Raw genomic sequence first — 55,283 nt, 5'->3', positions numbered from 1 at the left:
GCCTTCGGGAAACCGTCGAAGACGAGCTGGTCGACCAGACCCTTCCGGGAGAAGCTCGAGTACTTCAGGTAGCTCTTCGCCACCCGGCGGGCCTGGGCGGCTTCGTTGATCTTCAGGGCCTTCACGCCGGCGGTGGCCTGCTCCTGCGTGTACCCGTCGAAACGCAGCTGCTCGAGGAGGCCCTTCCGGGAGAAGCCGGACAGGTCCAGGTGCATCCGGGCCGAGCGTTTCGCCTGGGCGGACCAGTCTGCGTCGAGCGCACCGACGGCGGCGGTGGCCTCGTCCTTCGTGTGCCCGTCGGCCACCAGCTGGTCGACGAGGCCGGAGCGGGAGAACCCCGCGGCGTCGAGGTGGTCGCGAGCGGCCTTCTGCGCCTCCGTGGCCCCCTCGCCGGCCTCCGCGGGGGATGCGGCGGAGGCGTCGTGGGTCGCGTCGTCGGCGGAGTCGCCGGTGCAGCCCGCCGTCGTCAGGGAGAGGCCGGCGGCCAGGGCCAGCAGGCGGAGGGTCGAGTTCTTCATGGGTGTCACCCCTGTGCTCGGGCCGCGAACCGGTGCGCGCGGTCTCGGAGGGCGCCGTGCGGCGACGGTGCCGTGCTCTCGAGCGTAGGCGCTGGGCCGAATCCGCGTCGGGGTGCTCTGGTCGAGCACTGTGTGCCGGGGTGCGCGAGGGGCCCGCCACGACAGCGTGGCGGGCCCCTCGGCGAGGCGGGTGGCGTCAGGCCTTCTGGCGACGACCCACCGTGGTCAGCGCGGCACCGGCCGCGAACAGGGTGCCACCGGTCAGGAGCGCGGTGGAGGTGCTGTCCTCGCCCGCCCAGCCGGTCTCGATGGGCACCGGCTGCGGGGCCGGCTCGGGCTCCGGGGCGGGGGCAGGCTGCGGTGCGGGCTCGGGGGCCGGTGCAGGCTCCGGCTGGGGCTTCGGCGCGGGCTCAGCGATCGGAGCCGGCTTGGGGGCGGGCGCCGCTGCCTTGTCGTCACCGTTGTCCTCGCAGGCCCAGCCGTCCCGGTCGCGGTCCAGGGTCGGGTGGTATGCCGGCACTCCCTGGGGGATGTTGGAGTAGCCCGACTCACGAGCCACGGTGCAGTTCGGGAAACCAGACTGTCCGTCCAGCGAGATCACGCCGTACGGGGTCTTGAACCCGGCGTGGTTGTTGTCGTCGCAGGCGAAGCCGTCGTTGTCGGCGTCCCGGTAGTTCCCGTAGTACGGGTTGTCCTCCGGGATGTTCGCCCAGCCGTTCAGCTTGGCGTCGGTGCAGTTCTCGAAGTTCGGCACCGGCTTGGTGTCCGCGTGGGCGGCGGGGGCGCCGAAGCCGATGGCGGCCACCAGGGCCGCGCCGGCCAGCGCGGGGGTGAAACGAGACTGCATGGGTCTGTCCTTCCCAGAGGGGGTGTGTGCTGCTGAGCCTCGCAGGGTTTCCCCGGGCTCTCTACTCGTGAGTCAGAGTCCTGCTGCCCGAGGGCTTCCCGGCGTCGGGCGGGGATCAGCCGCGCAGGGCCTCCTCGACCGCCGGGGCGAGCTCCGCCGGCTCGGTGCGCGGGGAGAAGCGCTGCAGCACCTGGCCGTCCCGCCCCACGAGGAACTTGGCAAAGTTCCACTCGATGTCGCCACCCTCCTCGCCCGGCGCCTCGGCGCGGAGCCACTGGTAGAGCGGGTGGGCGGCCGCACCGTTGACGTCGACCTTGGCCATCATCGGGAAGCTCACGCCGTAGTTGACCTGGCAGAACTCCTCGATCTCCTCGGCCCCGCCCGGCTCCTGCGCCCCGAACTGGTTGCACGGGAACCCGAGGATCACGAGGCCCTGGTCGGCGTACTGCTGGTGCAGCGCCTCGAGGCCCTCGTACTGCGGCGTCAGGCCGCACTGGCTGGCGGTGTTCACCACCAGCACGACCTTGCCGGCGTAGTCAGAGAGGTCCTGCTCGCGACCGTCGAGGGTGGTGACGGTGAAGTCGTGGAGAGTCGTCATGCCGCTAGTGTGCCCCGGTGCGGGGCGTCCCGCGCCCGCCCGCACCGCCAGTCCGCTGCCAGCCCGAGCGTCGGCGCCGTCCGGCAGACTTCCGGCATGAGCACCCCCGAGGGCATCACCTTGCACGACGAGCCACCCGGCATCGACGAGTACCGCGCCATGCGCCGCGACGCCGGCCTGTCCACCAAGACCCCCGAGCAGGCGGCTCCTGCCCTGCGGAACTCCTGGGCGTGGGTCACGGCCCGGGACGAGTCGGCTCGGCTGGTGGGCATGGGGCGCCTGCTCGGTGACGGCGGCTGGTACTTCCAGGTGGCGGACATGGCCACCGCGCCCGACTGCCAGGGGCGCGGCATCGGCCGGGCCGTCCTGACCCGTCTGCTCGACCGGGTCGAGGCCGAGGCCCCGGCCAACCCCTACGTGACGCTCATGGGGGACGCGCCCGGCCGGAAGCTCTACGAGAGCATGGGTTTCGTCGACGCCATGCCCGAGTCGATGGGGATGGTGCTGCGCCGCCCGTGATGCGGGATGCCTCGGAGTAGGTGACCCTTCGTGGTGGCGGGTCCCGGGCGGCCTCAGACTCAGCGGGTGATGCGACACGCACGACTCGTGGGAGGCCTCCTCGCGGCCGCACTGACGGCTCCCACCGTGCTCACCTCCGCCCCGGCCGCCGAAGCACTCCCCGCCGTGATGATCCACCAGGTGGTCTACGACTCCTACGGTGCGACCCGCGACGACTACAGCAACTCCAGCCTGAACGCCGAGTACGTCGTGCTGCGCAACACCACGAGCACCTCGCGCACCGTGACTGGGTGGACCGTCACCGACGCGACGGGCTTCCGCTACACCCTGCCGACCACCACGATCCCCGCCAAGGGCACCGTGAAGATCATGACCGGCAAGGGGAGGAACACCACCGGCGTCAGGGCGACCACCGCGCGCCACTGGGGCAGGGGGTCCTACGTCTGGAACAACACCGGCGACACGGTCACCGTGCGCAACCGGTCGGGTGCTCGGATGGACACCTGCAGGTACACCGACAAGAGCACCCGGGACAGCGTCAAGTCGGTCTACTGCTGAGAGGCAGCGCCTCCTCCGAGCGGGGGACGGGCAGGATGGGTCCATGACCCGCCGCCCGTCCCCCGTTCTCGTCACCGGTGCGGCCGGCAGCATCGGCCGCACCGTCGTCGCCGGCCTGCTCGAGCTCGGCCACGAGGTCGTCGCCCTCGATCTCGTCGAGGCGCCGGCCGGCAGCTCGATCCCGTGGCGCATCGCGGACTGTGCCGACCCGCAGGCCGTCGAGCAGGTGATCGCGGAGACCCGCCCCGGTGCGGTGGTCCACCTGGCCTCCATCCCGCGGGAGGCCGACCTCCCGACCATCCTCGACTCGCACGTCCGCACGACGGCCGCGCTGCTCGACGCGATGGTGGCGCACGGGGTCGGCCGGATCGTCCTCGCCTCCTCCAACCACGCGGTCGGCCGCACCCCTCGCAGCGAGATCCTCACCACCGTCGTCCGGCCGCGGCCGGACACCTTCTACGGTGTGGGCAAGGTCGCGGCCGAGGCGTTGCTGAGCCTCTACGCCGACCGCCACGGGATCGACGCGGTCGCCTGCCGCATCGGCAGCTTCCTCGAGGAGCCGACGAGCGTCCGTGCGCTCTCCACCTGGCTCTCTCCGGACGATGCGGTCCGGATGGTCCACGCGGCGCTCACCACGCCCTCGCCCGGGTACGCCGTCCTCTACGGGATCAGCGCGAACACCCGCGCCTGGTGGGACCTGGAGCCGGGGCGCGCGCTCGGCTACCACCCGGAGGACGACGCCGAGGTGTACGCCGACCGCATCGGGGCCCGGGCGCAGGACGACGCGGAGGGCCGGTGGGTGGGCGGCCCCTTCGCCCTGCCGGAGCAGGTCCGGCCGGCCTTCGACCGGTAGGCGCTCCCGGCGTACGTGAGCCAACATGGAGGCATGACCGAACAGCAGAACGCCCAGCAGTCCGAGCTCACCATCGAGGACGTCCCGGCCGCCCGACGCTTCGAAGCCCGCAAGGGTGACGACGTCGTCGGCCGCATCGACTACGAGCTCGACGGCCCCCGCATCGAGTTCCCCCACACCTGGACCGACCCGAAGCACCGGGGCGAGGGGATCGCCGCCCAGCTCGTGGAGGCGGCGCTCGCCGGGGCCCGTGAGGCCGGGCTGAAGGTCGTCCCGACCTGCCCGTACGTGCGTGACTACATCGCGGAGCACGGGGAGCACCAGGACCTGCTCGCCGAGGGCTGAGCCCCCCGGCGCCCACCCGCCGGGGGGCGCCAGGGGCGGTGAGGCGCGCGGGCCTCAGGCGCGCGGCTCCCGCCAGTGGAGCCGGGCGTGCTCCGGCCCGATCTCGGCGATGCTGCGCACCCCGAGCAGGCGCATGCCCACCTCGATCTCCGCCCGCAGGATCTCGAGCACCCGCTCCACACCCTGCTGCCCCCCGGCCATCAGGCCGTACAGATAGGCCCGACCGATCATCGTGAAGTCGGCCCCCAGCGCGAGGGCGGCCAGCACGTCGCCGCCGCTGGTGATGCCCGAGTCGAGGATGATCGGGACCTCCGGGCCCACGGCGCGGCGGACCTCGGGCAGCTCCAGCAGCGGGACCGGGGCACGGTCGAGCTGCCGCCCACCGTGGTTCGAGAGGTACAGGGCGTCCACCCCCGTGTCCACGGCACGGCGGGCGTCCTGCGGGGTCTGGATGCCCTTGATCACCAGGGAGCCGTCCCAGGCCTCCCGGATCCAGGCGATGTCGGCCCAGGAGAGCGCAGGGTCGAAGACCTTCATGATCTGGCCCATCGAGTCGCCCGAAGAGCTCGAGAGCGTCGCGAAGGTCAGGGGCTCGGTGGTGAGGAAGTCGATCCACCAGCGAGGCCGGTACGAGGCGTCCAGGAGCGTCCGCGGCGTGAGCTGCGGGGGGATCGTCATGCCGTTGCGGTGGTCGCGATGGCGCTGGCCCCCGGTGGCCGTGTCGGCGGTGACCAGGAGAGTGTCGTAACCCGCTGCCTGCGCCCGGTCGACGAGCTCGCGCGCCCGCTCCCGGTGGTCGTGCCAGGTGTAGAGCTGGAACCAGCGGCGGGTGTCCGGCACCTGCTCGGCGAGCTCCTCGATGGAGGTGGTCCCCATCGTGGAGAGGGCGTAGGGGATCCCGGCCCTCCCGGCGGCGCGGGCGCCGGCCAGCTCCCCGGCGGAGTGCATCATCCGCGTGAAGCCGGTGGGGGCGATGCCGAGCGGCAGCTCGCTGCGCTGGCCGAGGATCTCGGTGGAGGTGTCCACGGTGGCGACGTCGCGGAGCACCGTGGGGCGCAGCTCGGCGTCCAGGAAGGCCCGCCGGTTGCGGCGGGCGGTCTCCTCGGAGTTCGCGGCCCCGTCGGTGTAGTCGAAGGGTGCCGTGGGGGTGACGCGGCGGGCGATGCGACGGATGTCGCCCACGTCCGCCGCTCGTTCGAGCCGGGCCCGGGTGCGGTCCAGCCGGGGCGGGCGGAAGCGCAGGAGCGGGCGCAGTTCGCGGGGGTTGGGGAGCTGTCGGCGAATGGTTCCTCCACGGGTCGGGAGATCCACGCTAGCCCGGGTGGGGTGCGTGTCGGGGCGCGGCCCCGCGGGGTGTGCTTGACAGCCCGCGAGCCCCTGTGGTTCATTACTCAAGCAATGAACCACAGGGGGTGATCGGGAGGAGGTCGCACGTGGAGCCGTTCGACGACCGCACCCCGATCTACCGGCAGATCGCGGAGCGCCTCCGCCGCGACATCGCCTCCGGGGCGCTCGCCGAGGGGGAGCAGGTCATGTCGACCACCCAGTTCGCCACCACGCACCGCATCAACCCGGCCACCGCCGCCAAGGGGCTGGCGATCCTCGCCGCCGAGGGCCTGCTCGAGAAGCGGCGAGGGGTGGGCATGTTCGTCACCCACGGCGCCCGCGCCGTCCTCGTCGCCGACCGGAGGGAGCGCTTCTGGGACGAGGTCCTCGCCCCGGTCGTCGCGGAGGCCGCCGCGCTCGGCATCACCCGCGAGGAGATCGCCGAGCACCTGACGAGCACCGGCACCCAGCCCGGGGAGCCACCCACCCACCGACCCACCGAGGGGGACGCATGACCACCGGAAGACCATCGACAGGCCGTGGGGGCTGGGAGGTGAGGTGCGAGGGCGTCACCTGCCGCTACGACGGCACCACCGCCCTCGACGGGGTGGACGTCACCTTCCGCCCCGGCGTCATCACCGGCCTCGTCGGGCGCAACGGCGCGGGCAAGAGCACGCTGGCCCGCTGCATCGCCGCGTGGGAGCGTCCCCGCGACGGGCGGGTCCTCGTGGACGGCGCTCCGGTCTGGGAGGACGCCGGGCGCACCTCCAGGGTGGTCCTGGCAGGCACCAGCGGACCCGAGGTCGGTGACCAGCCCGTGCGGGTCACCCTCGACCTCATGGAGTCGCTGCGCCCGGACTTCGACCGGGACCTCTTCCAGGACCTCACGGCGCGGATCGGCGCCGAGCCCGGCCCGCGGCCCAACCGGCTCTCCACCGGCCAGGCGGCCGCCTTCCGCGGTGCGCTGGCGCTCGCCGCCCAGGCCGAGGTCACGATCCTCGACGAGGTGCACCTGGGCATGGACGCGGTCTCGCGCCGTCGGTTCGGGCGGGTGCTCCTCGAGGAGTACGTCCGCCGGCCGCGGACGATCATCGTCTCCAGCCACCTGCTCGACGAGGTGGAGGACGTGCTCGAGGACGTCGTCGTCCTCCACCGGGGCCGTGTGCTCGCCACCGGGTCCGCCGACGAGCTGCGCGAGCGGCACTCCCGGGGCCGCCTGGCCTCGCTGACCGACGTGCTCGAGGCCCTCACCGAGGAGGCGCGATGAGGGCGACGGCGGTCCTGCTGCGCCGGACCTGGACGGACGTCGGTCTCGCCGTGCTCATGCTGCTCCCGGTCGTCGCCCTCTTCGGGCTGGTCGCGCTGCTCACCCCGTCGACGGGTGGTCTGGGAAAGGCGCTCGAGGGCCCGTCCATCCTGCTCTTCCTCGTGCTCTCCGTCGGCTGCGTCGTCCAGCCGGTCCGCTCCATCTCCTCGCTGACGCGACCGATGCTGCGGGCGGGGGCGACCCGCGGGCAGGTGGCCCTCGGTCACTGGCTCGTCTGGTTCTCCGTGGGGCTGGTGCTGCTCGCCCTGACGACCCTCCAGGGCTGGGCCTCGGACGCGTTCCGGCCGACGGAGGAACAGGTGCCGGCGGCCCTCCCGGTCGTGGGTGTGCTCACCGACGCCCTCGGTGTGCTGGTCTTCACCGTCTTCCTCGGCCTCGTCGCCGTGAGCTGGGCCGGGTGGGGCGCCGGGAGCGGGATCTCCCTGGCGGTGGTGCTCCTGCTGCTGGACTCGGTGCTCTCCGGCTTCTCGGGGACCCTGGTGCGCGCCGTGCTCCCGTCGCTCACGACCACCGTCCCCCACGTGGTGGGGGAGCCCCGGCTCACCGCGGGTGGCGAGCTGCTGTGGGAGGCCCTGCGGCTGGCGGCCCTGCTCGTCATCCACCGCGCGGTGATGGGCAGGTTCCGCGCGTGAGCGCCCACCGTTCCTCGCTCGCCCTCTCGATGCTGTGGTCCACCGCCCGGGAGCTCCGCCTGGTGCTGCTGGCCGGGCTCCTGCTGTCCCTCGTGGTGGGCGGGTGGATGGTCTGGCCCGGCGCCGGGTCCGCCGGTGGGTTCGCGGTCGAGGTCGACAGCTTCGGCACCGTCCTGCGCGGCGGGGTGCTCTGGTGGCTGGCGCCCCTGGGAGTGCTCGGCCTCGCCGGGGTCGTGGGCGCCGCCGACCTGGCCCGCCGGGCACGTCCCGCCCTGCGGGTCGGCGCCACCCGGTCCCAGGTCGGGAGGTCGCTCCTCGCCGCCGAGCTGGTGCTCGGGCTGCTCGTGGGTGCGGTGGCCCTGGCGGTGCTGGCCGTGGTCCAGCGGGCCCGCGTCGAGCCCACCAGCACCCCGCTGGCCCTCCAGGCGGCCATGACCCTGGTGAGCTGCCTGGCGGTCGTGGTGCTCTTCGCCCTCGTCGCTCTCGTCGGTCAGCGCTGGGGTGGGACCGGCGGTGTCGCCGTGGCCCTCGCGCTGCTCGCGCTGGTCCCGATGGTGGTGGCTGCCCTCGGCACCGGGTGGTCCTTCCTCCAGGGGCTGCTCGTCCCGGCGGTGGCCGTCGGGGTCGACGCCGAGGCGGACGACTCGTGGGCCTCGGTCGCGGGTCGTGCCCTCCAGGCCGTCCTGCTCGCCGGGGCTGCCTGGGTCGTCCTGCGGGAGCTCCCCGCCGAGGGCTGACGGTGGCGAGCGCCAGCGGAGGCGCGCGACGACCTGACGGGACGGACGCCCGCCACTACCGTGGGGAGCGGAACGCGCCCGGAGACCCGGGTCCACGCCCGGCACGAGGAGTCGCCATGACCACTGCCCCGCTGACCGCCCCGACTGGACCACCCGGACCGCCGAGCCGCTGACCGCCGAGGAGGCCGAGCGTCTCCACGGGTGGTGGCGGGCAGCCAACTACCTCTCCGTCGGCCAGATCTACCTGCTGGAGAACCCGCTGCTCCGTGAGGAGCTCCACGCCGACCACGTGAAGCGCCGCCTGCTCGGCCACTGGGGCACCACACCCGGCCTGACCTTCCTCTACGCGCACGCCAACCGCGCCATCCGCCAGCGCGAGCTCGATGCCTTCCACGTCACCGGCCCCGGTCACGGCGGCCCCGGCCTCGTGGCCGCGAGCTACCTGGAGGGCACCTGGAGCGAGACCTACCCGGGCGTCGGGCAGGACGAGGCCGGCATGCAGCGGCTCTTCAAGCAGTTCAGCTTCCCCGGGGGCATCCCGTCGCACGTGGCCCCGGAGGTGCCCGGCTCCATCCACGAGGGCGGCGAGCTGGACTACTGCCTGGCACTCCACCAAGTGGCTCAACCCGCTCACCGATGGCGCCGTCCTGCCGATCCTGCACCTCAACGGGTACAAGATCGCCAACCCGACGGTGCTCGCGCGCATCCCGGAGACCGAGCTGGCCGCCCTGATGCGCGGCTACGGACACACGCCACCGTTCTTCACGGCCGGCTTCGACGACGAGGACCCGCTGAGCATCCACCAGCGCTTCGCCGCCGTGCTCGACGAGGCGCTGGACATGATCGCCGCCTTCAAGTGGGAGGCGCCCGGGCTGCGGGTGCGCGTGGTGAACGTGGTGGACCTGATGCGCCTGCAGGACGAGTCGCAGCACCCGCACGGGCTCTCGGCGGCACGCTTCCGAGCGATGTTCCTCGAGGGCGTGCCGGTGGTCTTCGCCTGCCACGGCTACCCCTGGCTCATCCACCGGCTGGTCTACAAGAACGACACCGGCTAGGACTTCCACGTCCGCGGGTACGTCGAGGAGGGCACCACGACGACGCCTTCGAGCACGGCACGGACCTGCCGGAGATCGCCGAGTGGCAGTGGTCGGACGACCAGGACGAGGCGGCGGGCGTGCGGCTCGACGACACCGGCGGGGACAACGACTGAGCCGGCGGCCAGCGGGCTGGGGTGGACGCCCGCTGGCCGGTAGGTTGCGGCCCATGAGCGTTCAGTCCCCCTCCAGCGTCATCCTGATCCGCGCCCTCAACTTCACCCCCAACCCGTCGACGGCCGCCGACAACGCCTTCCAGTCCGAGGTGACCGACGGCAAGAGCCAGGCCGAGGTCTCGCAGCAGGCCCTGGCCGAGATGGACGCCCTGGCCGAGGCCCTCCGGGAGGCCGGGGTGACCGTGCACGTCTTCGAGGACGACGAGCTGACGCGCCCGGACAGCGTCTTCCCGAACAACTGGGTGTCCACCCACGCCGGTGGGTACGTGGCGGTGTACCCGATGTACGCCTCCAACCGCCGCCTGGAGCGGCGCGCGGACGTGCTGGAGATGCTGAAGAACACCTACCGGGTGCAGACGATCGTGGACTACTCCGGGCTGGAGCCGGACGGCATCTTCCTCGAGGGCACCGGCGCGATGGTGCTCGACCACGTCTCGCGTGTGGCCTACACGGCGCGCAGCCACCGGGCCGACGAGATGGTGCTGGAGCGCTTCTGCGCGGACTTCAACTACGAGCCGATGGCCTTCGACGCCATCGACTCCGACGGGGTGCCCGTCTACCACACCAATGTCCTGGCCACGATCGGCACGGACGTCGCCCTCTTCGCGCTGGACATGATCAAGGACGAGAAGCGCCGCTGGGCGGTGGGGGAGCGCCTCACCGTGAACGGGCGACGGATCGTGGAGATCACCGAGGAGCAGGTGCGCGAGTTCGCCGGCAACTGCATCGAGCTCATGGGGCGGGACGTGGACGGTCGCCCGCAGCGGATCATGGCGATGTCGGCGCGGGCGCGTCGCTCGCTGACCGACGCCCAGGTGGCGGCGATCGAGGAGTCCTGCCGGATCGTGGCGGTGGACATCCCGACCATCGAACTGGCCGGTGGGTCGGTGCGCTGCATGATCGCCGGGGTGCACCTGGACAAGCGCCGGGACGTGGAGCGCGAGTTCACCGCCGCCGTCGAGGCCATCGACGAGCACCCGACGACGCTCGACGGGCTGACGGCGCCGCGGGGCTGAGGCTGGCTGGTTCGAGACGGCGGTGGCGGGTGCCTGGGCACCCGCCACCGTCGTTCTCTCATTCCTGTGGCGATGCTGCCGCTCCCTGCGGATGCGCGGGCACGGGGCGCGTTATCTTCCCAGCGGGGGAGGGCCGTTTTCTGCAGGGGGTCGATCGTCGGGTCCCGGGGTTGGCGGGGCGATGTGGGGACGTTTTCGGTGTGAGGGAAAACCATGATGTGTTTTCCTGGACTGACCGTGGCCGAGGTCGTTGCGGCCGCTGGTCTGATCGCCGGTGCGCCGGCTGCCACTGCGCCGGAGGCCGAGGCCTGCTCCGGTGTGGTCGTGGACGCCACGATGCACATCGACAACGACGACCGCAGTGATGACACCACCCCGTGGCACGACCACGACTTCCTGATCTTCAACGTGGGCATCCACAACGGTTCCGCGGAGGACATCGTGCTCGAGGAGACGGACGATCAGCTCCTGGCCGCGCCGTTCTCCTCTCTCGACGCCCACGGTGCTGCGGGTCGGATCGACCCCTATGCCTTCCTCGCCGAGAACGAGGGCGACGCCGCCGACGGCATCATCTCCCCCCCCCGGGGAGACCGCCTACTTCACGGACTTCCTGCAGCTCAAGGACTTCTCCGTGGTCGACGACGAGGTCTCCGTGAAGCCCGCTGGCGAGTGGGTCCTCGACGGGTGCGGCACGGTGGAGCTCCCCGACGTGACCATCCCCTACGAGGTGCCGCGACCGCCGGTGCGACCCGCCTGCGCCGTCAGGGCTGGCGAACCACGGTCCCCGTCGGGGTCCTGTCGCGGGAGCGGCCACTGCGCCCGGTGCGCGGTGGGCGCTCCAGTGCTCGGGGGGGGCACACCTCCTACCCAGGTACCCCCGGGGGTATGATCGTGCAGTCACGTTCCCGATGAAGGAGGCCCCCATGTGCCGTCCGACCACCTGCACCATCTGCCAGAAGACCACCTGGGCGGGGTGCGGCAACCACGTCGACCAGGTGAAGGCCTCGGTTCCCGCCGACCAGTGGTGCAACGGCCAGCACACCCCGGCCGAGCAGGCTGCAGCGCGCCAGGCCAAGCCCTCCGGTGGCCTGCTCTCGCGCCTCCTCGGTCGCTGAGCTCTTAGCCCGGACAGGCCCCGGTTGGGTCAGGCCTGCGGGTGCCACTCCGGGTCGCGTCCGATGAAGGCCGCGAGCCGGACCACGGGGTCCTCGCTGTCGGTCTGCACCGCCGGCCCGTACTGCCCCGACTGGCGCAGGCGCCCCTCGATCTGCTGCATCCCCTCCAGGAGCTGCTCGGCGTACTCGGGGTCCATCTCCGGCGCCACGCCCGCCGCCCGGGCGAGGTCCCAGGTGTGCATGTACACGTCCGGGATGTACAGCTCGCCGGTCATCTCCCGGATCGTGTGACCGGCGAAGGGGCCGTCGGAGAGCTCGATCGAGGAGACCTCCGAGTCCTCCAGGATCTCCTGCACGTCCTGCGCCCGCGTCCGCCAGGCGGCCAGCGGGTCGGCCACCGGATCCACGTCGGGCAGGTCCATGTCGACCCAGTGCTCCAGCACGGACTCGTACCAGTCGACGAGGTGCTCCACGACGTCCCGGGCGCGCCACTCGGGCACGGGCGTGGGGGCGTCCCAGTCCGAGACCTGCTCGGCCACGGCCGTGAACTCCTGCGAGAAGCGCGCGTGCAGTCCGGACTCCAGGCTCATGGGGACTCCTCGTGGTCGGGTGGGCGGTCGGTGCGCGCCCATCATGCCCTGTCGTGCCCGGCGGGGCGAGGAGCGTTTCCCCGCTGTCGGTGGGGACCCGTCCTCCTCAGCCCAGCAGGGCCACGCCCGAGGCGGCCAGGGCACCGAAGGCCACGCCCCACAGGGTGATGCTCACGCACTGCCACAGGATGACCGCTCGGCGGTCGGCGCCGAAGCCCACCATCGCGGCCGAGGTGATCTGGCTCGGCAGCATCGTCTGGCCCAGCAGGGACACCCCGGGGACGCCCCACCGGTTGAACGCCCTGCGCAGGCGGGCGTGGCGGCCACCCTCCTCGCCTCGGGTGCTGCCACCGGTGGCGAGGTCGCGCCCCTTCCCGGCCAGGCTCACGATGATCACCATGGAGACCACGTTGCCGACGATCGCCGCCGGGACGGCCACGGAGGGGTTCAGGCCCGTGAGGACGCCGATCGTGGAGCCGAAGTAGCTCTCCACGAACGGGATGGCGGCGATGAGGGCCACCCCGGCCCACTGGAGCGCAGGGGGCAGGCCCTCGGTGAAGGACTGCAGCGGGTCGACGAGTTCGGTGAGCACGGTGCCTCCTGGGTGGGATCGGGGGATGGCTCCACCCTCACCCCGGATCGGGCTGCGGACCGGTGAGCCGGCGCACAGGTCCGCAGGAGTCGTTCACGCGCCCGGCATGACGGATGTCATCTCGCCTGTCATCTCGCTGGGCAGGGCGCGGGCCCGCTCAGATCCACCCCTTCGCCCGCGCGATGCGGGCCGCCTCGTGCCGGTTCGCTGCACCGGTCTTGGTGACCGCCGCCGAGAGGTAGTTGCGCACCGTGCCGGGAGAGAGGTGGGCGCGCTGGGCGATCTCCTCCACCGGGGCGGCGTCGGCCGAGAGCTCGAGCACGTCGGCCTCCCGGGCGCTCAGCGGCGAGGCCCCGGCTGCCAGGGCGTCGGCGGCCAGGGCCTGGTCGACATAGCGCCCACCCTCCGCCAGCGTCCGGACCGCCTCGCCCAGAGCCCGGCGGCCCACCGTCTTCGGCAGGAAACCCCGCACCCCCGCCTCCAGGGCGCGCTTGAGATACCCGGGGCGTCCGTGGCTGGTGATGATGAGGCTCGCCGCCTGCGGCTGCACCTCCGAGAGGTGGACGGCCAGGTCGATCCCGTTGCCGTCCGGCAGCTGGAGGTCCAGCAGCGCGACATCCACCGGGGTGCCGCGCAGCACGGCGTGGGCCTCGGCCACCGAGCCGGCGCGGGCCACCACTTCCAGGTCCTCCTCGAGGGCCAGCAGGGAGGCCAGCGCCTCGCGGATGAGGGTCTCGTCCTCGACGAGCAGGATGCGGATCGGCGTGGTCATGCGGTGGCCTCCCGGGTGGGGACGGTGGCGGTGAGCGTGAACTGGGTGTCGGTGGCCCGGTGCTCCAGGTGCCCGTCGGCGGCGGCCACGCGCTCGCGCAGGCCGGTCAGGCCGGCGCCGCGGAGGCTGCTCGTGGCGGGACGGGGGCGGTCGTTGGTCACGGTGAGGGTCACCGCGTCGGGCTCGGCGCCGGCGCCGGCATCGGGCTCGGTGCCGGGCGAGCAGGTGATCTCCACCCGCCGGGCCTCCGAGTGGCGCAGGATGTTCGTGACCGCCTCCCGCAGGCACCAGCCCAGCGCCTCGCGGCTGGCCTCCGGCCAGCGGCCCGCGCCGTGCAGGGCGTTCTCCCCGGAGAGGTGGACCTCCACCCCTGACGAGCGCAGCAGGGCGCGCGCCCCGGCCAGCTCGGTGGCCGGGTCCAGCGAACGGTAGCCGCGCACCACGCCGCGCAGGTCCTCCAGGCCGTCCTGCGCCAGCCCGTGGATGCCGTCGAGCTCGGCGGCGGCTGCCGGTCCGTCCCCGCGGCGGCTCAGCTCGGCGGCGAGCTCGCTCTTGAGCGTCACCACCGAGAGGGTCCGGCCGAGCAGGTCGTGCAGGTCGCGGCCGAAGCGGAGCCGCTCCTCGGCCACCGCCAGGTCGGCGGCTAGGTGCCGGGCCCGGGCCTGCTCCCGCACGATGTGGAGGGACCAGGCCGTCGCGTAGCCCATCGGGACCCCGAGGGTCAGGGCGAGGAGCCCGATCCCCAGCGCCTCGCGGACCTCCCCGGGGGAGTGCAGGGCCACCACCCCCACCGCTGCGGCCGCCGGGAGCGCACTGAGCGCCAGGGCCGCCCGCCAGCGCAGGGCCATGCCGAACAGCATCGCCAGCATGGGCAGCGTATAGGCCGTGGTGGCCGGCGCGGCGAACTCGCCGGGCCACTGCTGGGTGACCACCACGGCGATCCCCAGCGCCGTGGTGAGGGCGACGAGCCACCCAGGGGCCGGGCCGGGGTCCTCCGAGGCGTCGGTGGGCAGGGCCCGGCGCGTGAGGGCCACCAGGCAGGCGGCCAGGCTGACGACGAGGGGCACCGTGAACCAGCGGCCGTCGGGGTGCTGCTGCCAGAGCGCCGCGGTCGCGACCGCGAGGAACGCGAGGTAGATGAAGCCGACCGAGACCTGGGTGTAGGGGGAGAAGGTCGTCACCGACCGGTCGGTGACCTGCCCGAAGCGGGGCGCTGCCAGGAGGGTGCGGGAGGTCGTCACGGCTGGCGATCCTCCTCCAGCAGCATCCCGAGCAGCCGCACCAGCTCGGCCCGCTCCTCCGGCCCGAGGGGCGCGAGCAGCTCCTCCCCGGCGACGCGACGGGCCTCGGCCACGCGCTGCGCCAGCTCGTGGCCGGCCGGGGTGGTCTCGATGACCTGGGCCCGGCGGTCGTGCGGGTCGGGGATCCGGGTGGCCCAGCCGTCCGCGACGAGGCGGTCGACCACGTCGGTCACGCTCCGGGGCACCACGTGCAGGGCGGTGGCCAGCGTGCCGAGCCGCATCGGGCCCTCCCGGTCGAGGGTGCCCAGCGCCCGGGCGTGGTGCGGGGTGAGGCCGACCGGCTCCAGGGCCTGGATCATGCCCCGCCGGACCCGGCGGGCGCAGGCCAGCAGCAGGTCCGCCGGCAGCGGCTCGTGGCCGGCGCGAGGGTGCTCGGGGGTCATGGGTGGAATACTATCGGAGATGGTGAGGTTGGCTCATTGTGAGCCCGCACCGGGTTCGAGGCGCGACACCGCGCCCCTCGCACTTCGCGCGCCCAGCGCGCCAGCACCACAGTCAGGAGGGTCATCCATGTCGGACGCCCCCACCCACGGCGCCCCCGGGAGCACCCCCGGTGGAGGCGCCCCCGGCCGCCCCGCCCGCGGCCCCCAGCGCATCAACCCGAAGGACCGCGCCCAGCTCCAGCAGCGCCCGGTCTCCCTCCGCCGCATCGCCGCCCTCTTCCGTGACCACCGCGGCACCCTCGCCCTGGTCACGCTGCTCATCGTCGCCACCTCCGTGGTCTCGATGGCCACCCCCTTCCTCATCCGGGAGGCCGTGGACCGGGCCATCCCGCAGCAGGACGTCCCGCTCCTGCTCTGGCTCGTCGGCGGCATGGTCGGCGTCGCAGCGGTCTCGGCGATCCTCGGCGTGCTCCAGACCTGGATGGCCAGCCGGGTCGGCCAGGAGGTCATGCACGACCTGCGCACCCGCCTCTTCACCCACCTGCAGGGCCAGTCGCTGGGCTTCTTCACCCGCACCCGGGCCGGGGAGGTGCAGTCGCGCCTCATCAACGACGTGGGCGGCATGCAGGGCGTCGTCACCACCACGGCCACCTCGATCGCCAGCAATCTCACGACGGCCGTGGCCACCGCCGTGGCGATGGTCGCCATCTCCTGGCGGCTCTCCCTGATCTCCCTGGTGGTGCTGCCGCCCGCGGTCTGGGTGACCCGCAAGGTCGCCCTGCTGCGCAAGGAGATCACCGCCCAGCAACAGGCCGCCCTGGCCGACCTCCACGTCCACATCGAGGAGGGGCTGAGCGTCAGCGGCATCCGGCTCGCCAAGACCCTGGGCACCACCCGGCGCGACGCGGAGCGCTTCGAGCAGGTCAGCCACGGGCTCATCGACCTCGAGATGCGCGCCCAGCTGGCCGGTCGCTGGCGGATGGCGACCATGCAGGTCGTGTTCGCCGCCGTCCCCGCGGCCATCTACCTCGCCGCCGGTCTCCCGGCCACCTCCGGGGGCATGACCATCGGCACGCTCATCGCCTTCACCACCCTCCAGGCCGGCATCTTCCGGCCGATCATGGGACTGCTCAACGTCGGTGCCCAGTGGGTCAGCTCGCTGGCCCTGTTCAGCCGCGTCTTCGAGTACCTCGACCTGGAGCCCGACGTGCTGCCGCCCTCGCACCCGGTGCCGCTCGACCCGGCGACGGTGCGTGGCGAGGTGCGTCTGGGGGGTGTCACCTACCGCTACCCGGGCAGCGACCGCGACGCCCTGAGCGGGGTCGACCTCGCCGTGCCCGCCGGGTCCTCGTTGGCACTGGTCGGCCACACCGGCTCGGGCAAGTCCACGCTCACCGCGCTCGTGGCCCGGCTCCACGACCCCACCGCCGGGCGCGTGACGGTCGACGGCGTCGACGTCCGCGACCTGGACCCCGAGGTGCTCGCCGCGATCGTCGGCGTGGTGAGTCAGGAGACCTACCTGGTGCACGCCACGCTGCGGCAGAACCTGCTCGTCGCCAAGCCGGACGCCACCGACGCCGAGCTGTGGGCGGCGCTCGGCCGGGCCCAGGTGGCGGACCTCGTCGGCTCGCTGCCGGACGGCCTCGACACCCTCGTCGGCTCGCGCGGCCACCGCTTCTCCGGCGGCGAGCAGCAGCGCATCGCCATCGCCCGCACCATCCTGCGCGACCCGCCGGTGCTCGTCCTCGACGAGGCCACCAGCGCCCTGGACAACGAGACCGAGCGGGCGCTGCAGGCCGCCCTGGAGGACCTCTCCCGGGACCGGACGACGATCACGATCGCCCACCGGCTCTCCACCATCGAGCAGGTCGACCAGATTGCCGTGCTCGATGCCGGGCGCGTCGTGGAGCGCGGCAGCCGAGCCGAGCTCCTGGCGCGGGGCGGCGCCTTCGCGACGCTGGCCGAGGGCGCCTGAGGGGGGCGGGCACTCGACAGGCCGCCCCTCCCGCCCTACGGTGGCCTGCGACGCGGGGTGCCCCACCCGGGGCTGAGAACACACCCGTCGAACCTGATCTCGTTCACACGAGCGGAGGGACGTCGAACCATGCAGCACACCCATGACGCGGAGCGCCGCGAGCTGCCCACCCACGACCTGGACGCCGACGCGCTGGCCGACACCTGGGAGCGCCTCAGGACGCGCGCACCGCTGGTGCAGTGCCTCACCAACCGCGTGGCCACCGCCCTGAGCGCCAACGTGCTCCTGGCCGCCGGGGCCTCGCCCGCGATGGTGGACACGCCCCGGGAGGCGCGCTTCTTCGCCGGCCGGGCCGACGCGGTCCTGGTCAACCTGGGCACCCCCACCGAGGAGTCGATGCAGGGGATCGCCGAGGCGGTGCCCGGTGCCGTCGAGGCCGGCACGCCGTGGGTGCTCGACCCCATCGGCGCCGGCGGGCTGCCCTGGCGCAGCGGGATCGCCCAGGACCTGCTGGGCCACCGGCCGACCATCATCCGGGGGAACGCCTCGGAGGTGCTCGGCCTGGGGGGAGGCGGGGGCGGCCGCGGTGCCGACAGTACCGACCGCCCCGAGAGCGCCCTGCCCACGGCGCGGGAGCTCGCCGGCCGGACCGGCGGGGCGGTGGCGGTGAGCGGCGAGGTGGACCATCTCACCGACGGCGAGCGCGTCGTCCTCCTCGGCCACGGCCACCCCTGGCTCACGCGGGTCACCGGGGCCGGCTGCGCGCTGGGCGCCCTCATGGCGGCGTGCAGCGCGGTGACCGAGGACCCGCTGCTGGCGGCGGCCGCCGCCACTGCGGCCTACACGCTCGCCGCGGAGACCTCCGGCGCCACCTCGTGCGGCCCCGGGTCCTTCGTCGCCTCCCTCCTCGATGACCTCCACCTGCTCGAGCCGGAGCACCTCGCCGGGCGGGTGGTCCTGTGAGCACCCGCCGCGCTGGGCCCCGTCCTCGCCCCGACCTCTCCCTCTACCTCGTCACCGACACCGTCCTGTGCGGTGACCGGGGCGTCCCAGCCGTCGTGGCCGAGGCGGTCGCCGCCGGGGTCACCTGCGTCCAGCTGCGCGACAAGACCCTCGACGACGACTCCCTCGTGGCCCTCGGCCGGGAGCTCCGGCAGGTCCTGGCCGGCACCGGGGTGCCGCTGCTCGTGGACGACCGGGTGCACCTCGTGGAGCCCATCGGCGCCGACGGGGTGCACATCGGGCAGACGGACATGGACCCGGTCGAGGCCCGGCGGATCCTCGGCGAGGGGGCCCTCATCGGACTCTCCACCCACAGTGTGGGACAGGTACGGGCCGCCAGCGCCCTGCCGGTGGGCACCGTGGACTACCTGGGCATGGGGCCGGTGTGGGCCACCGCCACCAAGGCCGGTCACGCACCGCCCATCGGCCCCGACGGGCTGGCTGCGATGCGGGCCGAGAGCTGGCTGCCCGCGGTGGCCATCGGCAGCGTCAAGGCCCACAGCCTGGCCGCGCTGGCCGGCAGCGGGGTCGACGGCGTGGCCGTGGTGAGTGCCCTCTGCGCCGCCGACGACCCGGCCGCCGCCACCCGGGAGCTGCGGGCGGCGCTCGCCCGGGCCGGGATCGGCCGAACGGCCTCGGCCGGAGGAGCATCCGGTAAGGCCTCCCCGCACCGGGTGCCCTCGGTGCTGAGCATCGCCGGCTCCGACCCCTCCGGGGGTGCCGGCATCCAGGCCGATCTCAAGGCGTTCAGCGCCCTCGGGGCCCACGGCTGCGCGGTCCTCACCGCCCTCACCGCCCAGTCCACGCAGGGGGTCACCGGCATCCACCCGGTCCCGGCAGCCTTTGTGCGGGAGCAGGTCGAGACCCTCCTGGCCGATGTCCGGCTCGACGCGGTGAAGGTGGGCATGCTCGGCAGCGCCGAGGTGGCCCGGAAGGTGGCCGCCCTGGTCCGGGACCGGGTGGACTGTCCCGTGGTCCTGGATCCGGTGATGGTCTCCACCGCGGGCTCCCGGCTGCTCGCCACCGACGCCGTGGAGGCCGTCTGTGCGCTCGCCCCGGAGGTGGACCTCGTGACCCCCAACGGGCCGGAGGCCGCCGTGATGCTGGGGGCCGCCGAGGCCACCACCCTCGCCGAGCAGCGGGAGCAGGCCGTGGCCCTGGCCGAGCGGCTCGGCACCCGGGTGCTGCTCAAGGGCGGGCACCTGGCGGGGGCGGAGTCCGTGGACGTGCTCGCCGAGGAGGGGCGGCTCCGCGAGCTCCGGGCTCCCCGGGTGGACACCCGGAACACCCACGGGACCGGCTGCACCCTCTCCTCGGCCATCGCCGCCGAGCACGCCCACCACAGTGACTGGGGGGTAGCCGTCGGCCGCGCCAAGCACTACCTGACACGGGCGTTGCAGGAGGCGGACGGGCTCGACATCGGGGCGGGGCCGGGGCCGGTCCACCACTTCCACCCGTGGTGGTGAGGCCGGGCGGTGCACGCCGCACGAGGCTCATCCGGGGAGCGCAGGCGCCGGATGCGGATGGTCCCGCGGAATGATGCCGGGGTGGCGAGCTCCCCTGTCAGGGTGGGGATCCCCGAGGACGGGCCTCCCGCCCACGGAAAGGACGCACCATGCAGCAGGTGGCGCCCCTCAAGGTCGGCATGTTCCTCGTCGAGAAGGTCATGACCCAGCGCAGCACCCCGGTGGTGCTCACGATCCTCCCCGGGCGGATCGTCATCGCGGCGGCGAACCGGGTGCTGGCGGTGCAGGACCCACAGGCCTCCCGGCTGGAGCTGGCCGGTATCACCTGGGTGGGGGAGCCGACGGTGGCCGACGGCACCTACCAGGGGGCCTTCCGGTCCGTGGGGCGAGGGGAGAGCCGGATGCAGCGCCGCATCGCGCCCGCCGCCGAGGCGGCGCTGCTCGCCGCCGGGGTGCGTAGGGCCTGAGCGGACGGTCAACCCACCCGGTGGGCGACTTCCTCCAGCAGGGCCACGATCTCCTCGCGGGCACCCTCCATCTCCGGGTGGCCGGGCAGGCGCTCCCGGGTGAGGCTGACCGGGGTGCCGGTGGCCTTCTCCGGCTGGGCGGTGGCCGAGAGACGGGTCCCGTCGTCCAGCCGCCAGCGCACCACCGGGTAGCGGGCGGCCCGGTTCGCCGAGTGGGGCTCCCCGTGCCGGGCGGTCACCGCCGTGGTGACGGCGTCCAGGGCCTCCAGCCGAGCCGCCGGCAGGGTCCGAGTGACGCTCACCGAGAAGGTGCCGTCCTTCTGCTGCCCCGGGAGGCGACCCTGGTGCGCCTGCTCGAAGTCCACCGTGATGCCCTGGGCCCACCACCCGTCGACCCCCTCGACCTCCACCAGGTGGCGGGCGATGCGGGCGTGGTCCCACTCGCGGGCGCCGGTCTCGAGCAGGTGGGCGCGCCACTCCTCCCGCCCGCGGCCGGTGGCCTGCCGGAGCGCCTCGTCGCCCAGTCCGTCCTCGTGCTTCCTCACCATCAGCGCCTCCTGTGTCTCCGATCGCGCCCCGGTCGGCGGCGGGATCCCGGTGGCCGGGGTGCCGTGGCAGGCGGTGGGGCGTCGCGTCCTGCACAATGTGTGACCACGCCCACACCACCCTGACATCGGAAAGAGGCGCCCGTGAACTCGCTCCTCCTGGCCCTCCTGGGGATCGCCATGATCCTCCTGGGTTACCTCCTGTACTCCCGCTACCTCTCCTCGTCGGTCTACCGGCTCGACCCGGCCTTCCAGACACCGGCGCACGAGCTGCAGGACGGTGTGGACTACGTGCCCACCAACAAGTACGTCCTGTGGGGGCACCACTTCACGTCCGTGGCGGGTGCCGCCCCGATCGTGGGCCCCGCCGTCGCGGTGATCTGGGGCTGGCTCCCGGCCTTCCTGTGGGTGACCCTGGGCACCGTCTTCTTCGCCGGGATGCACGACCTCGGTGCCCTGTGGGCCTCGGTGCGCAACCGTGGACAGTCCATCGGCGCCCTGTCCTCCCGCTACATCGGGCGCCGTGGGGCCAACCTCTTCCTCGTCGTGATCTTCCTGCTGCTGCTCATGGTGAACGCCGCCTTCGCCGTGGTGATCTCCGGGCTGCTCGTGAGCACGCCGACCTCGGTCATCCCCACCTGGGGTGCCCTCGTGGTGGCCGTGCTCATCGGGCAGGCGATCTACCGCCTCCGGTGGAACCTCCCGCTGGTCAGCCTCGTCGGTGTCGTGGCCCTGTACGCCCTGATCTGGCTCGGCGACCGGTTCCCGGTCACCCTCCCCGAGACCGTGCTGGGGCTCCCGGCCGAGGGATTCTGGATCGTCGTGCTCTTCCTCTACGCCGGCATCGCCTCGGTGCTCCCGGTGTGGGTGCTCCTCCAGCCGCGCGACTACATCAACGGTCTGCAGCTCTTCATCGCCCTGGGGATCCTCTTCGCCTCCGTGCTCGTCGCCCGCCCCGAGGTCGTGGCCCCGGCCCTCAACGACTCCGTGCCGGAGGGCACGCCCGGCATCGTCCCGCTGCTCTTCGTGACGATCGCCTGCGGTGCCATCTCGGGCTTCCACGGCATGGTCGCCTCCGGGACCAGCTCCAAGCAGCTCGACCGCGAGACCGACGCCCGCTTCGTGGGGTACTTCGGCGCCGTCGGTGAGGGCCTGCTGGCGCTCGGTGCGATCATCGCCACCACCGCCGGTTTCCAGACCCTCACGGACTGGGAGGAGGTCTACACGGCCTTCGGCGAGGGCGGTGTGGCCGCCTTCGTGCAGGGCGGCGGCTCGATCGTGGAGCACGGCCTCGGCCTGCCCGCCTCCCTGAGCGCGACCATCCTGGCCACCACCGCGGTGCTCTTCGCCGCCACCACCATGGACACCGGCGTCCGGCTGCAGCGCTTCGTCGTCACCGAGATCGGCGAGGTGATGGGGATCCAGCTCAACAAGTGGGTGGCCACCCTCATCGTGCTGGCCGTCGCGCTGGGCCTGACCTTCGCGGCCGGCGCGGACGGCTCCGGCGGCATGCTCATCTGGCCGCTGTTCGGCACGACCAACCAGATCATGGCCGGCCTCACGCTGAGCGTCGTGGCCGTGATGCTCGTGCGCCGCGGCCGTCCGGTCCTGCCGGCGCTCGTCCCGCTGGTCTTCGTCCTCGTGATGAGCGTGATCGCCCTCTTCGTCCAGCTCGGCACCTTCTACGACGAGGGCAGCTGGCTGTTGCTGGCGCTCGACCTGATCATCCTCGTGGCGGCGGTCTGGGTGATCATCGAGGCTGTCGGGGCGATGGTGCGGGCGAGGGGCGAGCGCGACGACGAGGCCGACCCGGCCGAGGCCCCGGTCAGTGCCCGGCGCTGAGCCGCTGGGCCCGGGGCAGGGCCGAACCGCGACCGGCGGGCGGGGGATCGTCTCCCGCGCCCGCCGGGTGGTCGGCGCCGTGGCCGGGTGGGCCGAGGCCAGCTACCACCTGCCCTACCGTTCGACGATGGCCCGGGCACGGGCCGACGAGGACGACCTCTTCCTGCTGATGGTCGCCGGGGAGGCGCTGGGTCTCCCGAACCCGATGGGCTACCACTCGCTGGAGCTCCTGCCCGCCGTCTACGAACGCTTCCACGCCTGGCACCAGCGGATGGGCATGGATCGCTCACCGCTGGACCACCTGGCCTGCTGCTGAGAGGACGGCCGTGACCGATCTGCTGACCCGGCTCACCGAGCACTCCACCCTCTTCGTCGGGGGCAAGGGGGGAGTGGGCAAGACGACGATCGCCTCAGGCATCGCCCTGGCGGCCGCCCGCCGGGGCCGGCGCACCCTCCTGGTGTCCACCGACCCCGCCCACAGCCTGGGGCACCTCTGGCAGCGAGCGGTCGGGGTGGGCGGCGCGCGCCCCCACGAGCACCTCGAGGTCCTCGAGATCGACACCACGGCCCAGGTCCAGGAGCACCTGGGGGCGGTGGGGGGCCAGCTCCGTCGGATGATGCCGGAGCACCTGCACCGCGAGGTGGACCGGCACCTGGAGGCAGCCCGGTCGGCCCCGGGCACCGAGGAGGCCGCGCTCGTCGAGGCCCTCGCGGACGTCCTGGCCGTCGACGCGCCCGGGGGAGCCCGCTACGACCTGGTGGTCCTGGACACCGCCCCCTCCGGCCACACCTCGCGCCTGCTCTCGCTCCCGGAGCACCTCACGGCCTGGTCCGACGCGCTCCTGGCGCGGCAGGACGCCTCGGCCCGGTTCGGGCGGGCCCTGCGGGGACTGGGGGAGGACGACCGCTCCGGTCGCCGGGCCCGGCAGGACGCGGAGATCCGGGAGATCCTCGAGCGTCGCCGGCGTCGCTTCGAGGGGCTGCGGGCCCTGTTCACCGACCCGTCCACCGGCTTCCTGCTGGTGATGACCCCCGAGCGCCTCCCCGCGGACGAGACCCTCGAGCTCTACGCCACGCTGACCGGGATGGGCGTCCGCCCCGCCGGGCTCGTGGTCAACCGGCGCTCGCCGGCGCACGAGGGAGCGTTCCTGCAGCAGCGACGCGCGGCGGAACAGGAGCAGGTCGACCGGGTGGTCGCCGAGCTGGCGGGACTGCCGGTGGTCGAGCTCGAGCTCCTCGCCGCCGAACCGGTCGGACTGGAGGGTCTCCTCCACGTCGTGCACGGTCTGGCACACAATGGACCTGCTGCACGGTCGGCCCCGGCGCGCCGGGCCACGTCCCCCGGGACACCGCGTGGCCGACGAGACGGCGAATCCCCGGGAAGGGACTGACCATGACCACCGACACCACGCTGGACGGTGCGACCCGCAGCGATGCGGAGCCCGACGGCGACTACCCGGGTGGCCACCTGCCCGGCTGGGCCACCGACCGGGCGATGGGCTGGCTGCTCACGCTCACCGGGATCGTCGGATGGTTCGGCAGCGCCATGCTCACCTGGGAGCGGCTCCACATCTACGAGAACCCGCTCTACCAGACCTCCTGCGATGTCAACCCGCTCGTGAGCTGCGGCTCGGTGATGCGCACCTGGCAGGCCGAGCTCTTCGGCTTCCCGAACCCGCTGCTCGGCATCGTCGGCTACGCGCTGGTCATCATGGCCGGGGTGGCCCTGCTGGCGGCCCGGGGCCCGCTGGCCCGCTGGTGGTGGGTGTGCGTGTGGCTCGGCACCGTCTTCGCGGCCGGCTTCCTCGTCTGGCTCTGGTCGCAGGCGCTCTTCGTCATCGAGAAGCTCTGCATCTACTGCATGGTCGCCTGGGCGGCCACGATCCCGCTCTTCGTCCTCCTCACCGCCCGCATGCTCCTGCGCGGCGAGCTGCCCGCCTCGGACGGACTGCGCCGCCTCGCCGGGGAGTGGGCCTGGGTTGCCGTGGCCGTGGTCTACACGGCCGTCATCGCCTCGGTGCTCGCCGTGTTCGTGCCGCTGGCCCTCGACATGTGACGCCCCGACACCCCGACGCTCCGTTGCCGGAGCGCGGGGTGTCCTCGCGCGGGCTCCCCTGCATAGGCTGGACGCATGAGAGAGCTCCAGCGAGTGATCATCGAGGAGATGGGCGTGCAGCCCACGATCGACCCGGCCGCCGAGGTCGAGCGTCGGGTCCAGCTCCTCTGCGACTACCTCGAGGCCACCGGCACCCGGGGCCTCGTCCTGGGGATCAGCGGCGGGGTCGACTCGACCCTCGCCGGACGCCTCGGCCAGCTGGCGGCCGAGCGCCGCCGGGAGCAGGGCGGCGAGGCGGTGTTCATCGCGGTCCGCCTGCCGTACCACGTGCAGGCCGACGAGGCCGACGCCGCGGCCGCGATGGACTTCGTGGCGGCCGACGAGGAACTCACCTTCGACATCGGCGCCGCCGTGGACGCCTTCGAGGCCGAGTTCCAGCGGTCCACCGGCCGGGAGATCGTCGACTTCAACAAGGGCAACATCAAGGCCCGCCTGCGGATGGTCGCCCAGTACGCCGTGGCGGGGGAGCTCAGCCTGCTCGTCCTCGGCACCGACCACGGGGCTGAGTCCGTCACCGGCTTCTTCACGAAGTTCGGCGACGGGGGCGCGGACATCCTGCCCCTGTTCGGCTTGGACAAGGGGCAGATCCGCGAGCTCGCCCGGCACCTCGGCGCCCCCGAGCAGCTCTGGGCCAAGGTGCCCACCGCGGACCTCCTCGACGACCAGCCGCTGCGCACCGACGAGGACGAGCTGGGCCTGCGCTACGAGGACATCGACACCTATCTCGAGGGCGGCGAGGTCCCCGAGGAGGTCGCCGAGCGCATCGAGCACAAGTGGCGCACCTCCCGCCACAAGCGCACCACCCCGGTGACGATCCACGACACCTGGTGGCGCACCGGGCACAGCACGACCACCGACCATGGGAAGAAGGGCTGACATGCAGCTCGAGGGCAAGATCCTGGCCGTCACCGGGGGCGGCAACGGCATCGGCCGGGAGGTCGTGCTGGGTCTGCTGCGAGCGGGCTCGCGCGTCGCCGCGCTGGACCTGAGCGCCGAGGGCCTGGCCGGCACCGTGGCCGCGGCCCAGGCCGAGGGGGCCGCCGGGGCGCTCACCACCCACCCCGTGGACGTGACCCGTCGTGACGAGGTCGAGGCGGTGCTGGCGGACCTCCTCGCCGCCCACGGGGCTGTCGACGGCCTGGTCAACGTGGCCGGCATCATCCAGCAGTTCGTCCCCGTGGCCGAGCTGGACCCCCAGGAGATCGACCGCGTGATGAACGTGAACTTCTGGGGCGTGGTGCACACCTGCCAGGTCTTCCTGCCCGAGCTGGTCGCCCGCCCGGAGGCGGCGATCGTCAACGTCGCGAGCATGGGCGCCCTGACGCCCGTCCCGGGGCAGTCCGCCTACGGCGCCAGCAAGGCCGCGGTGAAGCTCTTCACCGAGGGCCTCTACTGCGAGCACCGGGACGGCCCGGTGGCGGTCACCGTCGTCTTCCCCGGTGCGATCGCGACGAACATCGCCGGGAACTCCGGGGTCCGGGTCGGGGCGGCAGTCGACGACACCGCCGCCTCCGAGGGCAGCAGCCACCCGACGACCCCTGCCCCCGACGCCGCCGAGGCCATCATCCGGGGCCTCGAGAAGGGCTCCTACCGCGTGGTGATCGGCCGGGACGCCCGGTTCGTGGACTGGGCCTCCCGGGTGGCCCCGCAGTGGGCGGCGGACTACATCGCCCGCAAGATGGCGGGGCTGCTCGCGCGGTGACCGGTCGCCCCGACGACCAGCACCCGGGGCACGCCCCGCCGTCGGGGGAGCAGCCCTTGGCCGCCTCGGCGACCGCAGCGGCGGACCTCGGGCAGCTCGACGACTTCGCCCGCTTCCTCGGTCAGCAGATGTGAGCACCCGGCGGGTGACGCCTCACGGGTGACGCATCTCGCAGCTCCGTGAAGGGGGTCGGGGGTCGTGCCTCCGGCAGAATCGGGGGCGAGCGGCACCCCGCCTCCCACCGGGAGGAGCACCCCGGTGCCCGTCGCGAGAGGAAGTCCCCATGGCCTGCCGGTTCACTCCCTGCCCCACCGTCGACGGCCAGGTGGAGGGCTGAGCATCAGCACGCCGGACACCCGCCCCCGCACGCTGATCCTCTGGCTGGCGGCGGCCACCTTCGCCATCGGGCTCACCGAGTTCGCGGCGATGACGCTGCTGCCCCACTACGCCGCCGAGTTCGGCGTCACCGAGCCGCAGGCCTCCCGGGCGGTGAGCGCCTACGCGATCGGCGTGGTCGTCGGGGCGCCCGTGCTCTCCCTCGGCCTGGCCCGGTGGGACCGCCGGGTCTCCCTGCTCGCCCTCCTGGGCCTCTTCACGGTGGGCAACCTGCTCGCCGCGGCCGCCCCCAGCCTGGGGCTCCTCGTCGCCGCCCGCTTCGTCGCCGGGCTGCCGCACGGCGCCCTGTTCGGCATCGCCCAGCTCGTGGCCGCCACCTCGCTGGGGCGGGACCGCGCCGCCCAGGCCGTGGCCTGGGTGGCCACCGGCCTCACCGTGGCCACGGTGGTGGGCGTCCCGGGGCTCAGCGTCCTCGGCCAGGCCACCAGCTGGCGGCTGCCCTTCGTCCTGGTGGCCGTGCTCGCGGTGGTCTGCGCGGTGGCCCTGGCCCGTCTCGTGCCGCAGGGCTCCGGGGGTGTCCGCCGCTCCGCCCGGGCCGAGCTGGGCGCCTTCACCAATCCCGACGTCCTGCTGCCGCTGGCCATGGGGGCCATCGGTTTCGGTGGTCTGTTCGCCGTCTACTCCTTCCTCTCGGCCACGCTCATGAGCCACACGCACGCCCCCGCCTGGGCGGTGCCCCTGGTGCTCATGGCCTACGGCGTCGGCGGCATCATCGGCAACCTGCTGGCCGGGCGCACCCCGGAGCGCCGCCTGCTCCTCTCGGCGGGCCTCTTCCAGCTGCTCATCGGGGTGGCCACGCTCGTCTACTCGACCACCGTCGACCACTGGTGGCTGATGCTCTTCTCGGTGGCCCTCGTCGGCATCGGTGGTGGCCTGGTGGTGCCCCTGCAGACCCGGATCATGCACGTGGCCGGGGAGGCACAGACGATGGCGGCGGCCCTCAACCACGCGGCCTTCAACGCGGCGAACGCGATCGGCCCGGCCGTCGCCGGCGCGGCCCTGGCCGCCGGCTGGGGCTGGCGCTCGACCGGCTGGGTCGGGGCGGGGCTCTCCCTGGCCGGCCTGGCCGTGTGGGCGGTCATCATGCTCCGCGAGCGGGCCCGGCAGGGTGACGGGGCCCGGCCCGTCGTCCGCTCCTGACGGGACCGACGGTGGACGACCTCCTCGTCGAGCAGGTGCTCCGGTGCGTGGAGCTCGTCCCGGCCGGCCACGTCGTCTCCTACGGGGACGTCGCCGCCGTCGTCGGCACCGGCCCCCGACAGGTGGGGGCGGTCATGGCCGCCTGGGGGCACGAGGTGGCCTGGTGGCGGGTCACCACTGCCACCGGCGGGCTGCGCCCGGACCTCTTGGCCCGGGCCCTGCCCCACTGGGTGAACGAGGGCATCACCCTGCGCCCCCACGGCCGGGGCTGCCGCATCGAGCGGCACCGCCCGGACCTCGGGGCGCTCGCCGCCGCGTGGGCCGAGGCGGCGGCCGACCTCCCCCCGAGGGGGAGCGCCTAGAATCACGGTGTGACTGCGCAGACCCCGAACCCCGAGATCACGCCCGCCGACGCCGCCGCGGACCTGCCCGAGCAGATGCGGATCCGTCGGGAGAAGCGCGAGGCGCTGCTCGCCGCGGGCGAGGCCTACCCCGTCGAGGTGCCGCGCACCCACTCCCTGGAGGAGGTCCGCGCGACCTGGGACCACCTGGAGACCGGGGAGGAGACCCAGGACGTGGTCTCCGTGGCCGGCCGCGTGGTCTTCTCCCGCAACACCGGCAAGCTCTGCTTCGCCACCCTGCAGGCCGGCTCCGGGGAGCGCCTCCAGGCGATGCTCTCGCTGGCCGAGGTCGGCCAGGAGGCCCTCGACCGCTGGAAGGCGATGGTGGACCTGGGCGACATCGTCTCGGTGACCGGGCGCGTCATCTGCTCCCGCCGCGGTGAGCTCTCCATCATGGCCACCGACTGGCAGATGGCCAGCAAGGCCCTGCGCCCGCTGCCCACCCTGCACAAGGACCTCTCCGAGGAGCAGCGCGTCCGCCAGCGCTACGCCGACCTCATCGTGCGCGAGGAGGCCCGTCGGATGGTGCGCACGCGCTCGGTCATCACCTCCACCGTCCGGCGCTTCCTCGAGGAGCGCGGCTACCTGGAGATCGAGACCCCCGAGCTCCAGCTCGTCCACGGCGGCGCGATGGCCCGGCCGTTCACCACCCACCTCAACGCCTTCGACCAGCCGATGACGCTCCGGATCGCCCTGGAGCTCAACCTCAAGAAGGCCGTCGTCGGTGGCATCGACAAGGTCTTCGAGATCGGGCGCGTCTTCCGCAACGAGGGCGTCGACTCCACCCACAGCCCGGAGTTCACGATGCTGGAGGCCTACGAGGCCTTCGGCGACCAGACCACCATGGCCGAGCTCATGCGCGAGATGTACCTCGCGGTGGCCGACGCGCTCATCGAGGCGGGTCTGCTGGAGTCGCGCGTCCTGAGCACCCCGTCCGGGGAGGTCGACCTCGACGGCGAGTGGCGCTGGCTGCCGGTCTACGAGGGCGTGTCCGAGGCCGTGGGGGCCGAGGTCACCCCGGAGACCGACGAGGCCACCCTGCGGGAGCACGCCGCCCGCCACGAGGTGGAGCTCGGGGACGACTGGGGGCCGGAGAAGATCGTCCTGGAGCTGCTCTCCGAGCTCGTCGAGCCCGGCCTGCTCCAGCCGACCTTCCTCTGCGACTACCCGCCCTCGGCCCAGCCGCTGGCCCGCCCGCACCGCAGCAAGCCCGGTCTCATCGAGGCCTGGGATCTCATCATCGCGGGGGTCGAGCGCTCGACGGCCTTCTCCGAGCTGGTGGACCCGGTCGTCCAGCGCGAGGTCCTCACCGCCCAGTCGCTGGCCGCCGCCGCGGGTGACCCGGAGGCGATGCAGCTCGACGAGGACTTCCTGCGAGCCCTGGAGTACGGCGCCCCGCCCATGGGTGGCCTCGGGTTCGGCGTCGACCGCATGGTGATGCTCTTCACCGGGGCCGGCATCCGCGAGACCATTCTCTTCCCGCACACCAAGCCGGAGGCATGATGCAGGATCTCTTCAACACCGTCTGGCCCTATGTGGCCGCGCTCATCCCCAGCGTCGGAGTGCTGTGGCTGTTCGCCGTGGTCATGAAGCACATCGTGGAGGGTGACCGTCGGGAGCGGGCGGCCCTCGCGGAGTGGGATGCCGACCAGGGTGCGCGTGACTCCGCGGCGGCACAGCCACACTCGGAGCGCGACGCGGAGTCCGACCCGGTCGGGTGAGAATTCCGCACCATTTCTGGAAGAACATTGAACGTGGGGCCGTCTCGGACGGCCCCACGTTTGCTTGACGGAGGAAGAGGGGGGAAGATGCGGCAAACAAGGATTCCGGCACATCCCATGCATTCACGAACTTCTGAGAAGGAGAAGACCATGGTGCAGCGCCACGTGACCATTCTCGAGGACGACATCGACGGCGGCGAGGCCTCCGAGACCATCACCTTCGCCCTGGACGGGGTCTCCTACGAGATCGACCTCAACGAGGAGAACGCCCAGCGACTCCGTGACGCCATGGCCCCGTGGGTGGGCAGCGCGCGCAAGGTGCAGGGACGCCGCACCGCCCGCACCGGGGGCTCGGCCTCCCGTACCACCGGGTCGGCGCGCAAGGAGCAGATCGCCCGGATCCGCCGGTGGGGCCGCGAGAACGGCTGGGAGGTCAGCGACCGTGGCCGCCTCTCCGCAGATCTCGAGGAGGCCTACGCGAAGGCCCACGGCAAGGGCTGACGACCGCCGGCGCGCACCACGGGCAGGCAACACGAGGAAGGGCCTCACCCCCGCGGGGGTGAGGCCCTTCCTCGTGTCCCGGCCGGCCGAGCGCCCCCGGCCGCGGATCACTTCCGCTTGTTCTTGCGGCCCTTCTTCTTCTTGCTGTCCGCGTCGCCATAGCCGTACCCGTAGCCATAGCCGTACGAGCCGTAGCCGTAGCCCTCGCCGTAGAGGAGGCGGTTCAGACGGCTCACCGAGGCGCGGTTGATGACCGCGCCCAGCAGGTGGGCGTTGACATTCTTCAGGTTGGCCGACGCACGCTCGACGTGCTCCTTGCGGGTGTCGTTGGCGGCGACGACGAGGACGGCACCGTCCGTGCTGGTGGTGAGCAGGGCGGCATCGGTCACGGGCAGCAGCGGCGGGGCGTCGAGGATGACGCGGTGCGTCTGCGTGAGCGTGGCGATGAGATCGCGCATCCGCTGGGAGCCCAGCAGCTCCGACGGGTTGGGCGGGATGGTCCCGGCCGGCAGCACCGTGAGGTTGGGGTGCTCGGTCGGCTGCACCGCGTCGGCCAGGTCGGCCGTCCCGGCGAGCACCTGGGTCAGGCCCACCGAGGAGTCGATGTCGAAGATGCCGGCCACCGACGGGCGGCGCAGGTCGGCGTCGACGAGGATCACGCGCTCGCCGCCCTCGGCCAGCAGGTGGGACAGGTTCGAGGAGATCGTGGACTTCCCCTCGCCCATGCGGGCCGAGGTGACCACGATGGACTCCGGGGCGTGGTCCACGTTGACGAAGCGCAGGTTGGTGCGGAACTGGCGCAGGGCCTCACGGGTGGCGAAGTCGACGTCGCCGCCCTCGCGCACCGCACGCTCCGGCGAGGACAGCGCCTCGTTGGCCGGGATGAGGCCGAGGGTGGACGCGCCACCGGTGGCCTCGGAGATGTCCTCCTGGGTGCGGATGCGGGTGTCCTGACGGTGGCGGAACCACGCGATGACGTAGCCCAGGGCCAGACCGGCCAGGCCGCCGAGCACGAGGGCGCGGGCCGGCTGCGGCTCCGACGGGGACTGCGGCAGCTGGGCGCTGGCGAGCGGGAGGATGCTGGTCGCGGGGACCTTCTTCTGCTCCTCGGCCTCCTTGCCCTCCTCGTCCTCCGGCTCCGGGGCCCCGGGGTAGACGCCCGTGCTCGAGATGTTCTTGGTCTCGAGCTCCTCGACGTACTCCGCGGTCTGCTGCACCACCGTGTCGGCCAGCTCCTTGGCCTCCTGCGGGGTGCCACCCTTGGCGCTCACCTCGATGTTCGGGGTCTCCTGCTCGTTGGTGGCCGTGATGCGGCTGGCCAGCGCGTTGGGGGAGTCCTTCAGGCCCATCTCCTTGATGACCCGCTCGGCCACCGGCTGGGAGTTGAAGTACGTGACGTAGGTCTGGGCCTTCGTCGTCGCCAGCGAGTTGCCCGAGAGGGACTCGCCGACGGTCCCGCCACCGGAGGAGGCCTGCACCACACCGGTGGCCTTCGCGGTGTAGACCGGGGTCTGCATGGCCACCCATCCGGCTGCCAGTGCGATTCCCAGCAGGGTGGAGAGCAGCAGGGTGATGATGTGGCGGCGGCTGAGTCGCAGGATGTCGTCGAGCGTCAAGACGTGCTCCGGTGGGTTGGGGCTGTCGGCGCCCCGGCCGAGGCGCTCCGTGCACTCTAGCCCGTTGGTCCCGCTGTTCCGCTGCTCCTGCCGCCTAGGATGGGTGGCACGCACCACGTCCCGTCGGCCCGGGAGCGTGGTGGCCGTCCGAGAGCCAGGAGATCAGGTGCGCGTCCTCTACGTCTGTACCGGCAACATCTGTCGATCCACCTTCGCCGAGCGCTGGTCGAGCCATCTCGCACCGGCCGGGCTCTCCTTCTCCTCCGCCGGCACCATGGCGATGGTCGGGGACCCGATGGACGGGGACATGGCGCACGAGCTGCGGCTGCGCGGCGGCGACCCCGGGGGCTTCGTCTCCCGGCAGGTGTCCCTGCCGATCCTGCGGGAGACCGACCTGGTCCTCACGATGGAGCGGCGTCACAAGGCCTACGTGGTGGAGGAGATGCCGGGACTGGTCCGTCGCACCTTCACCCTGGGCCACTTCCTGCACGTCGCCGAGGAGCTGGCGGCCGCGGGGCAGCGCCCGGCCGGGGACGAGCTCGTCCAGGCGGTCTCGCGGGTGCGCGTGCCCTCCTCGAGGTCGGAGTCGGTGGAGGACCCCTACCGGCGGGGGCCGGAGAAGTCAGCCGAGGTGGCCGCGCAGCTCGAGGACTGGACCGGTCGGGTCGTGCGGATGCTCGCCGGGGCCTGATCGGGGAGGTTCGCGGACAGCGAACGCCGGAAGGGCTGCCGCGCGGAACAGCCTCGGGGGAGGCAGTGTTCTGGGAAGCACAGACGTCCCCTCGGGGGGTCCGCGAGGCAAGGAGCTCTCATGTTCGAACGGTTCACCGACCGCGCACGGCGCGTCGTCGTCCTGGCACAGGACGAGGCGCGGATGCTCAACCACAACTACATCGGCACCGAGCACATCCTGCTCGGGCTGATCCACGAGGGCGAGGGAGTGGCCGCCAAGGCCCTGGAGAACCTCGGCATCTCGCTGGACGCGGTGCGTGACCAGGTGACCGAGGTCATCGGCCAGGGGCAGCAGGCGCCGTCCGGGCACATCCCGTTCAGCCCGCGTGCCAAGAAGGTCCTGGAGCTGTCGCTGCGCGAGGGCCTGCAGCTGGGCCACCAGTACATCGGCACCGAGCACATCCTGCTCGGCCTGATCCGGGAGGGCGAGGGCGTCGCCGCCCAGGTCCTCGTGCGCCTGGGGGCGGACCTCACGACGGTCCGGCAGCAGGTCATCGAGCTGCTCTCCGGCTACCAGGGCGGTCAGGGTGGCGAGCCGCAGGCCGCCGGGGTCGGCGCCTCGGGCGGGCAGGGTGAGGGCACCCCGGCGGGTTCGCTGGTGCTCGACCAGTTCGGCCGCAACCTGACGCAGGCGGCCCGGGACGGGAACCTGGACCCGGTGATCGGCCGCGAGAAGGAGATCGAGCGCGTCCTCCAGGTGCTCTCGCGCCGCACCAAGAACAACCCGGTGCTCATCGGCGAGCCGGGCGTCGGCAAGACGGCGGTCGTCGAGGGCCTGGCCCAGGACATCGTGGCCGGCACCGTCCCGGAGAACCTCAAGGACAAGCACGTCTACAGCCTGGACATGGGCTCGCTGGTGGCCGGCTCGCGCTACCGCGGTGACTTCGAGGAGCGTCTCAAGAAGGTGCTCAAGGAGATCCGCACGCGCGGCGACATCATCCTGTTCATCGACGAGATCCACACCCTGGTGGGTGCCGGTGCCGCCGAGGGGGCGATCGACGCGGCGAACATCCTCAAGCCGATGCTGGCCCGCGGCGAGCTGCAGACCATCGGTGCGACCACGCTCGAGGAGTACCGCAAGCACATCGAGAAGGACGCCGCCCTGGAGCGCCGCTTCCAGCCGATCCAGGTGGACGAGCCCTCGCTGGCGCACGCCATCGAGATCCTCAAGGGTCTGCGTGACCGGTACGAGGCCCACCACCGGGTGTCCATCACCGACGGTGCGCTGGCGGCCGCCGTCAACCTGGCCGACCGCTATGTCAACGACCGCTACCTGCCGGACAAGGCGATCGACCTCGTGGACGAGGCCGGCGCCCGGCTCCGCATCCAGCGGATGACCGCTCCGCCGGACCTGCGCGACATCGACGAGAAGATCGCGACGGTGCGCCGGGAGAAGGAGTCGGCCATCGACGGCCAGGACTTCGAGAAGGCCGCCGCCCTGCGGGACGACGAGCAGAAGCTGCTCGCCGACCGTGCCGAGCGGGAGAAGGCCTGGAAGGAGGGCGACCAGGACACCGCCGCCGTCGTGGACGAGGAGCTCATCGCCCAGGTGCTCGCCGCGACCACGGGCATCCCGGTCTTTCGGCTCTCCGAGGAGGAGTCGACCCGGCTGCTCAAGATGGAGGACGAGCTCCACAAGCGGATCGTCGGCATGGACGACGCGATCCACGCGCTCTCCAAGGCCATCCGCCGCACCCGGGCCGGGCTCAAGGACCCCCGCCGCCCGGCCGGCTCGTTCATCTTCGCCGGCCCGACCGGCGTCGGCAAGACCGAGCTCGCCAAGGCGTTGGCCGAGTTCCTCTTCGGCGACGAGGACTCGCTCATCCAGCTCGACATGTCAGAGTTCGGCGAGAAGCACACGGTCAGCCGCATGTTCGGCTCGCCCCCGGGCTACGTCGGCTACGACGAGGGCGGCCAGCTCACGGAGAAGGTGCGCCGCAAGCCGTTCTCCGTCGTCCTCTTCGACGAGGTGGAGAAGGCCCACCCGGACGTGTTCAACAGCCTGCTGCAGATCCTCGAGGACGGTCGCCTGACCGACTCGCAGGGCCGCACCGTGGACTTCAAGAACACGATCATCATCATGACCACCAACCTGGGTGCCCGGGACATCGCCAAGGGCGTCTCGCTGGGCTTCTCCGCCGGCGGCGAGACGGGCTCGGACTACGAGCGCCTCAAGGCGAAGGTGTCGGAGGAGCTCAAGCAGCACTTCCGCCCGGAGTTCCTCAACCGCGTCGACGACACGGTCGTCTTCCCGCAGCTCTCGCGGGCCGAGATCGTGCAGATCGTCGACCTGATGATCGCCCGGCTCGACGAGCGCCTATCCGACAAGGACATGCGCATCGAGCTCTCCCAGGAGGCCAAGGAGCTGCTCGCCAAGCGCGGGTACGACCCGGTGCTCGGTGCGCGCCCGCTGCGCCGCGCCATCCAGCGCGAGATCGAGGACCCGATCTCGGAGAAGATCCTCTACGGCGAGTTCGCCGCCGGGGAGCTCATCCAGGTCGACGTCACCGGCGAGGCCGAGCAGCCCGCCGAGGCGGCCGCCGGGCCGATCAACCCGGGTGCCAGCGGGGCCGGGGGCGGTCCCGCGCGCCAGGAGTTCGTCTTCTCCTCGGAGCGCCGCCCCGACGCACAGCCGGTCGACGAGCTCACCGGTGACGCCGACCGTGCCGTGAACAGCGAGGCGGAGTGACCACCTCGTCCGTGGCGGAGGCCCGCCGCGGGGACGCCTGGTCCCCGCGGCGGGTGTTCGCGTGGGCCGCCGCCGCCGAGGCGATCACGTGGACCCTGCTCATCGCCGGCATGGTCCTGAAGTACGTCACGAAGACCACCGAGCTGGGCGTCCGGATCGGTGGCGGGCTGCACGGCTTCGTCTTCCTCGCCTTCGTGGCGACGGTCCTGGCCGTCGCTCTCGACGGTCGCTGGGGCGTCGGGCGGACCGTGCTCGGGCTGGCCTCGGCGATCGTGCCGTGGGCCACGATCCCCTTCGAGCGCTGGGCCGATGGCAAGGCTCTGCTCGCCCACCGGTGGCGGCTGCTGCGCGAGGAGCCCCGTGGCGCCCTGGAGAAGGTGCTCGCCGCTGGCCTGCGCCGTCCGGTGGGTGCCCTGCTCCTCGTGATGGGCTTGCTGGTGGTGGTCTTCGGCGTGCTGCTCCTCCTCGGCCCGCCCGGTGCCTGAGCGGATCACGGTCCGTGCTCTCCGGGCCGAGGAGTGGGCCGCGGCCCGTGACCTGCGGCTGCGCGCCCTGCAGGACCCGGTGGCCGGGAAGGCCTTCTTCGAGACCCTCGATGCGGCCAGGGAACGTCCGGACGCCGCGTGGCAGGAGCTGGTCCGGAGCCTCAGCCCGGACGACCCGGGGTCCCGGGACGGGAGGCAGCTCGTCGGGGTCGCGTCGGGCGGGGAGTTCGTCGCGACCCTGACGGTCCGTCTCCAGCGGGCCGGGGAGGGCGAGTTCGGTGGCGGCACGATCACCCGCGACCGCGGGATGCTGCTGGGTGTGTGGGTGGCGCCGGAGGCCCGGGGGCAGGGCGTGCTCGACGAGCTCGTGGACGCGGCTGGGGCGTGGACGGCCTCCCGTGGGGTGGACCGGATGACGCTGTGGGTGCACGAGGAGAACCTCCGTGCCCAGCGCGCCTACGCCCGCCTCGGGTTCAGTCCGACCGGGCAGCGGGTCGTCGAGGCCATCGGCCCCGAGATCGCGATGGAGCTGTCTGATGTGGGTCAGGGACGGTTCTGCTCGTAGAGGCGCCGCACCACGTCCTCGATGTCCGGTTCCTCCAGCGAGAGGTCCCGGACATCGGCGCGTTCGCTGACGGCGGCCAGCACGGCAGCGGCAGTGGTGTGGGTGGCGTCGAAGGCCAACTTCTGCCGGGCGCCCTCCGCCTCGTAGTCCACGACCTGAGCGTCCGGGATGCCGTCCAGCCGGGGCTGCGGCCCGGCGAGATCGGCCACCAACACACGCTCGGCCCCGACCTTCGCCGAGAGCCCCGCCAGGGCGCCGTCGTAGACCAGGCTTCCGTGGTCCACGACCAGCACCCGGTCGCAGAGCCGCTGGATGTCGCCCATGTCGTGGGTGGTGAGCAGCAGGGTGGTGCCGTGCTCCCGGCGCTCCTCGCGCAGGAACTCCCGCAGCCGCTGCTTGCTCAGCACGTCCAGGCCGATCGTCGGCTCGTCGAGGACCACCAGCTCGGGAGAGTGCAGCAGAGCGGCGGCCACCTCCCCCCGCATCCGCTGGCCCAAGGAGAGCGAGCGCACCGGGGTGCTCATCTGCGGCCCCATCTCCAGCCGGTCCACGAGCTCGGCCACCCGGGCGTCGCGGCGGGCGGCCGAGAGGCCGTGGACGGCCGCCAGGATGGTGAACGACTCGGCCAGCGGCAGGTCCCACCACAGTTGCGAGCGCTGCCCGAACACCACGCCGATGCGGCGCGCCAGGTCGCGCCGCTGACGCACCGGATCGAGCCCGCAGGTGCGGACCTCGCCGGAGGTCGGCACGAGGATCCCGGCCAGCATCTTGATGGTGGTGCTCTTACCCGCTCCGTTGGCCCCGATGTAGCCGACCGCCTCACCTCGTCGCACGGTGACGGTGAGGCCGTCGACCGCCCGCAGTGTCGTGCGACGGCGGGCGAAGCGCCGGCCCGGCACCTTCTCGCGGCGGACGAACTCGCGGGTGAGCTCGTGCGTCTGGAGGATGGGTGTGCTCATGGTCAGCCTCCTGCTCCCTGGTAGTGGTGGACGCCCGCTCGCCACACGAGCAGCGCGATGACCCACACCCAAGCGGCGGCCACCGGCAGGAGCCAGGCCGTCCAGGCGGGGAACAGGCCCTCACCGGGCAGTCCGAGGACGACGGTGGCCGGCAGGTAGGCCACGAAGACCACCGGTACGATCCAACCGAAGACGACCTTGAGCCCGGGGGAGAAGATGGCCGGCGGCTGCTGGGCGGCGTAGCTGCCGCCGTAGGTGAAGGCGTTGACCATCTCCTTGCCGTTGATCAGCCAGAACTGGCAGCCCGCAGCCGTCACGAAGAGCCCGGCGAACAGGGCCGCACCGAAGACGGTGGCGAGCAGCACCATGCCGATCACGGTCGTGCTGGGCTCGACTCCCGCCAGGTGCATCCCGACCAGCAGGGACACGACGCCCACCCCGCTGCGGGACAGGCGCTTCAGGGAGAGGTCGCTGGTCATGAGCTGGGTGAGCACCGGTAGGGGGCGCAGGTGGAAGGCCTCCACCGTGCCCGCGCGGATGAAGCGCGGCAGGTTGTCCACGTGCCCGACCACCAGGTCGGCCAGCGAGAAGGCCAGTGACCCGAGCCCGAACACCACGAGCATCCCGGCGTAGTCCAGGTCGGCCAGGGCGTCGATGTTGTGGAAGAGCACCCACACCTCGGCGAGCTCGGCCAGCCCGATGAGCAGCGAACCGGCCAGGTCGAGCACGAAGCTGGCCCGGTAGGCGGTCTGGGAGCGCAGTCGGGCGCTGAGCACCGCCCGGTAGGGAGCCAGGCGCGAGGAGAGGGCAGCAGGGAGGAGGCTCACGTCATCCGCCCTGGATCTCGAGGGTGTGACGCCCCGCCCGGGTGAGCACCAGCGCCAGGGCGAGCATGACCAGGAACCAGCCCGCCTGGGTAGCCAGCGAGGTCCAGACGTCGAGGCCGGTGGTGCGGCCGACGAGCACGTCGACGGGGCGCTGCAGCATCGAGGGGAAGGGCGAGGCGTGGGCGATCGCCGCCAGCCAGCCGGGGAACATCGAGACCGGCAGGTAGAGGCCAGCCAGGAAGGTGGTGGTCACCATGTAGGTGGCCTCGAAGCCGCGGGTCTCGACGAACCAGAAGCCGAGGGTGGCCAGGCAGTGGGCGCTCAGGTAGGCGATGGCGATGCCCAGCAGCACGCCGACCCCACCGGCCACCCAGTGCAGCGGGGCGGTCGCGAAGGCGACCCCGGTGGTCGCAGCCCCGACGAGCACGCTGGGGATGCCACGGGGCACGAAGGTGTAGAGCGCCCGGCCGAGGTCCGTGGCGAGGTACTGGCCCACCACAGAGGTGGGGCGCAGGAAGTCCACCGCCACCTGTCCGTCCTTGATGCGGGAGGCGATCTCGGTGGACCCGAACAGGTTCACCGCCCCCAGCAGGCCCTGGGAGACCCACACGAAGCTCATGAGCTGGTCGTGCTCGTACCCGGCCAGCGAACCCCCGGCCGACTGCGAGGCGGCCGACAGCTGGGCGGAGCGGATGAGGCCGAAGGTCATGTTGGCCACGAGGCCGGCCAGCATGGCCAGGCGGTAGGCCGACTGACGGCGGAAGCCCGCCGTCACCATCGCCCACCCCGTCGACCACGTCACAAAAGCGGGACACTACCCCGATCAGGGGGGGGGCAAGACGCCGCGCACTCGGTGACCCGCGGCCTACTGCGGAAGCGTGAAACCGCCGGCCTCGTCCTGCTCCACCAGCCCGTCGGTGAGCAGCCCCAGCAGGCAGCGCTCGGCCTGGGGCTCCGGCGCTCCCGAGGCCGCCAGCGCCTGCTCGCGCGTCAAGGTGCCGTCGGTCTCCCGCAGTGCCTGCACGATGCGGCCGCGGGCCTGCCGGTCGGTGCCCTCCCAGCGCTGCCCCCGCCGCGGTGGTCCGTCGTGGGGCGGGGAGCCCGCGGCCACCCAGGCGCAGCGGTCCTGGAGGGGGCACTCCCCGCACCGGGGTGCGCGGGCGGTGCACACCAGGGCCCCGAGCTCCATCGTGGCGGCGTTCCAGCGGACGCTGCGCTCCCGGTCGGCGGGCAGCAGCTCGGTGGCCAGCCGCCGCTCGGCCGCGGAGTAGGAGGGTGCCGGCAGCGCCGGCCCGCTCACCGCGCGGGCCTCCACCCGGCGCACGTTGGTGTCCACCACCACCTCGCGGCGGCCGAAGGCGAAGGCCGCCACCGCCGCCGCGGTGTACTCCCCGATGCCGGGCAGCGCCCGCAGCGTCTCGGCGTCCGCCGGCACCTCGTCCCCGTGCTCGTCGCGGATCACCTCGGCGGCCGCCACGAGGCGCAGGGCCCGGCGGGGGTAGCCGAGCCGGCCCCAGGCCCGGACCGCCTCCCCGGGCCCGGCAGCAGCGAGGTCGGAGGGGCGCGGCCAGCGCCGCATCCACTCCTGCCACACGGGGAGCACCCGGGCCACCGGGGTCTGCTGCAGCATCACCTCGGAGACGAGGACGCCCCAGCCGGTCCGGTCCGCGGCCCGCCAGGGCAGGTCCCGGGCGTGGGCGTCGAACCAGGCCAGCAGGGGGCCGGTGAGATCGGGGCGCTCGGGCACGTCAGACGTAGCGGTCGAGGATGCTCGTCTCGGCCATGCGGCTCAGCCCCTCGCGGATCGCGGCGGCACGCGCGTCACCGACGCCCTCGATCTCGTGCAGGTCCTCGGTCGAGGCGGCCAGGAGGGCCTGCAGGCCGTCGAAGTGCAGCACCACGCGGTCCACGATGTTCGCCGGCAGGCGCGGGATCTGCGAGAGCAGGCGGTAGCCCCACGGGGAGACCCGCTGCTCGAGGGTGTCGGCGCCGCTGGCGAAGCCCATGGCCTGGGCCACGGTGAGCAGGTCCAGCAGGTCGGCCGAGGTGAGCCGCGCCATCCGGCCGAGCACCTCGTCGATCGCCTCGGTGCCCTCGTCGGGGGTGTGGTACGGCGCGTAGTCGCGCACCAGGAGCTCCCGGTCGTTGCCCAGCCCGGCGGTCAGCTCCGAGAGCTGCAGGTCGACCAGGCGCCCCTCGCTGCCGAGGGTGACCACGTAGTGGCCGATCTCCTCGTGGATCCGGTGCACCATCTCCAGCCGCTGGGCCACGGCGGCGACGTCGCGCACGGTGACGAGATCCTCGATCTCCAGGGCCGAGAGCGTCCCGGCCACCTCGTCGAGGCGCGCCTTGTACCGCTCCAGGGTCTGCAGGGCCTGGTTGGCGCGGGACTGGATGGTGCTCACCTCGTCGAGCACCACGCGCTGGTCGCCCATGTAGAGGGCGATGATCGACATCGACGCCGAGACGCTCACCACGGGCTGACCGGTCTGCCGGGCCACGCGCTCGGCGGTGCGGTGGCGGGTGCCGGACTCGCGGGTGATCACCGAGGGGTCCGGGGTGAACTGGGTGGCGGCGCGCACGATGCGGCTGAGATCGGCCGAGACGACGATGCCGCCGTCCATCTTGGCCAGCTCCCGGAGCCGGGTGGAGGAGAAGTCCACGTTCAGCTCGAAACCGCCGCTGGAGATGGAGTCGATCGTGCGATTGCTCCCCAGGACGATGAGTGCGCCGGTGCGGCCCCGCACGATCCGCTCCAGGCCGTCGCGCAGCTCGGTCCCCGGGGCGAGCAGTGTGAGCACGGCGTTCACGGCGTCAGCATCCACGGTCTCCACGTGGTGATCCTAGGCGAGAGGCGCCGACGGGGCCGGGATTCCCGCGCCGTACCGGGGCGCTGGGTGCTTCCGGTCGGCTCCCGGGTGGTCCCGGCCCCCCGCCGTGAGACACGATGGGGGGCGAACCCGTCGACCTCGAGGAGACCCAGATGGACCACCGTCAGAACGAACGCACCTCGATGGTGCGTCACGCCGAGCGTCTCGTGGCGGGCGTCGAGCGCCGCCCGGCAGGTGCGACGCGGGTCCGCAAGCGGATCGTCACCGAGGTCGTGACCGTCGAGGTCGAGGTGCAGCGGGAGGTCCTCGAGCTGGAGGAGCTCCGGCACACGGACGGTGTACTGGGCGACGAGCGGGCCCGGCTGGGGGCGGTCGAGGCCGCCGAGCTGGCGGAGCGGGCCGACGGCCGGGAGGAGCTGGAGGAGATCCAGACGGTGACCCTGCACCGCCAGCGACCGGTGGTCACTCTGGAGACCGTGCCCTACGAGGAGGCGCGGGTGCTGCGCCGCCGGGTCGTCGTGCCCCACGAGGCGACCGAGACGGTCCGGGCCGAGCACGTCGACATCCAGCACCTGGACGTCGACGGGACCGTCCTGCCCGACTTCCGCTGAACGCGGGGGGCGGCTGCGCCCGGGTGCGGGTCAGTCCGCGCGCCCCGGCAGCGCGGCACGGACGGCGGCCGCGAGGTCGGTGACCTCCAGGACCCCCGGCGGCAGCTCGGCCTCCCCGAGCGAGCCGCGCGGCACCACGGCCCGTGTGAAGCCGATCCGGCGCGCCTCCTGCAGCCGGCGCAGCGTGCCGGGTGCGTTGCGCAGGTCCCCGGCCAGGCCGACCTCCCCGATGGCCACCAGCCCGTCGGGGAGGGGCTGGTCGGCCACCGAGCTCGCGAGGGCCAGGCAGACCGCGAGGTCCGTGCTGGGCTCCCCCAGGCGGACGCCCCCCACCGTGGAGACGTAGACGTCGGTCTGCTGCAGCCCCACGCCGGCGTGCCGGTTGAGGACCGCCACGGACATCGCCACCCGGGCCGAGTCCAGCCCGCTCGTCGTTCGGCGGGGGCTCGGGGCCTGGGTGGGCACCGCGAGGGCCTGCACCTCCGCCACGAGGGGGCGGCGCCCCTCCAGGGTCACGGTCAGGCAGGTGCCGGGCACCGGGTGGGCGTGGCGGGAGACGAAGAGGCCGCTGGGATCGGCCAGGCCGGTGATGCCCGACTCGTCGAGGTCGAAGCAGCCCACCTCGTCGGTGGGGCCGAAGCGGTTCTTCACGGCGCGGATGAGGCGCAGGCGCGAGTGGCGCTCGCCCTCGAAGGTGACCACGACGTCGACCAGGTGCTCCAGCACGCGGGGGCCGGCGATCGCACCCTCCTTGGTCACGTGCCCCACCAGGAGGGTGGCGATGCCGCGCTCCTTGGCCAGGTGGATGACCGCGGCCGCCACCTCCCGCACCTGGGCCACGTTGCCGGCCGCGCCGTCCACCTCGCCGGAGGTGATGGTCTGCACGGAGTCGACGACGAGCATGACCGGGTCGACGGCCTCCACGTGGGCCAGCACGGAGGCGAGATCGGTCTCGGAGGCGAGGAAGAGCTCGTCGGTCACGGCCCCGATCCGCTCGGCGCGCATGCGCACCTGCGCGGAGGACTCCTCGCCGCTGACGTAGAGCACGGGCCGCCCCCCGCGGGCGACCTGGGCGGCGGCGTCGAGCAGCAGGGTCGACTTGCCGATGCCCGGGTCACCGGCCACGAGCACCACCCCGCCGGGCACGAGGCCGCCGCCGAGGACCCGGTCGAGCTCGTCCACGCCGGTCGGCCGGTGGTGGGAGGCCGAGAGGTCCACCTCGGCGATGCGCCGGGCCGGCTCGCGGACGTGCCGGGCCGCGGCGGTCCGCCCGGCCGGGGCCCCACCCACCTCCTGGAGGGTCCCCCAGGCCTGGCACTCCTTGCAGCGGCCGAGCCACTTCACCGTGGTCCAGCCGCACTCGGTGCAGCGGTACTGGTCCCGGGCCTTCGCGCTCCTCGTGCTCACGGGTGCACCGTAGGGCAGCCCACCGACGACCTCAGTGGCGCCTGCGTCCCCCGGCGCGGCGCACGTACCCTTGCCCCCATGCGCTTGGGAGTCATCGACGTGGGGTCGAACACCGTCCACCTGCTCATCGTCGACGCACGGCCCGGTGCCCACCCGATCCCGGCGTCCTCCTTCAAGCACGAGCTGCGCCTGGCCGAGTACCTCACCCCGGAGGGCGACATCGACGACGCGGGGGCCGAGGAGCTCATGGGCTTCGTCACCGAGTGCGTCGAGCACGCCGCCGACCTGGGGGCCGCGCACCTGCTGGGCTTCGCCACCTCCGCCATCCGGGACGCCGGCAACACCGAGGCGGTCCTGGCCCGGGTCCGCGAGCGCACCGGGGTGACCCTGCGCATCCTCACCGGCGAGGAGGAGGCCCGCCTGACCTTCCTGGCCGCCCGTCGCTGGTGCGGCTGGTCCTCCGGGCACCTGCTGCTCGTCGACATCGGCGGCGGCTCGCTGGAGATGGCCAACGGTCTGGACGAGGAGCCCGAGGTCGCGGTCAGCCTCCCGCTGGGTGCCGGCCGCCTGCACCGGGAGCTGCCGGGTGACCCGCCGGCCCCGGAGGAGATCAAGGCCCTGCGCCGCCGCATCCGCGCCCGGATCGGCGAGGTGGTGCCGGACCTCACGCGCCGCAGTCCGGACCGGGTCGTCGGCACGAGCAAGACCATGCGCACCCTCGCCCGCCTGCAGGGCGCCGCCCCGAGCGGGGAGGGCCCGTACGTCCGCCGCATCCTGGAGCGCGAGGCGCTCAAGGAGTGGGTGGACCGGCTGGGGCACATGTCGGTGGCCGACCGGCAGCGCCTCCCCGGTGTCAACGCGGCCCGGGCCCCGCAGGTGCTGGCTGGTGCGCTCGTGGCGGAGGGGGCGATGGACCTGCTCGGCATCGACCAGCTCGACATCTGCCCGTGGGCCCTGCGCGAGGGCGTCATCCTGCGCACCCTCGACCACCTTGAGGGAGATGTCGACCCCTTCGACGGGGCGCTGGAACGATGAGCCGCTGGCCGGTCGGGCTGTCCGCCTCGAGCACCTATCCGGCAGGCACCCCGTACACCTTCCGGGTGGCCGAGGAGCTCGGTTACGACGGGGTGGAGATCATGGTCTGGGGGGAGCGCATCTCCCGGGACGCCGCCACGCTGAGCCGCCTCTCGGCCCGCCACGGCCAGCCGGTCCTCGCCGTCCACGCGCCCACCCTGCTCTTCCTGCCCAACGTGTGGGGCACCACCTGGCGGCAGATCGACGGCGCGGTGCAGCTCGCCGAGGAGCTCGGGGCCCCCACGGTGGTGGCTCACCCGCCGTTCGCCTGGCAGCGGCAGTACGGGCGGGAGTTCGTCGAGGGGATCGCCGAGCGGCAGGCTCGCACCGGGGTGCGGATCGCCGTGGAGAACATGTACCCCTGGCGGGTGCCGCGGGCGGGGGAGCGGGGCCGGGTCCCGATGTACCTGCCGGGCTGGGACCCCACCCACCACGAGTACGAGCACGTCACGCTCGACCTCTCCCACACGGCGACGGCGCACGCCGACGCCGTGGCGATGGCCCGGGCCGCAGGCAGAACTCTCGCTCATGTCCACCTCGCCGACGGGTCGGGCTCCCTGAAGGACGAGCACCTGGTTCCCGGTGACGGCACCCAGCCGTGCGCCGAGGTCCTCGGTCTTCTCGGGGAGATCGGCTTCACGGGCTCGGTGGTCGTGGAGGTCGGGACACGGGGGGGCAGATCCCGCCACCCGTGTCGAGCGCCTCCGCAGGTCCCTGGCCTTCGCGCGATCCCACCTGGCCTGAGACCGGCCCCCTCCACGTCCCGGGCCCGGGCGGAGCCCCGCCCGTCCCAGCACCCAGGAGAAGCCCATGATCCCGGTTCGTCGAGGCCCTCGTCCCAAGGGCAGCAACACCCGCTCCGACATCCAGAACGCGGCTGTCGGCCTGTTCGCCGAGAACGGCTACGGCAAGGTGTCCCTGCGCATGGTGGCGCGGACCGCGGGGGTCGACCCGACCCTCGTCTCCTACTACTTCGGCACCAAGGAGAACCTCTTCCGCGAGTGCCTCCGCCCGGAGTTCGACGACCTCGCCTGGAGCGGCGTCGTGGACTCCATGCACCCCGCGACCCTGGGCGCCGAGCTCACGGCCGCCTTCGTCGACTGGCTCGGGGGAGGGGACACCACCCCGCAGATGATGGGTCTGCTGTCGGCCGCGGTGGCCTGCCCGGAGGAGCGCTCCTTCATCAACGACCTGCTCCTGGAGCGGCTCCTCCTCCCCGTCGCCCGGCGGTGGAGCCCGGACGAGCCGGAGCTGCGGGCCGCGCTCTCGGTGGCCGTCCTCATCGGGGTCGTCACCTCGGAGCGGACCCTCCACTTCGGGCCGCTGCGCGAGGCCCCGGACGAGCGGCTGGTGGCGGCCTGCGCCCCGCTGCTCCAGCTCCTGCTGCTCGGCGACCTGCCGCCGGTGCCGGTCGTCGCCGACGAGCCGGTGGCCGCGGAGCCCGTGCCCCGCCCGTGAGGGAGAATGTGCTCCCCGACCGCCTGAAGGAGGCCCTGCGATGAGCGCCCTTGACCCGAGTACCCTGATGCGTGACGCCCTGCTGGCCATGAGTCGGCGCACCGAGGTGCGCGACGCGATGGTGAACCTGCCGGTGACCAGCCGGGTGGTCTCCCGGTACGTGCCGGGGGAGACCTTCGACGACGCCGCGCGCGACTGCGCCGGGCTGCTCTCCCAGGGGCGCCTGGCGACCGTGGACCACCTCGGCGAGGACATCACCGACCTCGCCCAGGCCACGGGCACCAAGGAGGCCTACCTCCGGTACATCCGGGACATGGGCGAGGCGGGCCTCACCGAGGGCGGCCAGGTCGAGTTCTCGCTGAAGCTCAGCGCCCTGGGCCAGTTCCTCGGGGCCGACGGGGAGAAGGTCGCGCTGGAGAACGCCCGGGAGATCGCGCGGGCGGCGGCCAACGCCGGCACGACCATCACCCTGGACATGGAGGACCACACCACCACGGACTCCACGCTGGGGATCCTCCGCGAGCTGCGCGAGGACTTCCCGGACACCGGGGCGGTGCTCCAGGCCTACCTGCGCCGCACCCAGGGCGACTGTCGCGACCTGGCGACGGCCGGCAGCCGGGTCCGCCTCTGCAAGGGCGCCTACAAGGAGCCCGAGTCGGTGGCCTTCACCGACGACCACGAGGTGGACCTCAACTACGTGGAGTGCGCCAAGATCCTCATGCACGGGGACGGCTACCCGATGATGGCCACCCACGACCCGAACATGATCGACATCGCCGGCTTCCTGGCCGACCAGGTGGGGCGCTCGACCGACTCCTGGGAGTTCCAGATGCTCTACGGCATCCGGCCGCAGGAGGAGGAGCGCCTGATCTCCGAGGGCTACCGGGTGCGCGTCTACCTGCCGAACGGGCCGGACTGGTACGGGTACTTCATGCGCCGCCTGGCCGAGCGCCCGGCGAATGTCGCCTTCTTCGCCCGCTCGCTGCTCTCCCGGGGCTGACGTGCTGGACACGGGAACGCGCATCGTCATGGTCGGCGGTGGCGTCATGGGGCGCACCGTCACCGCCGGTCTGCTGCGGGCGGGGCACTCGGCCGAGCAGGTCCTCCTCTGCGGCCGGGACCCGGAGCGGGCCGCGGCGACCGCCGCCGAGCTCGGGGTGACCAACGCCCCGACCGCCGAGGCGGTGCCCGGTGCGGACGTCGTGGTCCTGGCGGTGAAGCCGCAGGACATGGACGCCGCGCTCGGTCAGGTGCGGCCGGCGCTCACCGCGGGCACCGTGGTGCTCTCGCTGGCGGCCGGCATCCCCCTGGCCTTCCTCCAGGCGCGCCTGCCGCAGGGCACCGCGGTGGTCCGTGCGATGCCGAACACCCCCTCCCAGGTGGGGCAGGGGATGTCCGCGATCTCCCCGGACCCTCACTGCACCTCCGAACAGGTCGAGCTCGCCCGGGGGGTCCTGGCCTCGACCGGTCTCGTGACGACGCTGCCCGAGCGCTACCAGGACGCGGTGACCGCGATCTCCGGCTCGGGCCCGGCCTATCTCTTCTTCGTGGTGGAGTCGATGATCGAGTCCGGGGTGCACCTGGGGCTCCCGCGGTCCACCGCCACCGAGCTCGTGGTGCAGACCCTCTTCGGGGCGGCGACCATGCTCAAGGAGACGGGCGAGCACCCGACGATGCTGCGGGAGATGGTCTCGAGCCCCGGCGGCACCACGGTGGCGGCGATGCGGGAGCTGGAGGACCACAAGGTCCGCGCCGCCTTCCTCTCGGCGATGGAGGCGGCCGCCCGCCGCAGCAAGGACCTCTCCGACGGCGTGGTCGACGACGACTGAGCGGCGGGCGCCTCCGGGCGTGCGGAAACCGGGTGATTCCGGGGAAAAGGGAGGTTGACTGTGAACTGGGACGCAGCTCGTGGGAACATGCACGCATGACTGACATCACCGTGCGGGAGCTCGCGCAGGACGAGTGGGCGATCTTCAGGTCCCTGCGTCTGCGCGCCCTAGAGGAGAACCCGGAGGCCTTCGTGGCCACCTACGAGGAGGAGTCCTCCTTCTCCGACGAGCAGTGGCAGGAGCGGATGCAGCGCTCGACCCGGCTGGCAGCCCAGCAAGGGGGCGAGTGGGTGGCCCTGGCCTCCGTCGGTGAGGAGAACACCCGGGACGACGACGACCTCGGCGAGGTCTACGGCATCTGGGTGACCCCGGAGCTGCGTGGCGAGGGGGTCGCGAAGCAGCTCATGGAGCACGCCGAGACGGTGGGCCGGAACGCCGGGTACAGCCACCTCGTCTACTGGGTGCACACCGACAACGGCCGTGCCGTGGCCTTCGCCAGCTCGATCGGCTACCGCCCCACCGAGGCGCGTCGCCCGGTCACCGTGGAGGGCGAGCCCGGTCACGAGGCCGCGCTGGTGCTCCCGCTGGGGGCCGACGCGGCCCTCGAGACCCCGCTGGCCCTCCAGGCCGACGGTGGCGAGGACGTCACGGACTGACCGCCGACCGCCCGGACCCGCACGTCCGCGACGATGCCGCCCCCGCCCTCCGCGGGGGCGGCATCGTCGCGTCCGGGGGCGTGCCGGTCCTGCTCAGGGGCGGGAGGCGAGCCGCTCGATGGCCGCGACCGGACCGCTGACGATGATCGAGTGGTGGCGGCCCACCATCGTCCCGGGGACGGCGTGGTGGAAGTCGTCGCCCGGCGCCTTCATCCCGACCACCGTCACGCCGTATCGCGAGCGGACCTGGCTCTCGGCGAGGGTCTTGTCGAGCAGCTCGTGGGGCGGCGTCATCTTGACGATCGCGTACCCGTCGTCGAACTCGATGTAGTCGCGCAGCTTGTCGTTCACCAGGTGGGCCACCCGGCGGCCGCTGTCGGCCTCGGGGAAGACCACGTGGTGCACCCCGATCCGCTCCAGGATCCGCGCGTGCTCCTCGCTCACCGCCTTGGCCCAGATGCTCGGCACCCCGGCGTCCACGAGATTGCCCGCCGTGAGCAGGGAGGCCTCCACCGAGGAGCCGATCGCCACCACGGCGACCCGGAACATCTCCAGCTTCGCCCGGCCGAGCTCCTCGGGGTCGGTGGAGTCCACCGCCATGACGTGCTGGAAGCGGCGGTGGTGCCGCTCGGCCAGGCTCGCCCGCGCCTCGATCGCGTGGACGCGGTAGCCCATCCGGTGCATCTCGGTGGCCACGGCCGTGCCGAAGCGCCCCAGCCCGATGACCAGGGTGTCCTCGTTGTAGAGAGCGTGTCGCTGCATCCCACGGCCCTTCCGCTAGCGTTGGTTCATGGACGTCGCCGCAGACCGCCCCGCACCCCGGTCCCTCGAGACGGCACGGGTCGTGTGGGACGACGCGTTCATCCAGTATGACTTCGGTCTCGCGCACCCGATGAATCCGTTGCGGCTGCGCCTGACCCACCTGCTGGCCGCGGAGATCGGGGTGCTCGACCGGGTGGAGGTCGTCCCCACCCGCATGGCCACCGAGGCCGAGCTGCTGACCGTGCACGAGGCGGCCTATGTCGAGCACGTGCGCCGCATGTCGGAGGCGCCGCAGGAAGCCGACGGCTCCTTCGGGGTGGGGGACGAGGACTCCCCGGCCTTCGCCGGCATGCACGAGGCCTCCGCGCTGGCCGCCGGCGGGAGCATCACGCTCGCCGACGGGATCATGGACGGCAGCTTCGTGCGGGGGGTGAACATCGCCGGGGGACTCCACCACGCCATGCCGGGGCGCGCTTCGGGCTTCTGCATCTACAACGACGCGGCGATGGCGATCCACCGCCTCCTGGAGCGGGGCGCCGAGCGGGTGGTCTACGTGGACCTCGACGCCCATCACGGGGACGGGGTGGAGACGGCCTTCTGGGACGACCCCCGGGTGGTGACCATCTCCCTCCACGAGACCGGGCGGGTGCTCTTCCCGGGCACCGGCTTCCCCGGTGACCTGGGCGGTCCCGCGGCCCAGGGCAGCGCGGTGAACGTGGCCCTGCCGCCGGGGACCGGGGACGCGGCCTGGCTGCGCGCCCTGCACGGGGTGGTCCCGGCGATCGTCCACGCCGTGGAGCCCACCGTCCTGGTCACCCAGCACGGCTGCGACGGTCACTCCCGGGACCCGCTGGCCCACCTCGGCCTCTCCATCGAGGCGCAGACCGCGGCCGCCGGGGCCATGCGCGAGCTCGCCGGGTCGGTGTGCGAGGAGCGCTGGCTCGCGCTCGGCGGCGGGGGCTACTCGATCTCGGACGCGGTCCCCCGGGCGTGGGCCGCCCTGATGGGTGTGGCCTCCGGGGTGGAGATCGACCTGGCGGCCGACACCCCGTCGAGCTGGCGCGACACGGTGGAGGAGCTGGCCGGGGAGTTCCCGCTCACCCTCGGCGACGACGACGGTCGGTGGCCCTGGTACCGCAGCTGGGAGCTCGGCTTCGACCCGGAGTCCCCGGTCGACCAGGCCGTCATGGCCGCCCGCGAGGCGGTCTTCCCGCACCACGGCCTGGATCCCTGGTTCGACTGAGGCGCGTGCGTTCGGGACCGGCCCCGTGGCGTGTGTATCCTTGACCATCACTTCTTGGGGCCCCGCCACCGCGTGGGCCCCCATCATCTCGGCTTGAACCCCAGCACCAGCACCCTCGGGGCGACGGGCCGACCAGAGACCCGACGAAGGATGTGAAGCATGGGTTCCGTCATCAAGAAGCGCCGCAAGCGGATGAGCAAGAAGAAGCACCGCAAGCTGCTGCGCAAGACGCGTCACCAGCGTCGCAACAAGAAGTGACCCCCTGCGCCTGAACGCAGCTGGTCCTCACGCCCCGTCCACATCCTCGTGGTCGGGGCGTTCTGCGTGGGACGCAGACGCACGGTGAACCGTCACGATTTCGTGAACTACGACATGCGCGCGTAGAGTGGGGCCCGCTGTCTGCCCGTTCGGCGCCCATGCTATAAGCGCCCCACGCCGCGCGCCCCCTCGTTCCGTGCGCGCCGCGTGCCCCATCGTCACGGGTGGCGGCTGAGAGGAGTCGGTGGTTCCCCGGTGAGTCTGCTGGTGGTCGGTACCTCGCACCGAAGTGCGCCCATGGACCTGCTCGACCGGATCGCCCTCACGGACGACGGCTGCGGCGAGCTGGCGGCGGCCGTCCACGCCGGCGAGAGCATCCGGGAGGCCCTGACCGTCTCCACCTGCAACCGGCTCGAGGTCTACGTCGAGGCCAGCACCTTCCATGGCGCCGTGCACCACGTGGGGCAGAGCCTCGCCCGGGTGACCGGGGTGCCGCTGGCGGAGTTCGCCGAGACCCTCTACGTGCACTACGAGGACCGGGCCGTCGGGCACGCCTTCTCGGTGGCCGCCGGGCTCGACTCGGTGGCCGTCGGGGAGGGCCAGATCCTCGGCCAGTTCCGCACCGCGCTGCGCCGGGCCCGCCGAGCGGGTCGCGCCGGCAGCGAGCTCGGGACGCTCTTCGACCACGCCCTGCGGGTCGGTCGCCGGGCCCACTCCGAGACCGAGATCGACGCCGTGAGCCGCTCCCTCGTCGAGCGCGGGCTGGCCGCGGCCGCCACGGAGCTCGGCCCGCTCGACGGCCGCACCGTGGTGGTCGTGGGGGCCGGGGCGATGTCCTCCCTCGCGGCCATGACGGTCGCCCGCCAGGTGAGCACCGACCTGCACATCGTCAACCGGACCCGGGCCACCGCCGACCGGCTGGCCCACGACACCGGGGCGACCGCCCACGACTGGGACGAGCTCGGCGCCGTCCTGGCCGGCGCCGACGTCGTCCTCACCTGCACCGGGGCCACCGGGGCGGTCATCACCGCCGAGACCGTCCGTTCCCTGCCGGAGCGCCGTCGCGTGCTCGTCGACCTCGCCCTCCCGCGGGACGTCGAGATCGAGGTGGGGGAGCTGCCCGGTCAGGTCCTCGTGGGGCTCGGCGAGCTCGGGGACACCACCGGCGGGGCGGCCGCCCAGGACGACGCGGTGCTGGCCGAGGTCCGCGCCGTCCGGGAGCTCGTCGAGTCCGAGGTGGCCGGCTTCGAGATCCTCCGCCGCCAGCGGGAGGTGGCCCCGACGGTGACCGCCCTGCGCCGCGCCGCCGGTGAGATCGTGGAGGCCGAGATGGGTCTGCTCGACCGCCGCCTGCCGGAGCTCGACGAGGGCAGCCGGGCCGAGGTGGCCCGCACCGTCCACCGGATCGTCGACAAGATGCTCCACACCCCCAGCGTGCGGGTGAAGGAGCTGGCCGGTGACCCGCGCGGCGACTTCGCCGGGGCGCTGCGCGAGCTCTTCGACCTCACCCCGGAGGAGGCGGCCGCCGTGGAGGCCCCGCCCTCGCTCGGCCCGACGCCCCTGCTGGCCGGCCGGAGCACCTCGTACACCCAGGTCCAGCTCACCGGAGGAGACCAGTGACCACCACCCCCGGCATCGACCGCCCGCTGCTGCTCGGGACGCGCCGCAGCGAGCTCGCCACCACCCAGTCGGGCCACGTGGCCGACATGCTCCGCGCCCGCGGGCTGGAGGTGGAGCTCGTCCTGGTGACCACCGAGGGGGACACCAACCGGGCCCCGCTGAGCCGCATCGGCGGGACCGGTGTCTTCGTGAGCGCCCTGCGCGACGCGCTGCTCGACGGGTCCATCGACCTGGCCGTGCACTCCCTGAAGGACCTGCCCGTGGAGCAGCCGGCCGGGCTCGTCGTGGCCGCCACCCCGTCCCGGGAGGACTCCCGGGACGTCCTCGTGGCCCGAGACGGCCTGACCCTCGAGAGCCTGCCCGCCGGGGCACGGGTCGGGACCGGTTCCCCGCGCCGGGAGGCCCAGCTCCGGGCCACCCGCCCGGACCTGGACGTCCGGGAGCTGCGCGGGAACGTGCCCACCCGCATCGCCACCGTCGCCGACGGTGAGCTCGACGCGGTGGTGCTGGCCGGGGCCGGCATCCGCCGGCTGGGGCTCACCGACGCGGTGACCCAGTGGCTCGAGCCCACCGACATGGTGTGCGCCCCCGGGCAGGGAGCGCTCGCCGTGGAGTGCCGCGCCGACGACGCGGCGGTCCGCGCCCACCTGGAGCCACTGGACGACCCGGACACCCGTGCCGCCGTGACCGCGGAGCGTGCCGTGCTGGGCGCCCTCGAGGCCGGGTGCTCCGCCCCGGTCGGTGCCTTCGCCACCGTCGCCGACGGTGAGCTGGCCCTGCGCACCTTCGCCGGCCCGCGCGAGGGCGGTGAGACCTTCCGCGAGGAGGTCACCGCCTCCCTGGCCGACGCCCCTGACCCCCTGTCCGCTGCGGAGGCCCTGGGCCGCCGCACCGGCACCGCGCTGCGGACCCGCGGTGCCGACGCCCTCCCGGGTGTCGGCGAGGTCCCCCAGCCCGCTGATCGCCAGTCCTCGAAGGAGACCGAGTGAGCACCGCCCCCAGCACCCCTCCGGCCACGACGCCGACCCCCGCGCCCAAGGCGCGCATCGCGTTCGTCGGTTCCGGCCCGGGTGACCCCGGCCTCATGACCGTCCGGGCGACGAAGCTGCTCAAGCTGGCCGACGTCGTCGTGGCGGACGAGGGCACCCTCCGCGGTGACTACGCGGAGTGGCTCGCGGAGGACACCGAGTTCGTGACCGTGCCCGGCTCGCAGGCCGAGCTCACCGCCGCCGCCCGCGCCAAGGAGCTCGTGCAGACCGCGAAGAAGGCCGCCAAGGCGGCATCCGACCAGCGTGCCGAGGCCGGTCACGTCCTCGAGGCCGAGGCGCTCGTGGTGCGAATCGTCAGCGGTGACCCGTCGATCTTCTCCTCGCTCGGGGTGGAGGCCGCGGTGGCGCGCAAGGCCGGCCTGGAGATCGAGGTCGTGCCGGGTGTCTCCGCCCTGCTCGCCGTCCCGGCCTACGCCGGGTTCCCCATCGCGGCCGACACCAACAGCGTCGTCCACGCGGTGGGCCCCGGGGGGCGCTTCAACCCGGCCCTGGTCGACGACGAGGACACCACCCTGGTCTTCTACGGCAGCCCCGCCGAGATCCTCGACCACGCCGCCGCCCTCGTGGAGGCCGGCAAGTCCGAGGACTGCCAGATCGCCCTGACCAGCGGCGGCACGACCACCCACCAGGCCACGATCGTGAGCACCCTCGGCACCGTCGAGCAGGACCTGAAGGGCCTGGAGGACGAGCAGCTCGTCGCCACCCTCGGCACCTGCCTGGCGAACCGGCAGACGCTCAGCTGGTTCGAGACCCGTCCGCTCTTCGCCTGGCGCGTCCTGGTGCCTCGCACCAAGGACCAGGCCGGGCCGATGGTCTCCGCCCTCGCCGAGCGGGGTGCCAGCGCCCACGTGGTGCCCACCATCAGCGTGGAGCCGCCGCGCAGCCCGCACCAGATGGACAAGGCGATCAAGGGCCTGGTGACCGGCCGCTACGAGTGGATCGGGTTCACCTCGGTCAACGCGGTGAAGGCCGTGCGCGAGAAGTTCACCGCGCTCGGGCTCGACGGGCGGGCCTTCTCCGGCCTGAAGATCGCCGCCGTGGGCGGCAAGACCGCCGGGGCGCTGCGCCGCTGGGGGCTGGAGCCCGACCTGCTGCCCACCGGGGAGCAGTCCGCCCGCGGCCTGCTCGAGGTGTGGCCGCCCTACGACGACGTGCTCGACCCGATCGACCGGGTCTTCCTGCCGCGCGCCGACATCGCCACCGAGGTGCTCGTCAACGGCCTGCAGGAGCGGGGCTGGGAGGTGGACGACATCGTCGCCTACCGCACGGTGCGGGCCACCCCGCCGCCGGCGCCGATCCGCGCGGCCATCAAGGCCGGTGACTACGACGCCGTGCTCTTCACCTCCAGCTCGACCGTCCGCAATCTCGTCGGCATCGCGGGCAAGCCGAGCCCGTCGACCGTCGTGATCGCCATCGGCCCGGCCACCGCCCGCACCGCCGAGGACCTCGGCCTGCGCGTGGACGCCGTGGCCGCCGAGGCCAGCAGCGAGGCCGTCATCGCGGCGCTCACGGACTTCGCCCGCCAGCGGGCCGAGACCGCCGTCGCCGAGGGCCGCGCGGTGACCCGGCCCTCGCAGGAGGCGCCGAAGCGTCGGAGCCGTCGATGAGCGGCCCCGTGGTGCGCCCGCGCCGCCTCCGCGGTCTGCCGGCGGTGCGCCGGATGGTCGCCGAGACCCGGCTGGCCCCGCAGGACCTGATCCTGCCGGCCTTCGTCCACGAGGGCACCGGGGAGCGCCCCATCGGCTCCATGCCGGGCGTCTCGCAGCACGACCTCGACGGTCTCGTGGAGCTGGCCCGGAGGGCCCGCGACGCGCGGCTGGCCGGGATCATGCTCTTCGGCGTGCCCGACGAGAAGGACGCCGTCGGCTCCGGGGCGACCGCTCCCGAGGGCATCCTCAACCGGGCCACCCGGGCGGTGCGCGCGGAGGTCGGCGACGACCTGCTCGTCATGACCGACCTGTGCCTCGACGAGTTCACCGACCACGGCCACTGCGGTGTGCTCGACGACGCCGGCCGGGTGGACAACGACGCCACCCTCG

The 55,283-nt window shown here is 73.1% G+C and carries 61 protein-coding genes, 2 pseudogenes and 1 riboswitch (2 of these 64 cut by a window edge); of the genes and pseudogenes, 45 read left to right on the top strand and 18 right to left on the bottom strand.

Features of this window, described 5'->3' with window-relative positions; translation table 11 throughout:
- The 3 genes from CFT82_RS12195 to CFT82_RS05290 form a co-directional block, all read right to left on the bottom strand.
- Positions 1-518, bottom strand: the 5' portion of a protein-coding gene (locus tag CFT82_RS12195) for an Ltp family lipoprotein (protein WP_088817965.1). It extends 178 nt beyond the left edge of the window; only the first 518 of its 696 coding nucleotides appear in the window; the start codon lies at positions 516-518; the stop codon falls past the left edge of the window.
- Between the two features lie 196 nt (positions 519-714).
- On the bottom strand, positions 715-1,365 hold the full coding sequence (locus CFT82_RS05295; RefSeq protein WP_088817964.1) for an excalibur calcium-binding domain-containing protein: 651 nt from the start codon (positions 1,363-1,365) through the stop codon (positions 715-717).
- 115 nt (positions 1,366-1,480) lie between these two features.
- Positions 1,481-1,963 (bottom strand): glutathione peroxidase, encoded by a 483-nt coding sequence (locus tag CFT82_RS05290; RefSeq protein ID WP_088817963.1) that lies wholly within the window; start codon positions 1,961-1,963, stop codon positions 1,481-1,483.
- Between the two features lie 96 nt (positions 1,964-2,059).
- On the opposite strand from CFT82_RS05290, the gene CFT82_RS05285 reads away from it, so the two are divergent.
- The 4 genes from CFT82_RS05285 (at position 2,060) to CFT82_RS05270 (ending at position 4,238) form a co-directional block, all read left to right on the top strand.
- Positions 2,060-2,482: a GNAT family N-acetyltransferase gene (locus CFT82_RS05285; RefSeq protein WP_088817962.1), complete on the top strand. Its 423-nt coding sequence runs from the start codon at positions 2,060-2,062 to the stop codon at positions 2,480-2,482.
- A gap of 69 nt (positions 2,483-2,551) precedes the next feature.
- A complete protein-coding gene (locus CFT82_RS05280) occupies positions 2,552-3,040 on the top strand; it encodes a lamin tail domain-containing protein (protein WP_088817961.1) in 489 nt (162 codons plus the stop codon).
- A 43-nt stretch (positions 3,041-3,083) separates the two neighbouring features.
- Positions 3,084-3,893, top strand: a complete 810-nt coding sequence (locus CFT82_RS12260) for an NAD-dependent epimerase/dehydratase family protein (protein ID WP_088817960.1) — start codon at positions 3,084-3,086, stop codon at positions 3,891-3,893.
- A 33-nt stretch (positions 3,894-3,926) separates the two neighbouring features.
- On the top strand, positions 3,927-4,238 hold the full coding sequence (locus CFT82_RS05270) for a GNAT family N-acetyltransferase (RefSeq protein ID WP_088817959.1): 312 nt from the start codon (positions 3,927-3,929) through the stop codon (positions 4,236-4,238).
- 54 nt (positions 4,239-4,292) lie between these two features.
- On the opposite strand, the gene CFT82_RS05265 is transcribed toward CFT82_RS05270, so the two are convergent.
- Entirely contained in the window at positions 4,293-5,549 is a 1,257-nt protein-coding gene (locus CFT82_RS05265; protein WP_327078679.1) for an alpha-hydroxy acid oxidase, read from the bottom strand.
- 122 nt (positions 5,550-5,671) lie between these two features.
- Between CFT82_RS05265 and CFT82_RS05260 the strand changes: the two genes are divergently transcribed.
- The 8 genes and pseudogenes from CFT82_RS05260 to CFT82_RS05230 all read left to right on the top strand — a co-directional run bounded on the left by CFT82_RS05260 (position 5,672) and on the right by CFT82_RS05230 (position 11,661).
- Positions 5,672-6,079 (top strand): GntR family transcriptional regulator, encoded by a 408-nt coding sequence (locus tag CFT82_RS05260; protein ID WP_088817958.1) that lies wholly within the window; start codon positions 5,672-5,674, stop codon positions 6,077-6,079.
- Positions 6,076-6,831, top strand: a complete 756-nt coding sequence (locus CFT82_RS05255; RefSeq protein WP_088817957.1) for an ATP-binding cassette domain-containing protein — start codon at positions 6,076-6,078, stop codon at positions 6,829-6,831. Before CFT82_RS05260 ends, CFT82_RS05255 begins: the two co-directional genes overlap by 4 nt.
- On the top strand, positions 6,828-7,523 hold the full coding sequence (locus CFT82_RS05250) for a hypothetical protein (RefSeq protein WP_088817956.1): 696 nt from the start codon (positions 6,828-6,830) through the stop codon (positions 7,521-7,523). The genes CFT82_RS05255 and CFT82_RS05250 overlap by 4 nt, the downstream gene beginning before the upstream one ends.
- On the top strand, positions 7,520-8,260 hold the full coding sequence (locus CFT82_RS05245) for a hypothetical protein (protein ID WP_088817955.1): 741 nt from the start codon (positions 7,520-7,522) through the stop codon (positions 8,258-8,260). The genes CFT82_RS05250 and CFT82_RS05245 overlap by 4 nt, the downstream gene beginning before the upstream one ends.
- 169 nt (positions 8,261-8,429) lie before the next feature.
- Positions 8,430-9,126: pseudogene (locus tag CFT82_RS05240) on the top strand (phosphoketolase family protein); the annotation flags it as partial.
- Positions 9,100-9,315, top strand: a complete 216-nt coding sequence (locus CFT82_RS12020; protein ID WP_234994330.1) for a phosphoketolase family protein — start codon at positions 9,100-9,102, stop codon at positions 9,313-9,315. The pseudogene CFT82_RS05240 and the gene CFT82_RS12020, both read left to right, overlap by 27 nt.
- 208 nt (positions 9,316-9,523) lie before the next feature.
- A complete protein-coding gene (gene ctlX, locus CFT82_RS05235; RefSeq protein ID WP_088817954.1) occupies positions 9,524-10,546 on the top strand; it encodes a citrulline utilization hydrolase CtlX in 1,023 nt (340 codons plus the stop codon).
- Positions 10,547-11,469: 923 nt separating this feature from the next.
- Complete coding sequence (locus CFT82_RS05230; protein ID WP_088817953.1) at positions 11,470-11,661, top strand: hypothetical protein; 192 nt, start codon at positions 11,470-11,472, stop codon at positions 11,659-11,661.
- A gap of 29 nt (positions 11,662-11,690) precedes the next feature.
- Here CFT82_RS05230 and CFT82_RS05225 read toward each other — a convergent pair whose 3' ends face one another.
- The 5 genes from CFT82_RS05225 to CFT82_RS05205 form a co-directional block, all read right to left on the bottom strand.
- Positions 11,691-12,251, bottom strand: coding sequence for a DinB family protein (locus CFT82_RS05225; RefSeq protein WP_088817952.1), 561 nt, complete (start codon positions 12,249-12,251; stop codon positions 11,691-11,693).
- Between the two features lie 106 nt (positions 12,252-12,357).
- Complete coding sequence (locus CFT82_RS05220) at positions 12,358-12,843, bottom strand: hypothetical protein (protein ID WP_088817951.1); 486 nt, start codon at positions 12,841-12,843, stop codon at positions 12,358-12,360.
- Between the two features lie 157 nt (positions 12,844-13,000).
- Complete coding sequence (locus tag CFT82_RS05215; RefSeq protein ID WP_088817950.1) at positions 13,001-13,615, bottom strand: response regulator transcription factor; 615 nt, start codon at positions 13,613-13,615, stop codon at positions 13,001-13,003.
- Entirely contained in the window at positions 13,612-14,856 is a 1,245-nt protein-coding gene (locus CFT82_RS05210) for a sensor histidine kinase (protein ID WP_088817949.1), read from the bottom strand. The genes CFT82_RS05215 and CFT82_RS05210 overlap by 4 nt, the downstream gene beginning before the upstream one ends.
- The gene (locus CFT82_RS05205) at positions 14,853-15,299 is read right to left on the bottom strand and encodes a MarR family winged helix-turn-helix transcriptional regulator (RefSeq protein WP_088817948.1); all 447 of its coding nucleotides are present in this window, start codon (positions 15,297-15,299) and stop codon (positions 14,853-14,855) included. The genes CFT82_RS05210 and CFT82_RS05205 overlap by 4 nt, the downstream gene beginning before the upstream one ends.
- A gap of 127 nt (positions 15,300-15,426) precedes the next feature.
- On the opposite strand from CFT82_RS05205, the gene CFT82_RS05200 reads away from it, so the two are divergent.
- The 4 genes from CFT82_RS05200 (at position 15,427) to CFT82_RS05185 (ending at position 20,209) form a co-directional block, all read left to right on the top strand.
- A complete protein-coding gene (locus CFT82_RS05200; RefSeq protein WP_088817947.1) occupies positions 15,427-17,274 on the top strand; it encodes an ABC transporter ATP-binding protein in 1,848 nt (615 codons plus the stop codon).
- A gap of 43 nt (positions 17,275-17,317) precedes the next feature.
- A riboswitch (TPP riboswitch) is annotated at positions 17,318-17,411 on the top strand.
- Positions 17,404-18,237, top strand: coding sequence for a hydroxyethylthiazole kinase (thiM, locus tag CFT82_RS05195; RefSeq protein ID WP_088817946.1), 834 nt, complete (start codon positions 17,404-17,406; stop codon positions 18,235-18,237). (Overlaps the previous riboswitch by 8 nt.)
- Positions 18,234-19,742 (top strand): bifunctional hydroxymethylpyrimidine kinase/phosphomethylpyrimidine kinase, encoded by a 1,509-nt coding sequence (gene thiD / locus CFT82_RS12255; protein ID WP_088817945.1) that lies wholly within the window; start codon positions 18,234-18,236, stop codon positions 19,740-19,742. The genes thiM and thiD overlap by 4 nt, the downstream gene beginning before the upstream one ends.
- Before the next feature lie 158 nt (positions 19,743-19,900).
- Positions 19,901-20,209: a hypothetical protein gene (locus CFT82_RS05185; RefSeq protein ID WP_143469492.1), complete on the top strand. Its 309-nt coding sequence runs from the start codon at positions 19,901-19,903 to the stop codon at positions 20,207-20,209.
- Between the two features lie 8 nt (positions 20,210-20,217).
- On the opposite strand, the gene CFT82_RS05180 is transcribed toward CFT82_RS05185, so the two are convergent.
- Positions 20,218-20,757 carry a hypothetical protein gene (locus tag CFT82_RS05180; RefSeq protein WP_088817943.1) on the bottom strand — a complete coding sequence of 180 codons (540 nt, stop codon included), beginning with the start codon at positions 20,755-20,757 and terminating at the stop codon, positions 20,218-20,220.
- Positions 20,758-20,898: 141 nt separating this feature from the next.
- Here CFT82_RS05180 and CFT82_RS05175 point away from each other — a divergent pair, with 141 nt between their 5' ends.
- The 12 genes from CFT82_RS05175 (at position 20,899) to CFT82_RS05125 (ending at position 30,573) form a co-directional block, all read left to right on the top strand.
- Positions 20,899-22,596, top strand: a complete 1,698-nt coding sequence (locus CFT82_RS05175) for a carbon starvation CstA family protein (protein ID WP_088817942.1) — start codon at positions 20,899-20,901, stop codon at positions 22,594-22,596.
- Positions 22,583-22,912 (top strand): cory-CC-star protein, encoded by a 330-nt coding sequence (locus tag CFT82_RS05170; RefSeq protein WP_407656022.1) that lies wholly within the window; start codon positions 22,583-22,585, stop codon positions 22,910-22,912. The genes CFT82_RS05175 and CFT82_RS05170 overlap by 14 nt, the downstream gene beginning before the upstream one ends.
- A 10-nt stretch (positions 22,913-22,922) precedes the next feature.
- Entirely contained in the window at positions 22,923-23,987 is a 1,065-nt protein-coding gene (locus tag CFT82_RS05165; protein WP_234994280.1) for an ArsA family ATPase, read from the top strand.
- A 2-nt stretch (positions 23,988-23,989) separates the two neighbouring features.
- A complete protein-coding gene (locus CFT82_RS05160; protein WP_088817941.1) occupies positions 23,990-24,652 on the top strand; it encodes a vitamin K epoxide reductase family protein in 663 nt (220 codons plus the stop codon).
- Positions 24,653-24,727: 75 nt separating this feature from the next.
- The gene (gene nadE / locus CFT82_RS05155; protein ID WP_088817940.1) at positions 24,728-25,588 is read left to right on the top strand and encodes an ammonia-dependent NAD(+) synthetase; all 861 of its coding nucleotides are present in this window, start codon (positions 24,728-24,730) and stop codon (positions 25,586-25,588) included.
- A 1-nt stretch (position 25,589) separates the two neighbouring features.
- Entirely contained in the window at positions 25,590-26,414 is an 825-nt protein-coding gene (locus tag CFT82_RS05150; RefSeq protein WP_088817939.1) for an SDR family NAD(P)-dependent oxidoreductase, read from the top strand.
- Positions 26,411-26,548: a hypothetical protein gene (locus CFT82_RS11700; protein ID WP_159461865.1), complete on the top strand. Its 138-nt coding sequence runs from the start codon at positions 26,411-26,413 to the stop codon at positions 26,546-26,548. Before CFT82_RS05150 ends, CFT82_RS11700 begins: the two co-directional genes overlap by 4 nt.
- A gap of 124 nt (positions 26,549-26,672) precedes the next feature.
- On the top strand, positions 26,673-27,950 hold the full coding sequence (locus CFT82_RS05145; RefSeq protein WP_234994279.1) for an MFS transporter: 1,278 nt from the start codon (positions 26,673-26,675) through the stop codon (positions 27,948-27,950).
- 11 nt (positions 27,951-27,961) lie between these two features.
- Positions 27,962-28,312: an MGMT family protein gene (locus CFT82_RS05140; protein ID WP_088817938.1), complete on the top strand. Its 351-nt coding sequence runs from the start codon at positions 27,962-27,964 to the stop codon at positions 28,310-28,312.
- Between the two features lie 75 nt (positions 28,313-28,387).
- Positions 28,388-29,854, top strand: a complete 1,467-nt coding sequence (gene lysS / locus CFT82_RS05135; RefSeq protein WP_200815077.1) for a lysine--tRNA ligase — start codon at positions 28,388-28,390, stop codon at positions 29,852-29,854.
- A complete protein-coding gene (locus CFT82_RS05130; protein ID WP_234994278.1) occupies positions 29,851-30,072 on the top strand; it encodes a hypothetical protein in 222 nt (73 codons plus the stop codon). The genes lysS and CFT82_RS05130 overlap by 4 nt, the downstream gene beginning before the upstream one ends.
- Before the next feature lie 150 nt (positions 30,073-30,222).
- Positions 30,223-30,573, top strand: coding sequence for a histone-like nucleoid-structuring protein Lsr2 (locus CFT82_RS05125; RefSeq protein WP_088817935.1), 351 nt, complete (start codon positions 30,223-30,225; stop codon positions 30,571-30,573).
- Between the two features lie 107 nt (positions 30,574-30,680).
- Here CFT82_RS05125 and CFT82_RS05120 read toward each other — a convergent pair whose 3' ends face one another.
- Positions 30,681-32,189, bottom strand: coding sequence for a polysaccharide biosynthesis tyrosine autokinase (locus CFT82_RS05120; RefSeq protein WP_088817934.1), 1,509 nt, complete (start codon positions 32,187-32,189; stop codon positions 30,681-30,683).
- Between the two features lie 166 nt (positions 32,190-32,355).
- Here CFT82_RS05120 and CFT82_RS05115 point away from each other — a divergent pair, with 166 nt between their 5' ends.
- The 4 genes from CFT82_RS05115 to CFT82_RS05100 all read left to right on the top strand — a co-directional run bounded on the left by CFT82_RS05115 (position 32,356) and on the right by CFT82_RS05100 (position 36,660).
- Positions 32,356-32,880 (top strand): arsenate-mycothiol transferase ArsC, encoded by a 525-nt coding sequence (locus tag CFT82_RS05115; protein WP_159461864.1) that lies wholly within the window; start codon positions 32,356-32,358, stop codon positions 32,878-32,880.
- 120 nt (positions 32,881-33,000) lie between these two features.
- On the top strand, positions 33,001-35,610 hold the full coding sequence (locus tag CFT82_RS05110; protein ID WP_088817933.1) for an ATP-dependent Clp protease ATP-binding subunit: 2,610 nt from the start codon (positions 33,001-33,003) through the stop codon (positions 35,608-35,610).
- Positions 35,607-36,095, top strand: a complete 489-nt coding sequence (locus CFT82_RS05105) for a DUF3817 domain-containing protein (protein ID WP_088817932.1) — start codon at positions 35,607-35,609, stop codon at positions 36,093-36,095. The genes CFT82_RS05110 and CFT82_RS05105 overlap by 4 nt, the downstream gene beginning before the upstream one ends.
- Positions 36,088-36,660, top strand: a complete 573-nt coding sequence (locus CFT82_RS05100; RefSeq protein WP_088817931.1) for a GNAT family N-acetyltransferase — start codon at positions 36,088-36,090, stop codon at positions 36,658-36,660. The genes CFT82_RS05105 and CFT82_RS05100 overlap by 8 nt, the downstream gene beginning before the upstream one ends.
- On the opposite strand, the gene CFT82_RS05095 is transcribed toward CFT82_RS05100, so the two are convergent.
- The 5 genes from CFT82_RS05095 to disA all read right to left on the bottom strand — a co-directional run bounded on the left by CFT82_RS05095 (position 36,639) and on the right by disA (position 41,280).
- Positions 36,639-37,619 carry an ABC transporter ATP-binding protein gene (locus CFT82_RS05095; RefSeq protein ID WP_088817930.1) on the bottom strand — a complete coding sequence of 327 codons (981 nt, stop codon included), beginning with the start codon at positions 37,617-37,619 and terminating at the stop codon, positions 36,639-36,641. The two genes, CFT82_RS05100 and CFT82_RS05095, sit on opposite strands and share 22 nt — an antisense overlap.
- Before the next feature lie 2 nt (positions 37,620-37,621).
- Entirely contained in the window at positions 37,622-38,446 is an 825-nt protein-coding gene (locus CFT82_RS05090) for an ABC transporter permease (protein ID WP_088817929.1), read from the bottom strand.
- Between the two features lies 1 nt (position 38,447).
- Entirely contained in the window at positions 38,448-39,248 is an 801-nt protein-coding gene (locus tag CFT82_RS05085) for an ABC transporter permease (RefSeq protein ID WP_200815048.1), read from the bottom strand.
- Positions 39,249-39,311: 63 nt separating this feature from the next.
- Positions 39,312-40,193, bottom strand: coding sequence for an HhH-GPD family protein (locus tag CFT82_RS05080; protein WP_234994277.1), 882 nt, complete (start codon positions 40,191-40,193; stop codon positions 39,312-39,314).
- 1 nt (position 40,194) lies between these two features.
- Entirely contained in the window at positions 40,195-41,280 is a 1,086-nt protein-coding gene (gene disA, locus CFT82_RS05075; protein ID WP_088817927.1) for a DNA integrity scanning diadenylate cyclase DisA, read from the bottom strand.
- A 149-nt stretch (positions 41,281-41,429) separates the two neighbouring features.
- Between disA and CFT82_RS05070 the strand changes: the two genes are divergently transcribed.
- On the top strand, positions 41,430-41,888 hold the full coding sequence (locus tag CFT82_RS05070; protein ID WP_159461863.1) for a DUF2382 domain-containing protein: 459 nt from the start codon (positions 41,430-41,432) through the stop codon (positions 41,886-41,888).
- A 30-nt stretch (positions 41,889-41,918) separates the two neighbouring features.
- On the opposite strand, the gene radA is transcribed toward CFT82_RS05070, so the two are convergent.
- Complete coding sequence (gene radA / locus CFT82_RS05065) at positions 41,919-43,295, bottom strand: DNA repair protein RadA (RefSeq protein WP_088817925.1); 1,377 nt, start codon at positions 43,293-43,295, stop codon at positions 41,919-41,921.
- 78 nt (positions 43,296-43,373) lie between these two features.
- Between radA and CFT82_RS05060 the strand changes: the two genes are divergently transcribed.
- The 6 genes and pseudogenes from CFT82_RS05060 to CFT82_RS05035 all read left to right on the top strand — a co-directional run bounded on the left by CFT82_RS05060 (position 43,374) and on the right by CFT82_RS05035 (position 48,312).
- Positions 43,374-44,330 carry a Ppx/GppA phosphatase family protein gene (locus CFT82_RS05060; protein ID WP_088817924.1) on the top strand — a complete coding sequence of 319 codons (957 nt, stop codon included), beginning with the start codon at positions 43,374-43,376 and terminating at the stop codon, positions 44,328-44,330.
- Positions 44,327-44,983: pseudogene (locus tag CFT82_RS05055) on the top strand (sugar phosphate isomerase/epimerase family protein); the annotation flags it as partial. The gene CFT82_RS05060 and the pseudogene CFT82_RS05055, both read left to right, overlap by 4 nt.
- A 196-nt stretch (positions 44,984-45,179) precedes the next feature.
- Entirely contained in the window at positions 45,180-45,827 is a 648-nt protein-coding gene (locus CFT82_RS05050) for a TetR/AcrR family transcriptional regulator (RefSeq protein WP_088817923.1), read from the top strand.
- Between the two features lie 40 nt (positions 45,828-45,867).
- Positions 45,868-46,827, top strand: coding sequence for a proline dehydrogenase family protein (locus CFT82_RS05045; RefSeq protein WP_200815047.1), 960 nt, complete (start codon positions 45,868-45,870; stop codon positions 46,825-46,827).
- A 1-nt stretch (position 46,828) separates the two neighbouring features.
- Positions 46,829-47,656 (top strand): pyrroline-5-carboxylate reductase, encoded by an 828-nt coding sequence (proC, locus tag CFT82_RS05040; RefSeq protein ID WP_268807414.1) that lies wholly within the window; start codon positions 46,829-46,831, stop codon positions 47,654-47,656.
- A 95-nt stretch (positions 47,657-47,751) separates the two neighbouring features.
- Complete coding sequence (locus CFT82_RS05035) at positions 47,752-48,312, top strand: GNAT family N-acetyltransferase (RefSeq protein ID WP_088817921.1); 561 nt, start codon at positions 47,752-47,754, stop codon at positions 48,310-48,312.
- 93 nt (positions 48,313-48,405) lie between these two features.
- Here CFT82_RS05035 and CFT82_RS05030 read toward each other — a convergent pair whose 3' ends face one another.
- Positions 48,406-49,074 carry a potassium channel family protein gene (locus CFT82_RS05030; protein WP_088817920.1) on the bottom strand — a complete coding sequence of 223 codons (669 nt, stop codon included), beginning with the start codon at positions 49,072-49,074 and terminating at the stop codon, positions 48,406-48,408.
- A 28-nt stretch (positions 49,075-49,102) separates the two neighbouring features.
- On the opposite strand from CFT82_RS05030, the gene CFT82_RS05025 reads away from it, so the two are divergent.
- From CFT82_RS05025 to hemB, 6 genes are all read left to right on the top strand, one after another.
- The gene (locus CFT82_RS05025) at positions 49,103-50,317 is read left to right on the top strand and encodes an acetoin utilization protein AcuC (protein ID WP_088817919.1); all 1,215 of its coding nucleotides are present in this window, start codon (positions 49,103-49,105) and stop codon (positions 50,315-50,317) included.
- 159 nt (positions 50,318-50,476) lie between these two features.
- Positions 50,477-50,575: a 30S ribosomal protein bS22 gene (locus CFT82_RS05020; protein WP_005504750.1), complete on the top strand. Its 99-nt coding sequence runs from the start codon at positions 50,477-50,479 to the stop codon at positions 50,573-50,575.
- Positions 50,576-50,782: 207 nt separating this feature from the next.
- Positions 50,783-52,195: a glutamyl-tRNA reductase gene (locus CFT82_RS05015; protein WP_327078678.1), complete on the top strand. Its 1,413-nt coding sequence runs from the start codon at positions 50,783-50,785 to the stop codon at positions 52,193-52,195.
- Positions 52,192-53,184 carry a hydroxymethylbilane synthase gene (hemC, locus tag CFT82_RS05010; RefSeq protein ID WP_234994275.1) on the top strand — a complete coding sequence of 331 codons (993 nt, stop codon included), beginning with the start codon at positions 52,192-52,194 and terminating at the stop codon, positions 53,182-53,184. Before CFT82_RS05015 ends, hemC begins: the two co-directional genes overlap by 4 nt.
- Positions 53,181-54,851: a bifunctional uroporphyrinogen-III C-methyltransferase/uroporphyrinogen-III synthase gene (locus CFT82_RS05005; protein ID WP_088817917.1), complete on the top strand. Its 1,671-nt coding sequence runs from the start codon at positions 53,181-53,183 to the stop codon at positions 54,849-54,851. The genes hemC and CFT82_RS05005 overlap by 4 nt, the downstream gene beginning before the upstream one ends.
- Positions 54,848-55,283 carry the 5' portion of a porphobilinogen synthase gene (gene hemB, locus CFT82_RS05000; protein ID WP_088817916.1) on the top strand. Its footprint extends 545 nt past the window's final position, so only the first 436 of its 981 coding nucleotides appear in the window; its start codon is at positions 54,848-54,850; the stop codon falls past the right edge of the window. Before CFT82_RS05005 ends, hemB begins: the two co-directional genes overlap by 4 nt.

The sequence above is a fragment of the Kytococcus aerolatus genome (assembly GCF_900187395.1).
GTDB lineage: Bacteria > Actinomycetota > Actinomycetes > Actinomycetales > Dermatophilaceae > Kytococcus > Kytococcus aerolatus.
The sequence above is the reverse complement of the archived record's forward strand: the minus strand, read 5'-3'. Positions and strand labels throughout refer to the sequence as shown.

Coding starts and splice junctions, on each gene's coding strand:
- CFT82_RS05295 (WP_088817964.1), bottom strand. CDS start 1,365: ATGCAGTCTCGTTTCACCCCCGCGCTGGCCGGCGCGGCCCTGGTGGCC.
- CFT82_RS05290 (WP_088817963.1), bottom strand. CDS start 1,963: ATGACGACTCTCCACGACTTCACCGTCACCACCCTCGACGGTCGCGAG.
- CFT82_RS05285 (WP_088817962.1), top strand. CDS start 2,060: ATGAGCACCCCCGAGGGCATCACCTTGCACGACGAGCCACCCGGCATC.
- CFT82_RS05280 (WP_088817961.1), top strand. CDS start 2,552: ATGCGACACGCACGACTCGTGGGAGGCCTCCTCGCGGCCGCACTGACG.
- CFT82_RS12260 (WP_088817960.1), top strand. CDS start 3,084: ATGACCCGCCGCCCGTCCCCCGTTCTCGTCACCGGTGCGGCCGGCAGC.
- CFT82_RS05270 (WP_088817959.1), top strand. CDS start 3,927: ATGACCGAACAGCAGAACGCCCAGCAGTCCGAGCTCACCATCGAGGAC.
- CFT82_RS05255 (WP_088817957.1), top strand. CDS start 6,076: ATGACCACCGGAAGACCATCGACAGGCCGTGGGGGCTGGGAGGTGAGG.
- CFT82_RS05250 (WP_088817956.1), top strand. CDS start 6,828: ATGAGGGCGACGGCGGTCCTGCTGCGCCGGACCTGGACGGACGTCGGT.
- CFT82_RS12020 (WP_234994330.1), top strand. CDS start 9,100: ATGATCGCCGCCTTCAAGTGGGAGGCGCCCGGGCTGCGGGTGCGCGTG.
- ctlX (WP_088817954.1), top strand. CDS start 9,524: ATGAGCGTTCAGTCCCCCTCCAGCGTCATCCTGATCCGCGCCCTCAAC.
- CFT82_RS05230 (WP_088817953.1), top strand. CDS start 11,470: ATGTGCCGTCCGACCACCTGCACCATCTGCCAGAAGACCACCTGGGCG.
- CFT82_RS05225 (WP_088817952.1), bottom strand. CDS start 12,251: ATGAGCCTGGAGTCCGGACTGCACGCGCGCTTCTCGCAGGAGTTCACG.
- CFT82_RS05215 (WP_088817950.1), bottom strand. CDS start 13,615: ATGACCACGCCGATCCGCATCCTGCTCGTCGAGGACGAGACCCTCATC.
- CFT82_RS05205 (WP_088817948.1), bottom strand. CDS start 15,299: ATGACCCCCGAGCACCCTCGCGCCGGCCACGAGCCGCTGCCGGCGGAC.
- CFT82_RS05200 (WP_088817947.1), top strand. CDS start 15,427: ATGTCGGACGCCCCCACCCACGGCGCCCCCGGGAGCACCCCCGGTGGA.
- thiM (WP_088817946.1), top strand. CDS start 17,404: ATGCAGCACACCCATGACGCGGAGCGCCGCGAGCTGCCCACCCACGAC.
- CFT82_RS05180 (WP_088817943.1), bottom strand. CDS start 20,757: ATGGTGAGGAAGCACGAGGACGGACTGGGCGACGAGGCGCTCCGGCAG.
- CFT82_RS05160 (WP_088817941.1), top strand. CDS start 23,990: ATGACCACCGACACCACGCTGGACGGTGCGACCCGCAGCGATGCGGAG.
- nadE (WP_088817940.1), top strand. CDS start 24,728: ATGAGAGAGCTCCAGCGAGTGATCATCGAGGAGATGGGCGTGCAGCCC.
- CFT82_RS05150 (WP_088817939.1), top strand. CDS start 25,590: ATGCAGCTCGAGGGCAAGATCCTGGCCGTCACCGGGGGCGGCAACGGC.
- lysS (WP_200815077.1), top strand. CDS start 28,388: ATGCGGATCCGTCGGGAGAAGCGCGAGGCGCTGCTCGCCGCGGGCGAG.
- CFT82_RS05130 (WP_234994278.1), top strand. CDS start 29,851: ATGATGCAGGATCTCTTCAACACCGTCTGGCCCTATGTGGCCGCGCTC.
- CFT82_RS05125 (WP_088817935.1), top strand. CDS start 30,223: ATGGTGCAGCGCCACGTGACCATTCTCGAGGACGACATCGACGGCGGC.
- CFT82_RS05110 (WP_088817933.1), top strand. CDS start 33,001: ATGTTCGAACGGTTCACCGACCGCGCACGGCGCGTCGTCGTCCTGGCA.
- CFT82_RS05095 (WP_088817930.1), bottom strand. CDS start 37,619: ATGAGCACACCCATCCTCCAGACGCACGAGCTCACCCGCGAGTTCGTC.
- CFT82_RS05070 (WP_159461863.1), top strand. CDS start 41,430: ATGGACCACCGTCAGAACGAACGCACCTCGATGGTGCGTCACGCCGAG.
- CFT82_RS05060 (WP_088817924.1), top strand. CDS start 43,374: ATGCGCTTGGGAGTCATCGACGTGGGGTCGAACACCGTCCACCTGCTC.
- CFT82_RS05050 (WP_088817923.1), top strand. CDS start 45,180: ATGATCCCGGTTCGTCGAGGCCCTCGTCCCAAGGGCAGCAACACCCGC.
- CFT82_RS05045 (WP_200815047.1), top strand. CDS start 45,868: ATGAGCGCCCTTGACCCGAGTACCCTGATGCGTGACGCCCTGCTGGCC.
- CFT82_RS05035 (WP_088817921.1), top strand. CDS start 47,752: ATGACTGACATCACCGTGCGGGAGCTCGCGCAGGACGAGTGGGCGATC.
- CFT82_RS05030 (WP_088817920.1), bottom strand. CDS start 49,074: ATGCAGCGACACGCTCTCTACAACGAGGACACCCTGGTCATCGGGCTG.
- CFT82_RS05025 (WP_088817919.1), top strand. CDS start 49,103: ATGGACGTCGCCGCAGACCGCCCCGCACCCCGGTCCCTCGAGACGGCA.
- CFT82_RS05020 (WP_005504750.1), top strand. CDS start 50,477: ATGGGTTCCGTCATCAAGAAGCGCCGCAAGCGGATGAGCAAGAAGAAG.